Origin of the sequence: Curvibacter gracilis ATCC BAA-807 (assembly GCF_000518645.1) — a bacterium.
GTDB classification, from domain to species: Bacteria; Pseudomonadota; Gammaproteobacteria; order Burkholderiales; family Burkholderiaceae_C; genus Curvibacter; species Curvibacter gracilis.
The window spans coordinates 1-57432 of record NZ_JADZ01000023.1; the positions used below are offsets into that span (position 1 = coordinate 1).

A 57432-nucleotide genomic window follows, 5' to 3' on the forward strand; every position below is an offset into this window, starting at 1 on the left:
GTGGTGTTCATCAAGCCGCCCACCGTGGTCTGGTAGGCGCCGCCAATGCTCAGCGCCTTGCCCAACCCGATGGTCTCGGCCTTGGCCAAGGTCACCGTCTCGGTCTTCACCCCGCCCACCGTCACGCTGCGGTTGCCCCCGATCTGGATGGTCTCGTTGCGGCCCACGTCTTCGCTGCGGTTGTCTCCGATGCTGATGTGCTCGTCATGGTCCACCCGCTCGCTGCGGTTGTTGTGCACCGTGATGCGCTCGTCGTGCCCCACCGTCTCGGTGCGGTCGTTGCGGATGTGGCTGGTTTCGTCGTGGTCTATGGTCTTGCGCCGGTCGTGGCCCACCCATTTGTCTTCGTCGTGCTCCACCTCGCTCAACTGGTCTTTCTGGGCGTGCAGCCACAGCTGCTCTTGACCCTTCTTGTCTTCAAAGCGCAGCGCGTTGGCGTCCCCCACCCCGTTCTTGAGGCCCGCCCCCGGCGTGCCCCCGGGCGTGGAGCGGCTCAGCAGCCCGCTCATGCTGGCGTTGCCCGGCAGCGCCCAGGGCGGCATGTTCAGCGCGTTGTAGACCCGCCCGGTGATGATGGGGCGGTCGGGGTCGCCGTTTTCGAAGTCGACGATCACCTCTTGCCCGATGCGCGGCGTGGCGATACCCCCAAAGTTGCTGCCTGCCCAGGGCTGCGAGACGCGGATCCAGCAGCTGCTGTGTTCGTCGCGCTGGCCGTAGCGGTCCCAGTGGAACTGCACCTTGACCTGGCCATACTCGTTGGTGTGGATCTCTTGCCCGGGCGGGCCGGTGACGATGGCGGTCTGGGGGCCGGTGGTGAGGGGTTTGGGCTGGGTTTGAGGGCTGCGGAACACGTGCTTGGCCGGCTGCAGTTCAAAGCTGCAGTGGCAGCTGTAGCCCTCTTGCCCTGAGGCGTGGGCGCTTTCCTGGATCTGCAGCGTGGTGCTGAGCACCAGCCAGCGCTGGTTGGCCTTGTCCTGGGGGTGTTTCTGAAGGGTGAAGGTGCGCCCGCACTCGATGCCGCGCAGCTTGCCCGAGCCCTGGGCCCGGTTGCCGGGTGCGCCGGCCTCTTGCATGCGGGTGAGGCTGAGGTTGCGCCCTTCGTCGGGGTCGGCGTAGTCGCCCGGCCAGCGGTACAGCTCTTGCCCGGGGTGGCCGGTGTTGCGCGGCAGGGCGCTGCTTTGCTGCAGCCGCGCCCGCGGGCGGGTGAAGTCGAAGTCGTCGCTCACCCAGCGCCCGCTTTGCAGGCCTTCCTGGGTGCTGAACTGATGGCAGTACTCTTCGGTGAGCTTGGCGCCGTGCCCATAGTAGGCCACGGTGGCGTACGCGCCTTGGCAGGGCGGGTGGGCGCCCGCATCGTCGACCAGAATGAGACGGTGTTTGCCGCCCTCGTGCTGCCAGTGGTAGTACAGCCCCCACTCTTGCCACAACCGGCTCAGAAAGCCCAGGTCGGTCTCGCCGTACTGCACCTGAAACACCCGCCTCGGGTAGCTGTGGGACACGCGCAGCTCCATCGGGTAGGGGTAGTCGGCCAGCACCTGCTGGGTGATGCCGATGACGTCCAGGTCCTGAAAGATGCGGTGGTCGCTGGTGCGCGCGGCCAGGGCCAGCCAGGGCTGCAGGGTCACCTCGTAGAGGCTGCGCCGGTTCTCCGAGCGCAGGTAGCGGGCGCGGGTGACCAGGCCGTTGATCTCGCGCTGGCCGCCCCCGTCCAGCTCAATGCGCACGCCCGCCTCGCGGCCCACCATCTGCTTGTAGGGCAGGTTGGCCGTGACGTGCTCGCTCAGGTCGGGGCTGTCGGGGCTTTGCAGCACGACGCTGTACTCGAACAGCTCGCCCAGCGCTTCGCGCCCGCTCAGGTTATGCACTTCGAAGGCCGGGCTGCCCTTGAGTTCAAGGGCCACGGCAGACCAGTAGGTGACGGTGCGGGGCACGGTGACGATCCTCCCTGAAGGCGCTGTTGAATCCAGCGCCGCACTCTAGGAAGGCTTGGCTGCCCAGGCTGTCAGGCTTGGTGAGGCTGTGAAAGCAATGCCGCTGAGGTGTTGCCAGACGTCACCCAATGCCAGTCATCGCGGCACAGGATGACCAGGGGGGCCATTTCGGGGATGGAATGCGGCCCAGTCGATCCGCCAACCGATACGACTTGATTGACCAAAGGTAGAGACAGCGGCGAGCCGCTGACCCAGCGCCGTTCGGGCACGAACCTGCCCCAGGTCAGGCTGGGCTTTGGCCGTGCGCCCGAGAGACTTCTCTCTTTCAACCAGAGAGGTGTGACGAAGCGTCCGATGACAGGCAAGCTGTTGAGCATCGGCTTGCCTGGTGTTGTTGTTCAAGCGCCTTGGCTCGCGGCTCAGCGTGAACTCCTCGTGCGAGAAAAAGGTGCGCACTTTGACGGGCTGATCTGGAAGGGGTGGGCTCGGCACACCCTCGCGCTGATCAACCCCAGGCGACAAGCCCACAATCTTTGACCTCGACGGCCTGCCAATCGGCCCAGCTCGAAGGGGGGGTCAGTAAGTCCCCGGCAGCAGGATGCCCTTGTCCACGGTGTCGATCTTCGTGTGGCCGCAGAAAGCCATGGTCACGTCCAGTTCCTTGTGGATGATCTGCAGGGCGCGGGTCACGCCGGCTTCGCCATAGGCGCCCAGGCCGTACAGAAAGCTGCGTCCGATGAGGGTGCCGCGTGCGCCCAGGGCACGGGCCTTGAGCACGTCTTGCCCGCTGCGGATGCCGCCGTCCATCCACACCTCGATGTCCTTGCCCACGGCCTCGGCGATCGCGGGCAAAGCCTTGATGGACGAGGGTGCGCCGTCCAGCTGGCGGCCCCCGTGGTTGGACACCACCAGCGCATCGGCGCCGCTGTTGGCGGCCAGGCGGGCGTCTTCGGCATCCATGATGCCTTTCAGAATCAGCTTGCCGCCCCAGCGCTTCTTGATCCACTCCACGTCGCCCCAGTTCAGGCAAGGGTCGAACTGCTCGGCCGTCCACGACGACAGCGAAGACAGATCCCCCACGCCCTTGGCATGGCCCACGATGTTGCCGAAGGAGCGGCGTGGCGTGCCCAGCATGCCCAGGCACCAGCGCGGCTTGGTGGCCAGGTTGATCAGGTTGCGGATCGTGGGCTTGGGCGGTGCCGACAGGCCGTTCTTGATGTCCTTGTGCCGCTGGCCCAGGATCTGCAGGTCGAGCGTGAGCTGCAGGGCCGAGCAGTTGGCGGCCTTGGCGCGGTCGATCAGGCGCTCGATGAAATCGCGGTCTTTCATCACGTACAGCTGGAACCAGAACGGGTGGCCCTGGGTGTGTTGGGCGATGTCCTCGATCGAGCAGATGCTCATGGTCGACAGCGTGAACGGGATGCCGAAGGCCTTGGCCGCCCGCGCGCCAAGGATCTCCCCATCGGCATGCTGCATGCCGGTCAGGCCGGTGGGGGCGATGGCCACGGGCATGGCCACGTCCTGACCGATCATGGTGCTGCGGGTGCTGCGCCCATCCATGTTCACCGCCACGCGCTGGCGCAGCTTGATGCCCTGGAAATCGCTCTCGTTGGCCCGGTAGGTGCCTTCGGTCCAGGCGCCCGAATCGGCATAGTCGTAGAACATGCGCGGCACCCGCCGCTGGGCCACACGGCGCAAATCTTCGATGCAGGTGATTTTGGACAGATCGGTCACGAGGCGTTCTCCTTGGGATGCGAAATGGTAGCGATTTGCCCCGGCCGCGCACGTGAAGATTTTTGATCCGCGCCTCAATTTCTCTCAAGCGGCTCGCTCAGGCCGGCGTCTGCTCCGTCGGGCGGCAACGTGCCTGCAATTCCGCCCAAGACAGCTGCTGCTCGCCCCGGGCATCTCGCACCCCGATGCGCACCGGCCCCTGCAATTGGCACAGGTCCTGCGCCAGGCGGGACAGCTCGGCCAGCGCCAGCGCACCCGCCGGGCTGTCCAGGGTCACGCCCAAAGGCCAGGGCGCAGCAGCCAGCGCCAGCGTGTGCAGCCATTGCGCTGCCTCTGCCGGCGCCGGCAAGGCCGCGGGACGGATCACCAGGCCCAGCGAGCGCCCCGCCTGGGCATCGGCAGGGCATGGAGCGCCGCTGGCCAGTGCCAGTGCCCAGGCCCCTGTTGGGCCAGCATCGCCCAGGCCCAGGGTCGACAAGACCGAGTGCAGCCGCTGCCCCGTGGCCTGCAGGCCCTCTGGCCAAACCGCACTGCCGCGCGCAGCACCGGCGCACCAGCGCTGCAGCAGTTGGGCCGGCTGCAGGCAGGCCTGCACCTGAGGCGCCTCCACCCAGTCGGCATGGCGCTGGGCCGGCCCCAGGCCCTGCAACTCGATCGGCACCGCCCCGGCCGGCCTGGGCCCCTGGCGCACCAGCCCCCAGGGCCGGGCCTGCAGGGCCGCCGCCAGCCAGCCCGGCCCGCTGCGCGCCAGCCTGGCGCAAGCGGCAGGCGCCAGCTGCAGCAGATCGTGGCAGCGCGGCGGCCACAGGTGGTGATGAGGGCCCCAGACTGAAGAGGGGCTGGGTGGGGTCAACATGGGCGATCTCCGCATCTGGCCGTCATTGGCCAATGCGATGCTGACGCGCCACCAGCGAAGGAGATGAGCGAAGCGAAATCAGATGTTCGCGGCAGACCAGGCGACCAAGCGGGCGGTCGCCACGGGCAATCGGCGCCAGCACTGCCAGGGCAGGCCCTGAGCCGATATTCAAGCGGGTGCCTTCAATCCCAAGAACCTGACAACCTGCATGCAGGTCTTACAAGTTTTTTCGGGGTGTCTGGCCGCTGTCGTGCTGCAGGAGTCGCTGGGTATAAGCCAGGAAGTCGCCCAGATGGTGCTCGATGATGTTGAGCGTGATCGGCAGCTGCAGGGCTTGATAGTCATGAACCGCGATGTTCCTGAAGCCCACCATGCGCTTCATCACATCGGCCTGCGCCGGCTCAATCCAGCCCGCCTGGGCCAACAAGCCAAACACATCGCGGGCACTCTGAGGCAGGCCCAGACGCTCGCGTCGAAGCAGGTATTGCCCCATGTCCAGGCAAGCCTCACAAGCGCGTTGAAGGTTGAGGATGGCCGCATCCTGACGCGTGAAATCGGCCCCGAACGTGGCGGGGCCCTTGTCGTACTCCTGCCGGACTCGCGCCACACAGCGCTCGACAGTGGAGGCCTTGTTCATCAATACGTCATCGGCCATGCACCCTCCCCTCGCGCAGAATGTCCTGCACATACCCGGCACGCGCCACATCAAGATCCAGCTTGTCGCTCAAGACGGCGGCCTCCCAGGCGCCCACCAGGGGGTCAGCGACCCACAGGCGCTGGCCCTGTGTCAGGATCTGGTACTGCAAGACCGTCGAAGCAGCACGCATGTCGAGCAGATCGACATCGCAACCCACGCATTCGGCCACCTCGCTGGCCAGATGCCACAAGGCCACCCCATCGGCATAGCCGGCCACCAGAACCGCCAGATCAAGGTCACTGTCCGGTCGGGCTTGGCCTGAGATGCGGCTGCCAAAAGCGTAGACAGACAGCAGCTTGGGCAAACGAGCCCGCAGCAAGGGCACGACCTGGGCAGAAAGTTGGGCGTTGAGTTCGGCCGACATGGATGAAACAGTGGCAAGACCCGCGCCAAGCGGGCGCAGGAACCCTGCCATGCTAATTCAAATGCCCGCCGCGCCCCCCTCCCCACTCAAGCGCGCTTGGCCACCAGGGTCAGGATGTCGTAGCTGGCCACCAGCTCGTCGTGCTGGTTGGTGACCTCCACGTCCCAGGCCACCACGCCCTGGCCGACGCCATTGGCGTCTTTCTTCTGGCGGTCGATCTTGCGCTTGGCGGTCAGGCGGGCGCGGATGGTGTCGCCGATGCCCACCGGCTTGACGAAGCGCAGGGTGTCCAGCCCATAGTTGGCCAGCACCGGGCCCGGGGCTGGCGAGACAAACAGGCCGGCCGCAGCCGACAGCACGAAGTAGCCGTGCGCGATGCGCTTGCCGAAGGGGCTGTCCTTGGCGGCGATCTCGTCGAAGTGCATGTAGAAGTAGTCGCCCGACAGGCCGCCAAAGGCCACGATGTCGGCCTCGCCCACGGTGCGCCGGTGCGTGAGCAGCGACTCGCCGATCTGCAGGTCTTCGAAGTGGCGGCGGAAGGGGTGCACCTCGGTTTCGATGCGGCGGGCGCCGCGCACGTACTCGCCGGTGACCGCCGCCAGCATGCTGGGCGAGCCCTGCACCGCGGCGCGCTGCAGGTAGTGCTTGACGGCGCGGATGCCGCCCAGCTCTTCACCGCCGCCGGCACGGCCGGGGCCGCCGTGCTTGAGCATGGGCAGGGGCGAGCCGTGGCCGGTGCTCTCGGCCGCGGCCTCGCGGTCCAGCACCAGCAGGCGGCCGTGGTGGGCTGCGGCCACCGGGATCACCCGGGCGGCCGTGGCCGGGTCTTTGGTGACCAGCGAGCCCACCAGGCTGCCCTTGCCTCGGGCGGCCAGTTGCAGGGCCTCGTCCAGGCCGTCGTAAGGCATCAGGGTGCTGACCGGGCCGAAGGCCTCCACATCGTGCACGGCATCGTGGCTCAGGGGCTGGCGGCTCAGCAGCAGCGTGGGCTGGAAGAACGCGCCCTGGGCCGTGCCCTCGCCCAGCGGGGCGAAGTCGGCCGCGCCGCCGCCATAGACCAGCTCGGCCCCCTGGCGCAGCAGGGCCACACGCTCGGCCACATCGGCCTGTTGTGCCTGGGAGGCCAGGGCGCCCATGCGCACGGCCTCCAGCGCCGGGTCGCCGACCACGGTCTTGGCCAGGCGCGCCTTCAGGCGCTCGGCCACCGCATCCAGGTGCTGGCGCGGCACGATGGCGCGGCGGATCGCCGTGCATTTCTGCCCCGCCTTGACCGTCATCTCGCGGGCCACCTCTTTGATGAAGAGGTCGAACTCTTCGTCGTCAGGCGTCACATCGGGCGCCAGGATGCAGCAGTTCAGCGAGTCGGCCTCAGCATTGAAGGGGATGCTGTGGCGCACCAGGTTGGCATTCACCCGCAGCCGGGCCGCCGTGTCGGCCGAGCCGGTGAAGGTGACGAAATCGGGGCCCTCCAGGCGGTCCAGCAGGTCGCCCGTGCCCCCGATCACCAGTTGCAGCGCGCCCGGCGGCAGGATGCCCGACTGGTCGATCAGGCGCACCGCCGCCTCGGTGAGGTAGCTGGTGGCGGTGGCTGGCTTGCCGATGCAGGGCATGCCGGCCAGGAAGCTGGGCGCAAACTTCTCCAGCAGCCCCCAGATGGGGAAGTTGAAGGCGTTGATGTGCACCGCCACGCCGCCGCGCGGCACCAGGATGTGGGTGCCGGCAAAGCTGCCCTTCTTGCCCAGCGGCAGGGCCGGGCCTTCGTGGATCAGGTTGCCGCTGGGCAACTCGCCGCTGCCCATCGAGGCGTAGGCAAACAGGGTGCCGGTGCCGCCTTCAATATCGACCCAGCTGTCGGCCCGGGTGGCCCCGGTGTGGGCCGAGATGGCGTAGAGCGATTCCTTGTGCTCGTTGAGGTACTTGGCCAGCGCCTTCAGGCGCGCGGCGCGCTCCTGAAAGTCGAGCGCCATCAGGGCCGGCAGGCCGGTGCGGCGGGCAAAGTGCAGCGCCTCACCAAAATCCAGCGCCTCGGCATGGGTGTGGGCCACGGTGGCGCCGTTGACGGCGCTGTGCAGGGCTTGCGCCGCCTGCTGGCCGATCCAGCGGCCGCCGATGAAGCTTTGAAGGGTCATGATGGAGAACTCCCGATAAGTGAAAGGCTCAGCCCAGGCTCAGTGCTTGCCGCCCAGGCCCAGGTAGGTGTCGATGATCCGGCGGTCGTGCAGCAGGTCGGCAGCAGCGCCGCTCAGGGCCACGGCGCCCATTTCAAGCACGTAGGCGCGGTCGGCCACCTGCAGCGCGGCACGGGCGTTCTGCTCGACCAGCAGCACCGACACGCCCAGATCGCGCAACGACGACACCACCTGCAGCACCTCGCGCACGATCAGCGGCGCCAGGCCCAGCGAGGGCTCGTCGAGCATCAGCAGGCGCGGGCGCGCCATCAGGGCGCGGCCGATGGCCAGCATCTGGCGCTCGCCGCCCGACAGCGTGGCCGACAGTTGGGCGCGCCGCTCTTTCAGGCGCGGGAAGATGGCAAACACCTCTTCCATGCGCTGCTTCTGGTCTTTCAGGCCCTTGCGCCAACGCGAGAAGCCGCCCAGCAACAGGTTGTCCTCGACCGACATTTCACCGAACAGCTCGCGCTTTTCGGGCACCAGGGCCACACCCCGCGCCACCATGGCTTCGACGCTGAGCCGATCGATGCGCTCGCCCGCCAGCGTCAGCACGCCTTGCGAGGGCAGCAGGCCCATGGCCGCCGACAGCAGCGTGGTCTTGCCCGCCCCGTTGGGGCCGATGACGGTGACGATCTCGCCCTCGCCCACCGTCAGGTGGACCTGGTGCACGGCCTCGACCTGCCCATACGAGACGCTGAACTGCTGCAGATCAAGCAGCGTGGGTTTCACGGTCGCGCTGCTCACAGGCCACCTCCATTGAGTTCGCCGCCGAGGTAGGCCTCAAGCACGCGGGGGTTGGCCTGCACTTCGGCGGGGGTGCCTTCGGCGATCACCTCGCCGAACTCCAACACCGTGATGCGGTCGGCCAGGTTCATCACGAATTCCATGTCGTGCTCGACCACCAGGATGCCCAGGCCTTCGGAGCGCAGCTGGTCCAGCAAGGTGGCCAGGGCCTGCTTCTCCAGGTGGCGCAGGCCGGCGGCCGGCTCGTCCAGCAGCAGGGCGGCCGGTTGCCCGGCCAGGGCGCGGGCGATCTCGACCACGCGCTGCTGGCCCAGGGCCAGCGAGGCGGCCGGGCGATCGATGTACTCGGCCAGGCCGCAGCGCTCGATCTGGCGCCGGGCCTCGGCCAGGATGGCGGCCTCTTCGGCACGGTCCAGGCGCAGCATGCTGGCGATCCAGCCCTTGCGGCCACGGCGGTGCGCGCCCAGGGCCACGTTCTCGAGCACGCTGCGCTGCCCCAGCAGGCGCACATGCTGGAAGGTGCGGCCCAGGCCCAGCGCGGCAAACTCACGCGAAGGCCGGCCCTGCATGGGCTGCTCCATCAGGCGCACCTCGCCCGAGGTGGGGGTGTCCACGCCCGAGATCATGTTGAAGAAGGTGCTCTTGCCGGCGCCGTTGGGGCCGATCAGGGCATGCACCTCATGCGCCTTCAGGCTCATGTTGACCTGGTTGTTGGCCAGCAGGCCGCCAAAGCGGCGGCTCACCTGACGGGCATCCAGCAGCACCTGGCCGGCCGGCGGCAGCACGCGCTGCTGCAGCGTGACGGCCGCGGCAGCCCCGGCGCGGCGCACCTCGGGCTTGAGCCAGCGCCCCGAGGCGGCCTGCAGGCGGGGCCACAGGCCGTCGGCAAAGCGCTGCAGCACAAACAGCATCAGCAGGCCGAAGACGATCACCTCGAAATTGCCGCTGGCGCCCAGCAGCTTGGGCAGCCAATCCTGCAGTTGCTCCTTGAGCAGGGTGATCAGGGCCGCGCCCAGCACCGCGCCCCACAGGTGGCCGGCACCGCCGACCACGGCCATGAACAGGTACTCGATGCCGATGTTGATGTTGAAGGGCGTGGGGTTCACAAAGCGCTGCAGGTGGGCATACAGCCAACCCGAGATCGCCGCCAGCAAGGCCGCCAGCACAAACAGCTTGATGCGGTAGTGCGCCGTGTCCACGCCCATCGACTCGGCCATCACCCGACCGCCCTTGAGCGCCCGGATGGCCCGGCCTTCGCGCGAGTCCAGCAGGTTGTGCAAGGCCCACAGGCAAAACAGCAGCACGGCCCAGATCAACGGCCCCAGGTACAGCGGCGAGGCCAGCGAGAAGCCCCCCACCGTCAGCGGCGGCAGGCCGGACATGCCGGTGAAGCCCCCCAGCACATCGAGGTTGCCGAACACGTAATACAGGCTCAGGCCCCAGGCAATCGTGCCCAGGGGCAAGTAGTGCCCGGACAGGCGCAGCGTGACCGCGCCCAGAAAGCGGGCCACGGCATAGGTGGCCAGCAGGCCCAGCACCAGGCCGACCAAGGGCAGCAAGGCGGGCGGGAAGCCGGCCGGCAGCCAGGCGGCGGCCAGGGGCGAGGTGCACACCCAGGCCGTGGCGTAGGCGCCCAGGCCCACGAAGGCGGCCTGGCCGAAGGAAGTCATGCCGCCCACGCCGGTCAGCATCACCAGGCCGGCGGCCACCAGGGCATACAGGCCGATGTAGCTCATCACGGTGAGCGTGAATTCAGGCAGGAAACCCCAGGCCAGCGCCAGTGCGGCGATGCAGGCCCAGGTCAGTTGACGCGCGCTCATTCTTCGTCCTCCACATGGCGGCTGTTCAGTGAGCGCCACCACAGCACGGGAATGATCAGGGTGAACACCAGCACCTCCTTGAAGGCACTGGCCCAGAACGATGAAAACGCCTCCAGTTGGCCCACCATCACGGCACCGGCCAGGGCCAGCGGGTAGCTGCCCAGGCCGCCCACGATGGCGGCGACAAAGCCTTTCAGGCCGATCAGGAAGCCGGTGTCGTAATACACCGTGGTCAGAGGGGCGATCAGCAGGCCCGACACGGCGCCGATCAGGCCGGCCAGGGCAAAGCTGAGGTCGCCCGAGAGCTCGGTCGGGATGCCCATCAGACGGGCCCCGACCCGGTTCATGGCGGTGGCGCGCAGCGCCTTGCCGATGATGGAGCGCTCAAAGAACACGAACATGGCCACCACCAGCACCGCAGCCATGGCCACCACCACCAGCGACTGGCCGGTGACGGGAATGCCGCCCAGGTCGAAACGCGCCTCCGAGAAGGCCGGTGTGCGGTAACCCTCGGCACCGAAGAACAGCAGGCCCAGGCCGACCAGCACCCCGTGCAGAGCCACCGAGACGATCAACAGGATCAGCACCGTGGCGTGCGCCAGCGGGCGGTAGGCCAGGCGGTACAGCAAGGGGCCCAGGGGCACGATCAGGGCCAGCGTGGCCACCGACTGCAGCAGCAGCGACTGCGGCTTGACCAGCAGCACCAGGGCCGCGGCCAGGGCCGGCAGGGCCAGCGTCCAGACCGCTGTGGCGGCCCACTCGACCGGCTGGCCGCGCTGGTGGCGCCAGGCCTCGACCACCAGGGTGGCCACGGCGAGCGCGATCAGCAGCCACAGCGTGGCCGGCACCTTGCCGGCCTGCATCATGGCCATCGACAGGGCGCCGAAAGCCACGAACTCGCCTTGCGGGATGAAGATCACCCGCGTGACCGAAAACACCAGCACCAGGGCCAGCGCAATCAGTCCGTACACCGCGCCATTGACGACGCCGTCCTGCCCCAGGATCAGGGCGATCTGAAGATCCATGTTGAAAATCCCGTTCAGGCCGACCCGAGGTCAGCGACAAAAAGGCAGGCTGGCGCCCCAGGGGTCATCCCCCCGGGGTGCAAAACAGCCTGCTCAGGCTGGGTTCAGGGCTGGAATTTCCAGGCGCCGTTCTCGATCTTGACCATCACGCGGCCGCGCTGGTCCAGGCCCAGGTGGTCGGCGGCCGAGGTGTTGAACACCCCGTGGGCACCGGCCACTTCCTTGACTTTCTCGAGTTCGTCGCGCAGTGCCGCACGGAAGGCGGGCGTGCCGGGCTGGCCCTTCTTGAGGGCGCCGGGCACGGCGGCATTGAGCACCAGGCCGGCATCCCAGGCGTGGCCGCCGAAGGTCGACACGTTGGCCTGGCCGTAGGCGCCGGCGTAGGCGCTCACATAGGCCAGGGCCGACTTGCGCACCGGGTGGTCGGCGGGCAGCTGATCAGCCACCAGCACCGGGCCGGCGGGCAGGAAGGTGCCTTCCACATCCTTGCCGCCCACGCGCAGGAAATCGGCATTGGCCACACCGTGGGTCTGGTAGAACTTGCCGGTGAAGCCGCGCTCCTTGAGCGTCTTCTGCGGCAGGGCGGCCGGGGTGCCCGAGCCGGCGATCAGCACCGCGTCGGGCTTGGCGGCCATGATCTTCAGCGCCTGACCGGTCACCGAGGTGTCGGTGCGCGAGAAGCGCTCGTTGCTGATGATCTGCAGCTTCTTGAGCTCGGCCGCCTTGACGAACTCCTTGTACCAGCCTTCGCCATAGGCATCCGAGAAGCCGATGAAGGCCACGGTCTTCACCCCATGGTTGGCCATGTGCTCGGCCACGGCCAGCGACATCATGATGTCGTTCTGCGGGGTCTTGAAGACCCAGCGCTTCTTGGCGTCCTGCGGCTCGATCAGCGCGGCCGAGGCGGCCAGGGTGATCATCGGGGTCTGGGCTTCAGACACAGCGTCGATCATGGCCAGCGAGTTGGGCGTGGTGCTGGAGCCGATCACGACGTCGACCTTGCTCTCGGCGATCAGCTTCTTGGTGTTGCTGACGGCCGCGGTGGTGTCGGAGGCGTCGTCGAGCACGATGTAATTGACCTTCTGGCCCCCCATGGTCTTGGGCAGCAGGGCCATGGTGTTTTTCTCGGGGATGCCCAGCGAGGCGGCCGGCCCGGTGGCCGACACGGTGACGCCCACATTGATGTCGGCATGGGCCAGCAGGCTGGCCAGCAAGGCGGTGGCCAGGGCCACGGGTTTGAGCAGTTTCACGGTTTGTCTCCTTCAGTTTCTAGGGGCGCATTTGCCCCGCTTGATCGGTCAGTTTCAGACCAGCGATGGGTTAGTCCGACGGATGGGCCTTTGGTGGCTTGACAGCAGTCAATCCACCCATGAACAGATCCGCCACGATCGGAGCCATGGCATCGTAGTCGAGTTCCCCTTCGGGCTTCATCCAGGTAAACATCCAGTTGATCATGCCGAACAAGAGCATGGTCAGAGGCTTGCTGAGTTCGGCCTGCAGCGACTCGCCACGCACCTCGGCCACTGCCCGCGCAAAGCCGCTGACCACGTCGCGTTCGTGGTCCAGAACGCGCTCGCGATCGGCCTCGTCGAGGAACTTCACGTCTTCGGTCAGCACGCGGTGGGCGTCCTGGGCATCGGCGTATTCCTCGACGATGCGGCGGATCAGTTCGCGCAGGCGCTGCTCGGGCGGCAGGGCCTCGGCCTCCACCTCGACCACCAAGGCCTGCAGGCGCGACACATGGCCTTCGGCGATGCTGACCAGCAGGCTGTATTTGTCTTTGTAGTAGTGGTAGAGCGTGGCCTTGGACAGGCCACAGGCCTCGGCCACCTGATTCATCGAGGTCGAGGGGTAGCCCCGCCGCGCAAACAGGTGCGCGGCCTGCTCCAGAATCATCTCGCGCTGGTCGTTGTAACCAGCTGCCCGTCCTCGGCCCATCGGTGTGTCCTTGTGTCTAGTTCAGTTCAACGTTCGTCGAATGATAGGACGACCCGCGGGGTCAGCGGATGGGCCTGGCAGGACAGCACGAAGCCGGCCTCGACCTCGGCCTTGTCGAGGGCGAAATTGCGTTCCATGCGCACTTCGCCTTCGAGCACCTTGCAGCGGCAGGTGCCGCACACGCCCGAGGTGCAGGAGAACGGCACTTCCAGCCCGGCCGCCGACGCCGCATCGAGGATGCTGGGCTGGTCCTTGCTGAAGCCGATCTCGCGGTGCAGGCCGTCGCGCACGATGACCACGCGGGCGGTCTCGGCATCACCGGGCTGGGCCTGGTGCAACACGGCCCCGGCGGCCGGGCCTGCCGTGGCCACGCCAAAGCGTTCGATGTGGATGCGCTCTTCGGGCACGCCGGCGGCCTTCAGGGCCAGCTCGGCCTCGTCATTCATCTGGAAGGGGCCGCACACATAGACGTGGTCGATGCCGGCCGGGTCGAGCACCTTGCCCAGGAAGGTGCCGAGCTTGCCGCTGTCCAGGCGACCGGCGTACAGGGGCGCATCGACATGCTCCTGGGTGAACACATGGTGCAGCGACAGGCGCGCCATGTAGCGGTTCTTCAGGTCCTCGATCTCTTCCTTGAACATGGTCGAGGCCGGGGTGCGGTTGCTGTAGATCAGGGTGAACTGGCTGTGCGGCTCGCGGGCCAGCACGGTCTTCATGATGGACAGGATGGGCGTGATGCCGCTGCCGCCGGCAATGCCCACATGGTGGCGGCGCGAGGCGGGCTCGATGGGCACGAAGAAACGGCCTTGCGGGGCCATCACCTGCACGGTGTCGCCCGCCTTCAGGTGCTGGTGGATCCAGGTCGAGAATGCGCCGCCGTTGACGCGGCGCACCGCCACGCGCAGCTCACCGTCGTCCACGCCGGCGCAGATCGAGTACGAGCGGCGCAGGTCCTTGCCGTCAATGGTGCTGCGCAGGGTCAGGTACTGGCCCTGGGTGAAGCCGAAGGCCTCGCGCAGGCTGTCGGGCACAGAGAAGGAAACGATCAGGGACTCGGGCGTGTCCGCCTCGATGGCCTTGACCGGCAGGGGATGGAACATGACGCTCATGGCGGTCTCGCTTGAATCTGGTTGTTGTAGGAAGAGTCGATGGGTTCAGATCGGCTTGAAGTGCTCAAACGGTTCGCGGCAGCTCATGCAGCGGTACAGCGATTTGCAGGCGGTGGAGCCGAAGGCACTCAGGCGCTCGGTCTGCAGGCTGCCGCAGCGTGGGCAGGCCAGGCGCCGGCCCGAGGGGCTGCGCCCCACGAAATGCATGGGCACACCTTCGCTGAGGTCCACCGGGCCCGGCGGGGCAATGCCGTAGTCGAGCAGCTTCTGGCGCCCTTCGGGGCTGATCCAGTCGGTGGTCCAGGCCGGGGCGCGGCGCATCGTGACGCGGGCCGGGCCCAGGCCAGCCTCCGCCACCGCGGCCAGCACGTTCTGTTCGATCAGCTCGGTGGCGGGGCAGCCCGAGTAGGTGGGCGTGAGCACGATCTCCAGCCCGTCGTCGTGGGCCAGCACCTCGCGCACCAGGCCCAGGTCGACCACCGACAGCGCAGGCACCTCGGGGTCGAGCACGGTGCCCAGCACCTGCCAGACCGGAGCCAATGCCCCGCTTGCGCCGCTGGTGGGGACCACGGCAGCCTGGTTCACCACACGCCCCCGGGAAAGGCGCGCTGCAGGTATTGCATCTCGGCCAGGATGAAGCCCATGTGCTCGGAATGCACGCCGCGGCGGCCGGTGCTGCGGTACACCGAATCGGCCGGCACCGGCAGTTGGACGGCGGCCAGCAGGGCGGCCATCTCGGCACGCCAGTCGGCCTGCAGTTCAGACCACTTCGGGCCCAGGCCGCTGGCGGCGGCCTGCTCGTCGATGGCGTCGTCCTCGAACAACTCGGCGCTGTAGCGCCACAGCTGGGCCAGGGCGGCCTTCAGGCGGCGGGCCGACTCGTCGGTGCCGTCGCCCAGGCGCACCACCCAGTCGCAGGCGTGCTGCTGGTGGTAGCGCGACTCCTTCAGGGCCTTGCCGGCGATGGCGGCCAGCTCGGCGTCGCTGGAGGCCGACAGGCGCTGCCACATCAGCTTCAGAAAGGTGGCCACCATGGCGTTGCGCAGCACGGTGAAGGCAAAGTCGCCGCGCGGCAGCTCGACCAGGGTGGGGTTGAGGTAGTCGCGCTCATCACGCAAAAAGGCGAGCTGGTCTTCGTCATGGCCCAGGCCGCTGATCTGGCCCGCATGGGTCAGCAGCGCACGGGCCTGGCCGATCAGGTCGAGTGACATGTTGGTCAGCGCGATGTCTTCTTCCAGCACGGGGGCGTGGCCGCACCATTCGGCGATGCGCTGGCCCAGGATCAGGCAGGTGTCGCCCAGGCGCAGCACGTACTGGGTGGCCGCGTCGCGGCCGGGTTGGATGGAGGCTTGCATGGCGCGGCTCACATGTGGTTCACGGATTCGGGCAGTTGGTAGAAGGTGGGGTGGCGGTACACCTTGTCTTCCATTGGGTCGAAGAACATGCCCTTGTCGCCCGGGTCGCTGGCCACGATCTGGTCCGAGCGCACCACCCACACGCTGGTGCCTTCCTGGCGCCGGGTGTAGACGTCGCGGGCCAGCTGGATCGCCATCTTGCTGTCGGCGGCATGCAGGCTGCCGCAATGCTTGTGGTCCAGGCCGGCCTTGGCGCGGACAAACACTTCCCACAGGGGCCATTCGTTCTGGGTTGTCATGGAGGTCTCCTTGTCTTGCTTGAATCAGGCAGCCTGTTGCTGCGGGGTGTGTTTGGCGGCATGGGCCAGCGCGGCTTCGCGCACCCAGGCACCGTCTTCCCAGGCCTTGACGCGGGCGCCCAGGCGCTCCTGGTTGCAGGGGCCGTCGCCGCCCACCACGCGCCAGAACTCGCTCCAGTCGATGGTGCCGAAGTCGTAGTGCTGGCGGGCTTCGTTCCACTTGAGATCGGGGTCGGGCAGGGTCACGCCCAGCACCTTGGCCTGCTCGACGGTGGCGTCGACAAACTTCTGGCGCAGCTCGTCGTTGCTGACGCGCTTGATGCCCCAGCGCATCGACTGCGCGCTGTTGGGCGACTGGTCATCGGGCGGGCCGAACATCATCAGGCAGGGCCACCACCAGCGGTTGACCGAGTCCTGCACCATGGCGCGCTGGGCCTCGGTGCCGTTTTGCATCATGGTCAGCAGGGCGTCGTAGCCCTGGCGCTGGTGAAAGCTCTCCTCGCGGCAGATGCGGATCATGGCGCGGGCATAGGGAGCGAAGGAGCAGCGGCAGATCGGCACCTGGTTCATGATGGCCGCGCCGTCCACCAGCCAGCCGATGGTGCCCATGTCGGCCCAGTTCAGGGTGGGGTAGTTGAAGATCGAGCTGTACTTGGCCTTGCCGCTGTGCAGGGCACCCAGCAGCTCGTCGCGCGACACGCCCAGGGTCTCGGCAGCGGCATACAGGTACAGGCCGTGGCCGCCCTCGTCCTGGATCTTGGCCAGCAGGATGGCCTTGCGCTTGAGCGTGGGGGCCCGGGTGACCCAGTTGCCCTCGGGCAGCATGCCGACGATCTCGGAGTGGGCATGCTGGCTGATCTGGCGCACCAGGGTCTTGCGGTAGTGCTCGGGCATCCAGTCCTTGGCCTCGATGAAGTCGCCATCATCGATGCGGGCCTCGAAGCGCTCTTCGAGCAGGGCCTCCTCGGCCGAGCGGACTGCTTTGGGGCCGTCGCCGGGCTCGCGGGCCATGGTGTCCATTGCTTGGGTGTACATGGTGGAGTTCCTCTTTTGAAAGTGGCCTCAACGGGGCCGGGTGTCGATCACGCGCCGGGCCTTGCCGGTCAGCGTGCGTTCGATGGTTTCGGGTTCCTGCACCTGGACGCGGGTCGAGATGCCGACCAGGGTCTTGATGCGGTGCTTGAGCCAGTCGGCGATCTCCTTGACCTCGACCGCACTGAGCGGACCGGCGGCCGGCTGCAGTTCGCAGCGCACCTCGACCTCATCGAGGTTGCCGTCGCGCTTGACCAGGATCTGGTACTGGCCCGAGAGCTTGGCGTGCTGCAGCACGATTTCTTCGATCTGGGTCGGGAACACGTTCACGCCGCGGATGATCAGCATGTCGTCGCTGCGGCCGACGATCTTGCCCATGCGGCGGAAGGCGCGCGAGGTGGGCGGCAGCAGGCGGGTCAGGTCGCGGGTGCGGTAGCGGATGATGGGCAGGGCTTCTTTGCTCAGCGAGGTGAACACCAGTTCACCCTCGGAGCCGTCAGGCAGCACCTCACCGGTCAGGGGGTCGATGATCTCGGGGTAGAAGTGGTCTTCCCAGATCACCGGGCCGTCCTTGCTCTCGATGCATTCGCAGGCCACGCCGGGGCCCATCACTTCGGACAGGCCATAGATGTCGACCGCGTCGATGCCGGCCTTGGTCTCGATGTCGCGGCGCATGGCCTCGGTCCAGGGCTCGGCCCCGAAGATGCCCACCTTGAGCGAGCTGGCCGCGGCATCCAGCCCCTGGCGTGCAAACTCTTCGATGATCACCTGCATGTAGCTGGGCGTGACCATGATGATGTCGGGCTTGAAGTCGGTGATCAGCTGCACCTGCTTCTCGGTCTGGCCGCCCGACATGGGGATCACCGTGCAACCCAGGCGCTCGGCGCCGTAATGGGCGCCCAGGCCGCCGGTGAACAGGCCATAGCCATAGGCCACGTGCACCGTGTCGCCGCGGCGCCCGCCGGCCGCGCGAATCGAACGCGCCACCAGATCGGCCCAGGTGTTGATGTCGTTCTGGGTGTAGCCCACCACGGTCGGCTTGCCGGTGGTGCCCGACGAGGCATGGATGCGCGCCACCCGCTCACGGGGCACGGCAAACAGGCCGAAGGGGTAGTTGTCGCGCAGGTCGGTCTTGACCGTGAAGGGGAATTTGCTCAGGTCGCTGAGCTGCTTCAGGTCGTCGGGGTGCACGCCCTTGGCATCGAAGGCCTTCTTGTAGTGCGGCACGTTGTCGTAGGCGCGCTGCAGCGTGGTGCGCAGGCGGCTCAGTTGCAGGGCGGCGATCTCGTCGCGGCTGGCGGTCTCGATCGGATCGAGCTCTCCGGGGGCGGGGGTCTTGGCGGTCATGTGGGTCTCTCCTGATACTTCAGCCGGCCACCGCCGGCTTGCCTTTGAGGGTGTAGGAGCGCCCACGGAACACCGCGATGCGCTCGCCGTTCTGGTTGCTCACCTCCACGTCGTACACGCCGGTGCGGCCGGCCTTGGAGACCTCGGTGGCGCGCGCGGTCAGCACATCGCCAGCACGGGCCGGGGCCATGAAATCGACGCTGAAGCCCGAGGCCACGGTGAGTTCGTTGTACGAGTTGCAGGCAAACGCGAAAGTCGAGTCGGCCAGGGTGGAGATGAGCCCGCCATGGCAGGTCTTGTGACCGTTGAGCATGTCCTCGCGCACGGTCATGCTGAGCACGGCGCCGCCGGGCGTCACTTCATGGATCTGCATGCCGAAGCCCAGGGTGACGTTGTCGTTGGCCAGCATGCCGACGCGCACCAGATCAGCGGTTTGTTGGGGGGTGAGTTCAGACATGGCGGGGCTCAGCGATCGGTGAAGACGGGGGCGCGGCGCTGGCCAAACGCGGCCACACCTTCCTGGTAGTCGTGGGCGGCGCCCAGCTGGCTTTGCAGGCGCGCCTCCAGGGCCAGGGCGCCGTCGAGCGACAGGGCTTGCGCCTCGTCCAGGGCCTGGCGGGTGGCCACCAGGGCGCGCGAGGGCTGGGCGGCCAGGCGCTCGGCCAGGGCCGCGGCCTCACCCGCCAGGGCGTCGTCGTCGACACAGCGCCAGATCAGGCCCATCTGCTCGGCCTCGGCGGCCGGCAGCTTGTCGCCCAGCAGGGTCAGGCCCAGGGCCTTGCCCCGGCCCACCAGGCGCGGCAGCAACCAGGTGCCGCCGGTGTCGGGCACCAGGCCGATCTTGCTGAAGGCCTGGATGAAGCTGGCCGAGCGCGCGGCCAGCACCAGATCGCAGTTCAGCGCCAGGTTGGCGCCGGCACCCGCCGCCACGCCATTGACGGCCGCCACCACCGGCACCGGCAGGCTGCGCAGGCGCTGCACCAGGGGGCGGTAGAAGCGTTCGATCACCTGACCCAGGTCTTTCGGTGCCGCACCGGGCGTGGCGTCGGGGGCCACGCTGGGGTCGGCCAGGTCCTGCCCGGCGCAGAAGCCGCGCCCGGCCCCGGTCAGCACCACGCAACGCACGCTGGCATCGGCGGCCACGGCATCGAGGGCGGCCAGCAGCTGGGCGTGCATCTCGCCGGTGAAGCTGTTCAGGGCCTGCGGGCGGTTCAGCGTCAGGGTCCGGACCGCGCCGTTCTGGCGGGTCTGGATCAGGTCGTCGCTCATCGTGTCTCCTTGAGTGGGTCAGGTGCTTCAGGCGGCGTGGGGCGGCAACTGCCCCAGACCGTCTTTGCGCTGGCGCAAATCTATGTTTGACCGTCCAGTCGGTCGATAATACTATCGAGACTCTTTCTGACGCAAGTCAAAGCCCCCAGTGAAAACCCTAGGCCGGATCCCAACGGGCCGCCCAGATTCCAAGGAGACCCCCTCATGCCCTGCTACGCGATCGACGGTGTTGTGCCCGTCATCCACCCCAGTGCCTATGTGCACCCCACGGCCGTGCTGATCGGCGACGTGATCGTGGGCCCCGACTGCTATGTCGGGCCCTGTGCCGCGCTGCGCGGCGACTTCGGGCGCATCGTGCTGCACCGCGGCGCCAATGTGCAGGACACCTGCGTGGTGCATGGCTTCCCCAACCAGGACACGGTGGTCGAGGAAAACGGCCACATCGGCCACGGCGCGGTGCTGCACAGCTGCGTGGTGCGGCGCGACGCCCTGGTGGGCATGAACGCGGTGGTGATGGACGAGGCCGAGGTGGGCGAGCAGGCCATCGTGGCGGCCAGTGCCTTTGTGCCGGCCGGCACCAAGGTGCCGCCGCGCACCCTGATGGCGGGGGTGCCGGCCAAGGCTTTGCGGCCGTTGCGCGACGAAGAGATCGCCTGGAAGCTCGAAGGCACGCGCACTTACCAGGCGCTGACCCGGCGCTGCCTGGCCTCGATGGTCGAGGTCAGCCCCCTGACCGAACCCGAGGCCCAGCGCCCTCGCCTGCCGGCCACCGATGTGCACTCTCTGATCGCCACCCGGCGCCAGGAGACGACACCGGCCGTCTGACGATGGGCCGCTCGGGCCCGCTGGCGCCAAGGGCCATCAGCGCCTCCGGTGGCGCCAATGACCGACCGAACGGCTTGATGAATACCGCCTGGCGCACGCTGACAACCAACCAGCCAAACTAGCGCCACCAGGCGCCGAATGGCGCCTGACAAGCCCGCGACAGCGGCTTGCAATCACTTACAGACCCGTCTGCACCGCTCCCGTGATGCTTGGCGACGCTCAGCCCCGAGTCCCCACCGTTGGGGCTCAGGCCAGCCCCCCAAGACATCACAACAAGGAGACAAGCATGACCCCTGCCCCCACCCAGGCGCCCCGGACTGGCGCTGCCGCGGCCCCCGAGCCATCAGCCGCCTCGGCGGCCTTCACCCAGGCGGTGTTCCGCAAAATCAACTGGCGCCTCATGCCGCTGCTGCTGATCTGCTATGCCGTGGCCTACCTCGACCGCATCAACATCGGCTACGCCCAGTTGCAGATGCGGCAGACCCTCGACTTCAGCGATGCGGTGTACGGCCTGGGCGCCGGCATCTTCTTCATCGGCTACCTGTTGTTCGAAGTGCCCAGCAACCTGATGCTCGAAAAGATCGGCGCCCGCAAGACCCTGTTGCGCATCATGCTGTGCTGGGGCCTGGTGGCGGCGGCCATGGCTTTTGTCAGCACGCCGACGCAGTTCTATGTGGCGCGCTTTCTGCTGGGGGCGTTCGAGGCCGGCTTCTTCCCCGGCATCATCCTGTACCTCACCTACTGGTACCCGGCCGATCGCCGCGCCCGCATGATCGCCATCTTCATGTGCGCCACCACGCTGGCCGCCCTCAGTGCCGGCCCCTTGAGCGGCGCCATCATGAAGTACTTCAACGGCTACGGGGGGCTGGCCGGCTGGCAATGGCTGTTCCTGATCGAGGGCCTGCCCGCCGCCGTGCTCGGGGTGGTGGCCTTTGTGGTGCTGCGCGACAGCCCTGAGCAGGCGCCCTGGCTCAAGGAGGCCGAAAAGCGCTGCGTGCGCGAAGCCATGGCCCGCTCGCCCAGCACCGTGGGCAGTGCCGCCCACGGCTCGCTGCGCCACATGCTGGCCGACCCGCGCATCTACCTGCTGTCACTGGCCTACGCCTGCCTGCTGGCCAGCACCATGGGCCTGACCTTCATGGCCCCGTCGCTGATCCGCTCCTGGGGGGTGCAGGACCTGGTCGAGATCGGCTGGTACACCGGCCTGCCCAATCTGCTGGGCCTGGTGGGCATGATCGTGATCGGCGGGCACAGCGACCGCCATGGCGAGCGGCGCTGGCATTACGCCTTCTGCATCGCCCTGGCCATGCTGGGCGTGGGCCTGAGCACCCTGGTCGAGGGCTCGGCCCTGCTCAAGGTGTCGGTGATGGCGGTCAGCTACATCGGCATTGCCGGTGCCACGCCGCTGTTCTTCACCAGCGTGACCGAGTACCTGCCCAAATCGGTGGCTGCCGGCGGCATTGCGCTGATCAGCAGCCTGGGCAACCTGGGTCCGGCCGCCAGCCCCAGCGTGATGGCCTACCTCAACGGCCAATCCGGGGGCATGACCCAGAGCCTGTATTTCGTGGTCCTGAGCTGGCTGGCCTCGGGGGTGCTGCTGATGCTGACCCTGCGCGCGCGCGGCGCCAAGGCGCCGGTGCCGGCCACGGCCTGAGCAGGCCCTTTCAGGCCAGCACCGCGTCAGCGGCCTGGCACTGGCAGACCGGCGCACAGCCGGCTTCACCAGCGACAGGCTGGGGCAGCGCCACCGGCTCGGGCTCGGCCAGGGCGGCCACGGCAGGGGCCTCTGGAACGGCAGGAGCAGCAGGAGCAGCAGGAGCAGCCAGTGTTGCCGCTGCGGTCTGGGGCCTGAAACGCTCCAGCGCCCAATCCACCAGCGCGGCCAGGGCGGGCGATTCGGCCTCGTCACTGCGCAGCAGCAGGCCCAGCGGCTCCACCCCCAGGCTCAGGCCGGGCAGCAGCGCCACCAAACGGCCGGCCGCCAGGTCATCGGCCACCAACGCCCGGGGCAGCACCGCAATGCCGGCCCCGTGCAGGGCCAGCGCATGCAGGGCCAGCGCATTGTTGGCCTGCACCACCACGCGCGGCGCCAACGGTGCCTCGGCATCGGCGCCTTCCTCGGCCCCGAAGCACTCGTCACGCCCGCCACAGGGGCCTTCCCAGTCCTCGTCCTCGTGATCCGCCTCGCAGTCAGCCTCGCAGTCAGCCTCCTCAGACCAGGCCCCGTCGTCCCGCTCGTCTTCGTTGAGCTCGTCGGGTGCCATGAAGCCCAGGCACTGGTGGCGCACCAGTTCCTCGGCGCGCTGCGGGCTCCCCTGGCGCTCCAGGTAGGCCGCAGAGGCCACCATGGTGAGTGCCTCTTCACACAGGGGTAAGCATTCGATACCGGGGTGGTCCAGGGGCTCGCCGCGGTGAAAGACCAGATCAAAGTCGTCGTCCACCGGATTGGCGGCGCGATCGTCCAAGACCAGCGACAGCTGAACCTTCGGGTAGGCCTGCAGGAAGGCGGCCAGGGCCGGCGCCAGCTCGCGGGTCCCGAACAGCACCGGCGCGTGCACGCGCAAGCACCCGCTGGCCTGCTGGGTCGTGGCCTGGAGGCCGGCTTCGGCCCCCCGCACCATTTCAAGGATGCTGCGGCATTGCTGGTGGTAGGCCGCGCCTGCGGCCGTCAGGCGCTGCCAACGGCCGTGGCGCTCGAACAGGGGCGTGCCCAGTTGTTCTTCCAAGGACTGGATCTGTTGGCCGATCAAGGCCGGCTGGAGCTCAAGGGCTCGTGCAGCGGCCGCCATGCTGCCGGTCTCCACCGTGGCAACAAAGACAGCCATGCTCTGAAATCGATCCATGTGTGCAATGCGTCGTTTTTTTGTGAGGCGCTGATGGTAGGCGATTTGAGTGGCATGGCCGCCGGTTCCCGGGGCCTGGCAGACGGCGTGGACAAGAAGAAAACTTACATGTGAGCGGATCTGAATCTGATTTGTTTCATTTTTTATCATTAATTTGATAAAAAATATCACTTCAACCACTCACCCCACCGGCACCACCATGCTCCCTGCTCAGTGCACCGCCCCCTGGCAGTCCGTGGTGACTGGCCACCGTCGCAAACCCCGCCCCCTTTCACGCACCCATCGGCTGGGGGACTGCGCGGGCCGGGGCTTGGTCTGGCTGCTGTGCCTGTTCTCGAGTTGGGCCTCAGCCCAGATCACCGGCCTCACGCGCTACCCCGTGGGGCCCGACACCCTGCCCCAAGAGATCGTGGCAGGCCCCGACGGCCAGATGTGGTTCACCCAGCGCCAACTGGTGGGCAGCACCACCAGCGTGGTGCAACTGGGCCTGGATGGCACCACCCGCGGGACCTACCAGACGGCGGCTTGGGCGGCCGTGCCGTCCAGACTGGGGGCAGGCACCGACGGCAACATCTGGGTCACCGTCTGGGACGGTGAGGCGATCCGGGTGGCACCCGATGGCACGCAAGCCCGCTTCAGCGCCCCCGCCTCCGTGGTGGGGTATGCCGGCTGGGCCACCGGCATCACCCCAGGCCCCGATGGGCAGATGTGGATGGTGTTGCAAGGTGGCGTGGCCCGCATCGCGCCCGATGGCAGCATGGCGGCGTATCCGATCGCCAGCAGCAGCTACTTCGGCCTCAACGGATCCATCGTCACGGGGCCGGACGGCCAGTTGTGGATTGCCGACGGCGGCACGGCCCGGATCATCCGCCTGGACCCCAAGACAGGCAACAGCCAGTCCTACCCCCTGCCCGACCCCTCTTCCTACCCCGCCGGGCTCACAGCAGGCCCCGACGGACAGGTGTGGTTCACCGTGCCCACGGCCCAACAGATCGGCCGCATCCACCCGGTCGACGGCAGCCTGCAGTTCTTCACCCCACCGACCTACGCCCCCGCCTCGATCACCGTGGGCCCCGACGGCAACCTCTGGTACGTCACGGCCCAGTACAACGGGCAGAACGTGGTCGGCCGCATCACCCCCCAGGGACGCATCACCGAGTACCCCGTGCTCAAGGGCAGCAAGGGCAGCAGCATCACCGCCGGGCCCGACGGCAAGCTGTGGCTCACCGAGGAGTTGATCGACCCCGTCGCCGGCGGTGTCTCCACCGGCAACATCGTCACCTTCGCCCTGCCGGCCCGGGTGACCGGCCTGGCCACGGGTCCGGGCGGCACGGTCACCCCCGCCTCGCAGGATCTGCGCATGGGCGTGTCGGCCACCCTGACGCTGAGCCCCGACACGGGGTATCTGGTCGATACCGTGGAGGCCGACCGCTGCGGCCCGCTGGGCCTCAGCGAACCGGGCACGGTCAGCACGGGGGTGCTGAGCAGCGATTGCACCGTGAGTGCCCGCTTCACGGCCCCCCAATGCAGCGCCAGCCCGGCGCGGGGCTTTGCCGGCGCGCCGGCGAGCCTGCTCTGCAGCGGTCTGCCGGCCGTGGGGGCGTTGGACATCCCTGGCGCCACCTGCAGCGACACCGTGGACGGCCAGGCCACCTGCCTGGGCACGATAGGCCAGACCGATGGCAGCGGCAGCGCCCGCGACGCCCTGGGCCATGCCGTGGCCCTGCCCGCACTGCTGAGCCCCGTGGCGCCCGCCGTGTGCCAGGCCCGGCCCGCGGCCGGCTTTGCCAACACCCCCGTAGCACTGCGGTGCACCGGGCTGCCGCCCGCAGCCTCGCTGAGTGTGGCCGGCGCCCAATGCGCGCCCCCCGAGCCCGATGGCAGCGTCTTATGCCAGGGCCTGCTGATGGGCGGTGACCAATCCCTACCGGACGCCGTCACCACCCTGGACGACGGCAGCGAAGCCCGCCAGCCCATCGGCTTTGAGACCCTGCCCGGCCCCACCTGCCAGGCCGAGCCCAACCCGGCGCGCAGCGGCACCCCGATCAGCATCCAATGCAGTGATGTGCCTGCAGGCAGCGTGGCCACGCTGGCCAATGGCGTGTGCGTGGTGGGCAGCGATGGCCAGGCCACCTGCCAGGGCACGGCCGGCCTGGGGGCTGACGAGCTGGGCCTGAACCCCACGCTCAGCTTCGAGTTGAACGGCGGCACGGCGCGCATCGTCACGCCTTTGGCCCTGCTCAACGCCCCACCCTCGCCGGCCGACCCGCTGACCCCCGTGCCGACCCTGGGCACCACGGGCTTGGGCGCACTGATCGGTTTGTTGCTGCTTGGCGCCCGCCGCCAGCGCCAGCGCGGCCGCTGAAATCAAGGCCGCAGGGCCTGCGCCGCCGCGGTGCGCGACCGCAGCCCGGCACCCCGCACCTCCAGCCGGATCTCATCGAGCACCCGGCCCTGGGCATTGGTGAGCTGCATGCGGTGCCGCCCCGGCGAGGGCATCCAGGGCCAGACGGGGCCGCGCCCCACCTCCTGGCCGTCCAGGCGCCAGCGCAGCCCGGTTTCAGCGCCCTCCGGGGGTGCCACCGCCGTGGCCCGGAAGTTCAAGCGTTGATGGGCCGGCGGAATGTCCGGGTCCAGGGCCACGATGGTGCCCGGGGCCGGCTCGGCAATGCGGGCTTCAAGGACAGGGGCGGCCGTGGCGGGGCTGCCCCGCCGCCTGCCCGCGGCACTGGGGGCGGCGCCGGGCAGCGCCACCACCGAAGGCGCGCGCGCCTCGAACACGGCCTGCTCGGTGCCGGCCAGAAACCACTCGCGCCGCGGCGCCTCCAGCCAGGCCGACAAGCCCCCCCGGCCCCGGTCATCGCCCGCGCCGGCCGGGGCCTGGGCAAAGCGCACCTCCACCTGCACCAGCCCCGGCGGCGGCGGGGCCTGCAGGCTGGGTTGGCGGGCGTGCAGGAAATTCATCAGTTCCGCCCACACGGGCGCGGCGCCGGTGGTGCCACTGACATCGTGCATGGGCTTGCCGCTGGCGTTGCCCACCCACACCCCCACGGTGTAGCGCTGTGACCAGCCCACGGCCCAGTTGTCGCGCATGTCCTTGCTGGTGCCGGTCTTCACCGCGCTCCAGAAACGGGTGGCCAGCACGCTGTCGGTGCCGAAGGTCCGGGCCCGGGCGTTGGGGTCGCTCAGGATGTCGCCCACCAGCCAGGCGGCCGCAGGGTCCAGGGCGCGGCGCCAAGGCCTGGGGCTGGGCTTGGAGCTGAGCCTGGGGCTGGGCGCCGCGCCCGGCCCGGGCAACAGCGGGGGCGCCAATTCGCTGGCCTGGCCGGCATTGGCCAGGGTACGGTAGGCATTGCTCAGGTCCAGCAGGGGCAGCTCGGGGCTGCCCAGGGCCAGGCTGTAGCCGTAGTAATCGCCGCTTTCGCGCAGCGGCAGGCCTGCGGCGCGCAGTTGGCGGTGCAGGGCATCGGGCGACACCAGGGCCAGCACACGCACCGCCGGCACATTGAGCGACGAGGCCAGCGCGCCACGCGCCGAGACCCAGCCCTTGAAGTGGTGGTCGTAGTTCTGCGGGATGTACAGGCCGCCCGGCGTGGGGATGTGGGTCGGCGAATCGTCGAGCAGCGAGGCGGCGGTCAGGCGCCGTTCGGCCAGGGCCTGCGCGTACAAAAAGGGCTTCAGGGTGGAGCCCACCTGGCGCCGCGCCAGCACGCCATCCACCTCACGGGCCCGGCTCAGGGGCCCCGACGAGCCCACCCAGGCCAGCACCTCGCCACTGGCGTTGTCCAGCACCACCAGGGCGCCGTCTTCCACATGGCGCCCGGCCAGCTCGTTCAGGTGGCGTTGCAGGGTCTGCACCGCAAAGCGCTGCAAGGGGGCCCGCACGGTGCTGCGCACGCTGGCCAGCCCGCGCCCGCCCTCGGGCAGGCGTTTGAGCACCTGGCGCGCCCAGTGCGGGGCCACACCGCTGCTGCCGTCCAGGGCGCGGCGCTGCAAGACACCGGCCACCAGCAGGCCCAGGGCTTCGCAGTCCGGCCTGTCGGCCTTGCCGGCCTTGTCGGATGGGCTGAGGGCCTGCACCGCGCCCAGCACCCCGCAGGCGCGGCGCGCCACCTGGGCCTCGGGCGCATTGGGGGCCCGCACCAGGGCGGTGGCGATGGCCGCCTCGCGCAGGTCCAGGCCCTGCGCTGCCTTGCCAAACAGGGTGCGCGACAGCGCATCGATGCCCACCAACTCACCGCGAAACGGCAGCAGGTTCAGGTAGGCCTCGAGGATCTGATCCTTGCGCCAGCGCCGCTCCAGCACCTGGGCCGCCACCGTCTGGCCCAGCTTCTGCACCACGTTGCGCCCGCCGCTGCGCTGGCGCCAGTCGCCATCGAGCAGGCCGGCCAGTTGCATGGTCACGGTGGACGCGCCCCGGGTGCGGCCATGCCACAGCTGGCCCCAGGCCGCTGCCGACACCGCCGGCCAATCCACCCCGCTGTGCTCGTAAAAGCGCTTGTCCTCGCTGAGCAGCAAGGCCGTGCGCAGGGCGGGGGACACGTCTTCCAGCGCCACCCAGGGGCCCCGGCGCACGGCAGGGTCGGTGCGCACGGTCTGCAGCAATTCGCCGTCGCGGTCCAGCACCTGGGTGTCGCTGGGGCGGTGCTCGCGGCGCACCTCTTCAAAGCTGGGCAAGGCCTGCACCGCAGGCGCCACCAGCAGGAGCATCAGCCCGGTCAGGGCCGAGGACGCCCAGCGCAGCCGAGCGCTCACGGTGCGGGTCATGGGGCGGCGTCCACCTTCACCACCTCGTTCGGGGCCTCACCGAACATCTCGGGGGCGTACATCGCCTCCACCCGGCTGGGCGGCAGGGCGAAGCTGCCCACGTTGTTCAGGCGCAGCGTGTATTCGAGCTTGATCGTGCCCTTGGGCAAGTACTCGTAGTAGCTGCGGAAGGCCTCGAAGCTGCGCTCTTCAAAGGCCGGCCAGGCATTGCCTTGCCGCCGCTCGCCCTGGGTGGCGATCTCTGAATCACGCCCCAGGCCGCTGCCCAGCACGGTGGCCCCGGCCGGCACCGGGTCGCTCAGCACCACCCAGCTCATGTCGGCGCTGGCATTCACCTCCAGGCTGACGCGCAGCACATCGCCCCGGCTGTAGCGGCCCTTGACGGCCTGCTCCAGCGCCGTGACGGTCTTGCGGATCTGGTAGCCGGCGTTGACCGGGGCCTGGAGCGGCACCGCAGCCAGCGCCTGCAGGGTGAGCCAGGGCTTGCCGCTGCCCGCATGGCTGAGCACCAGGGGGGCCTTGGCCCCCTCCGCCGGCCAGGGCAGGTTCAGCGTGTTGTTGCGCCAGCCGCCCGGGGCCGCGGGGGCGCCGAACCAGGTGGTCTGATGGGCCGCTCCCTGGCTGTCGGCAGGCTTGGCCCGCTCGACCCGGGCCCAGTCCACACTGCCACTGGCGGCGCCCAGGCTGGCCCGGGTGCTGCCGGTGACCGGTGTGGCCTCGAAGCGGGCCGAGAACTTCTCCAGCGCCAGGCCGCCCCACAGATTGGCCGTGGTGGTGTGCCAGGCCCCGTTCTGCTGGCGGCCGATGAAACCGGCGGCCAGGCGGCCCAGATCGTCCTTCCAGGCCGGGTCGTCCTGCACGGCCAGCAACAGCCGGGCGGCATTCACGTCGCCGTTCTGCATCATCCACCACCAGGCGTCGTCGGCCTCGGTGCTGAACACCAGCTTGCTGCCCTGGTAGGACAGGCGCGCCCGCAAGACCTGGCTGGCCTCGGCCAGGCGCTGCTCACGCTGCGGTACGTCTTTCACGCGGCGCAGGATGTTGTACCAGTCGATCACGGTGTGGGTGGGCCACTGGTTGGGCGCCACGCCCACGCTGCCCAGCAGGCGCGCCGGGGCCAGGCCGTAGCGCGACAAGGCCTCGATGGCCGCGATCTTGCGCATGTCCAGGTCCTTGCGCGGGCTCCAGAAGTCACGGCTGATGCGCCCTTCGACAAAGGCCGTCAGGCCGCGCGCCAGGGGGTCGCGCAGCGCATCGGGCAAGGCGAAGGCCGGGTTCAGGCCGGCGGCCTCGTCGGTGGCGGCCAGCAGGTAGGCGCTCAGCACATCGCTGCCCCGCTGGGCGTCGCCGTCGCGCGGCGGAAAGTAGCTGGCCAGACCGTCGCTGTCGAGGTAGGTGGGCATCTGGGCCAGCACGGTCTGCCACAGGCGGGCATCGCGCAGGCCCACGGCCTTGCTGGTCTTCTGCTCCAGGCAGGCAAAGGGGTAGTTGGCAAACCAGTCGCGCACGCCGGGCAGGCCATCGGCCAGGCGCGGCTGCAGGGCCAGCTTCAGACCGCCGCGACCGGGCAAGGCACCCGCCGGGGCGGCCACATCGAGGCTGAAGGGCCCGTCGAGCTGCACCAGGGTGGCCTGGCGCACCGTCAGCGGTGTGAGCGGGATCAGGCGCTGGCTGGCCTTCAGGGCGTCGCGGGCGCCGCTCAGGCTGTCTTGGGCCTCGACCTCCCACAGCAGGGCCTGGGCGCGGGTCTGGCCCAGTTGGGCGGGTGCGGTCACCGTCCAGGCCACTTCGCGCGCCTCGCCGGGCGGGATGTCCAGGGTCTGCGGCGGCGGGGCCAGCAGCGTGGCACGCGCGCTGACCTGCACCTTCATGGGCTTGGCGGTGGTGTTGCGCAAGGTGAACTGGGCGCGGTACTGGTCGTCCTCGCGCACCAGCGGCGGCAGGCCGCTGATGATCTGCAGGTCCTGCGTGACGCGGATCGCGGCCTGCCCGGTGCCGAACAGGCCGGCCCCCGCGTCGGCCACCGCCACCACCTGGAAGGTGGTGATGGCGTCGTTCAGGGGCACCTTGAGCGTGGCCTGGCCCTGGGCATCGAGCTGCACCCGCGGCTGCCACAGCAGCAGGGTGTCCAGCAGCTCACGGGTGTTGCTGCGCCCGCCACCGCCGCCCGCAGGCACGGCCTTGCGGCCGTAGTGGCGCCGCCCCACGATCTCCATCTGGGCGGTCGAGGTCTCCACGCCCCAGGCGCGGCGTTGCAGCATGGCGTCCAGCACATTCCAGCTGGTGTTGGGCATCAGCTCCAGCAAGGCCTGGTCGACCACGGCCACGGCCACTTCGGCGTTGGCGGCAGGCCGGCCATCGGGCAAACGGGCTTGCAACGTGACCTGCGCCTGGCCCCGCACCCCGTAGCCGGGCTTGTCGGTGCTCACCTTCACCTCGATGCGGTGCGCCGCCGTGCCCACCCGCAGCTCGGCCAGGCCCAGGCGGAAGGCAGGCTTGCTGAGGTCGACCAGGGCCGAGGGGGCCACGTACTCACGCCCCTCGAACCAGAACGCGGTCCACCACTCGCGCGGGGTCTTGTAGCCCCAGGTGAACAAGCTGTACCAGGGCACCTCGCGCAGGCGCCCGCGCAGCGCCAGCACGCTGACATACACATTGGGGCCCCAGCCGGGCTGCACCTTGAGCTGCACCGTGGGGTCCTGCCCGTTGAGCTGCACCACCTCGGAGTGCAACACCCCCTCGCGCTCGACCGACACCAGGGCCGTGGCGTAGCGGAAGGGCATGCGCACCTGCAGCCGGGCGGTTTCACCGGGCTGGTAGCTCTTCTTTTCGGGCAGCACGTCGATGCGGTCGTGGTTGTCACCGCCAAACCACAGCTCACCCTGGCGCGTGATCCACACCGTGCCGGCCGCCTGGGCCTCATGGCCCTGAGCGTCCTTGGCGGTCACCACCAGTTCCACCTCGCCGGCTTCGCGCAGCGTGGTCTCGCACAGCAGCAGGCCGCGGCTGTCGCTGCGCCCGCTGCACACGGTGCCCAGCTCCTGGCGGCTGCTCTGGTTGTCGTAGGCATAAAAGCCGCCCACCATGCGCTTGCGGCTGGTGGTGGTGCGGCGCGCCACGGCGCGCACCTCCAGCGGCACATCGGCCTGGGCCCGGCCGTCCGTGCTCAGCGCCAGGGCCTGGAAGCGCAGGGTCTGGCCGCTGGCCACCCAGCCCTCGGTCTTGAGGCCCGGCACCACGGCCGCGGGCCACAGCACCTGCTGGCTGCGCAGGGTCTGCACCTCGCCGTTGGGGTCGGCATAGCGCGCCTCCAACAGCAGGTCCTGGGGCTGGCGCGAGGCCGGCAGCTCGGGCAGGTTCAGCCGGCCGCTGCCCTGGCGGTCCAGCAGCAGCGGCAGCTTGTCGGCCACCACCCGCTGGTCCTGCGCGGCCTGGGGTTGTTCTTCGTCGGCCTGCTCGCTCGCCGCCTGCGGCCCGCGGGGCGGGTTGAAGCTGAACTCGTCGTAATCGGCAAAGGCCGTGGTGTGCGGGCGCACCAGCGCCGACACCCGCACCGGCAGCTGGGCCGCCGGTCCCCCCGACACGTAGCTGACCTGCACCTGGGTCGGCAGGCTGCTCAGGTGGACCAGGGGGCCCTTGCCCACCGGACCGATCTGGCCCTGCAACACCGGCAGCCGGAACTCTTCCACCCGGAACAGCCCGCTTTGCCGGCCGTCCAGGCTCACGTTGTAGACGCCCAGCTTGGCCGCGGGCGGGATGGCGAACTCGCTCTCGGCGCTGAAGCCGCCGCTGGCGGTCTGGCGCCAGCGCAAGGGCAGGCTGAACTGCTGGCCACTGCCCTCGTGGGTGATGAGCACGGAGGCCGGGCCCTTGGGCGGCAGGCCCAGGCCCTGGCGGGTTTCGGTGCGCAGGAAGTGCTTCATGGCCACGGTCTCGCCGGCGCGCAGCAGCATGCGGTCGAACACGGTGTGGGCCCGCACATCGGGGCGGGCCTCCTGGCTGGTGGGCACATTGAAGCGCCAGGATTCGATGCCTCGGTTCCAGTCGCTCCAGGTGAAGGCCAGGTCTTCCACCCCATCGGGGCCCTTGGCGCGGGCGCTGACGAAATAGGCTTGGCGATAGTCGGCATCGTCTGCGTCTTCGCCGGCCCGAGGCCGGGCACCGCTTTGCGGGCAGGCCGGCGGGTTGGGCGCCAGGTTGCCAAAATCGACCAGCCCCTGGGCATTGGTGCGGCCCTGGGCCAGCTCGCGGCCCGCGCAATCCGACACGCGCACCAGGGCCCCAGCCACCACCGTGCCCTTGTCCAGGGTGGTGACCCAGGCCTGGGCATTTTCACGGCCGAGCTTGAAATGCACCCCCAGGTTGGTGACCAGGGCCGAGGTGCGCACCACCATGCTGCGGCCGGGCCCGTAGCCTTCGGCCAGCAGTTTTTCGCCCAGGCGACGCGACTGGATCTCGACCACGTGGAAGCCCGGGCTCAGCGGAATGCCCACCACCTCGAAGGGGCGTGGATCGGGGCTGTCGGTCTTGGGCAGGTCCAGGGCCTTCACGCCCGGCAAGCCGTCGATCAGCGACAGCATGCGCGACTCGACCTGGCCCCGGGTGTCGGGCAGCACCTCTTTGGGCAGCGGGCCCTTCACGTCACGGGCGGCCCGGCTGCGCGGCACCCAGAAGGCGTCATAGGCCTGCACCTTGCGGTACCAGGCGATGATGTCGGCGTCGTCCTTGGGCTGCAGGTCGCGCACCTGGCCGGGGCTCAGGCCCTTCACCTGCAGGGCCGGCTCGACCTGACGCAGCGTGACGGGCAGCAAGGCGGGCCCCCCCGGCTCGGCCAGGCGCTCGATCACGCCAAACGGGGCGGCGGCAAACTTGGCCAGTGGCGGCATGGCCCCGGTGGCCACGGCCAGCGGAAAGGTGGCGGCATTGCTCAGGGCTCGGCCCGACACATCGGCAAAGCCCGAAGGCAGGGTCAGGCGGTAGGCCTTGCGCTCGGGAAAAACCCCCTTGAAGCTGAGCGAAGTCACCGCGCCCTCGGTGCCTTCGTCGGCCGCATCCAGGCTGGGGGCCAGGCTGCCGCCGTCGTGCTGCAGGCGCACGCCTTCGGCCAGGCGCCGCGGCACCGCGGCGTTGAAGTGCAGCGTCATGGGCCGGATCGGCAGGCAGGCGGCCTGGGCGTTTTCGCGCTCGCAGCTGAAACTGGCGGCAAAGGCTTCGCGCACCTGGTAGCGCCAGCGCTTGTCCAGCTTGCTGAGCACACCGCTCGGGGTGGCCACCCCTTTGCCCACCACCAGGTCCAGTTCCGAGCCCGGCGCCAACTGGCGCGGGCAGCGCACCGTGTGGTAGCGCAAGGGCTCGGCGGCGGCGGCCTTGCCCAGGCCCAGGGCCTGCAGCAAGGCTGTGCGATCCGCCGGCTCCAACGGCTTCACGGGCATGCGCTCGCCCAGGCCCTGCAGCTCGCAGGCCACCTGGGCCTGCACACTGGCCGCCGTGGCCGGGCCGTTGAACTGCAGCACGAAGAACTGCCCCTCATCGATGGGCGCGTAATGCCCGGGCCGGATGTTCTGTACAAACGGCCCGCCGGTGTTGAAGCGGAAACGGTTGCGCCCGCTCAGGGCCACGCCCTTGGGCGAGGTGAAACCCGGGCGGGCCTGCAGTTCGCAGGCCACGCCGGGCGGCAGGTCACGCTCGAAATCAAAGGCCCACTCCCGGTCGCTGAGCCAGCGACCACTGCCCCGGCCGGCGCTGGCGTCATCGCACACCAGGCTGAGCGGGGCGGGGGCGGCCGGGTCGCCGAAGGTGACGGCGGGCTCGTCAAAGCGCGCCAGGACCTGGCGCACCTGGGCCACCTCGCCCTGGGGTGACAGGGTGCTGATCTGCAGCGCCTGGGCGGCGGTGGCGAACAGGCCGATGCAGGCCCACAGGCCAACTCGCCAGCGTCGCAGGGCCTTCTGGAACGGGACATTCTTGTTCATACGCACCTCCTCAACCGGCTCTGGGGGAACAAAAGCGTTCACCAGGCTGGCTCCGGATGGCATCGTATGAGAAAGCTGTGACCACCGGCCAGTGGGGGGGCCCGTGTCTGCCAATTTTCGAGCCCCAAAATGCAACAAGCCCCCGCATTGCGGGGGCTTGTGTTCAAGGCCGGGGGCGCACAGGCCCCTCGCGGGTCAACGCGCAGGCCCCTCGCGGCTCAACCCAGGCGGATCGGCACAAAGATGCGCTGATCACCACGCTGGATCAGCAAGGCCACCGACTTGTCGGATTTGGCCACCGCCTCGCGCACCTGGTCCACCGAGCGCACGTTGGTGCCGTTGACGGCCAGCAGGACGTCGCCCTGCTGCACGCCGGCCCGGGCCGCGGCGCCCCGGGCGTCTTGCACCAGCAGGCCGCTTTCGGCGCCGATCTGCTCGCGCTCCTGCGGCTGCAGGGGGCGCAAGGCCAGACCGAGCTTGCCCTGATCCGCGGGCTTGTCGCCTTCGGCCTTGGCCGACTTGTCGCCCACCTTGACCAACTGGGCCTGCAGCGTCTCGGAACTGCCCTTGCGCCAGACGTTGATGCTGACCTTGTCGCCCGGCGAAGCCAGGGCGATCAGGGCCGGCAGGTCGCCCGAGGACACGATGCGCTGGCCGTTGACCTGACGGATCACGTCACCGGGCTGCAGGCCGGCGCGCTCGGCCGGGCCGCCCTTCTCGACGCTGGACACCAGCGCCCCCTCAGGCCGGTCGAGCTTGAAGGAGTCGGCCAGGGTCTGGTTGACCTCCTGCACCACCACGCCGAGGCGGGCATGCTCGACCTTGCCGGTGGCCACGATCTGGTCGCGGATGCGGATCGCCACGTCCACGGGAATCGCAAACGACACGCCCTGGTAGCCCCCGGTGCGGCTGTAGATCTGCGAGTTGATGCCCACCACCTCGCCGCGCGCATTGAACAGCGGCCCGCCCGAGTTGCCGGGGTTGATGGCCACGTCGGTCTGGATGAAGGGCACCGCGCTGTCGTCCGGCAGGGTGCGGCCCTTGGCGCTGACCACGCCGGCCGTCACGGTGTTCTCAAAGCCGAAGGGCGAGCCGATGGCCAGCACCCACTCACCCACCTTGAGGTCGGCCATGCGGCCGAACTTGACCACGGGCAGGTTCTTGGCCTCGACCTTGATCACGGCCACGTCGGTGCGCGGGTCCGAGCCCAGCACCTTGGCGCGCAGTTCGCGCCGGTCGGTCAGCTTGACCGTGACCTCCTTGGCGCCCTTGACCACATGGGCGTTGGTGAGGATCACGCCGTCTTCACTGACGATGAAGCCCGAGCCCTGGCCCCGGGTGGGGGTCTCCTGGGCCCGTGGCCCCTGGCGCTGGCCGGGCATGGGGCCGCCGAAGCGGCGGAAGAACTCGGCGATGGCCGGCGGCATCTCCTGGGCACCGGCGTCGGCGTCATCATCGTCGTCGTTGGACTCGTTGCTCACGCGGGTGGTGCCCACCACGCTGATGTTGACCACGGCCGGGCCGTAGCGCTCGGTGATCGCCGAGAAATCGGGTGCCTGCACACCACCGACCGGGGCGCTGGCGGCAGGGCTGGCGGCCGCGACCAGGGCCGGCGGGGTCTGGGCGTGGGCCAGGCCCAGGTGCACGGCCGACACGCCGGCGCCCCCCAGGGCCCCCGCCGCCAGCAGGGCCATGACCAGACGGGATGCGGGCCATTGAATGGTGTTTTTCATCGAAGACTCCTGACCAAAACGGTGTTGCGATGAAAGCAATGTGCCCGGCCAGTCTTAGCGCTGTCTTAAACCCCCCGCCCCCGGCGGCAGCGACCCCGCCCGGGCCCAAGCTGCTGCCAATCGATGCAAGCACAACAGGTGTTGTAAGGCCCGTCATCAATGGTTTCAGAAAGGCCTTCTGGCTGCCGTTTCGCCACGTCCAGCCGGTACATTCGCGCCGGTTTGCCGGACATCCCAACTCAGCCCTCCCTCCCCCGCCCTGCATGACATGAAACTCCAGACCCGACTGATCGACCTTGAAATCCGTGACCAGGGGCCCGCCAAGGCCCCGGTGGTGCTGTTGATCATGGGCCTGGGCATGCAACTGATCTCCTGGCCCTCGCGCCTGGTCGACACCTTGCTGGCCGCGGGCTACCGGGTGATCCGCTTCGACAACCGCGATGCGGGCCTGTCGCAGCGCTTTCCGGAGTTGGGCGTGCCCAACCTGCCCTGGGCCTGGCTGCGCCATTCGGTGGGCCTGCCCATCCGCCCCCCCTACTCGCTGCAGGACATGGCCCGCGACACCCTGTCGCTGCTGGACGCACTCGACATCGCGGGCGCCCATGTGCTGGGGGTGGACCTGGGCGGCATGATCGGCCAGCACATGGCCTTGATGGAACCAGGCCGGGTGCGCAGCCTGTGCAGCGTGATGAGCAGCAGCGGGGCCCGTCACCTGCCCGGCCCCGAGCGCGCCGTGCGCGCCGCCCTGCTGCGCCAGCCTGCGGGCGTCGACACCGCCAGCCTGCTGGCCCATCAGCAGGCCTTGTTCCACCTGTTGCGCAGCCCGTGCTTTCCGCAAGACCTGGAAGACCAGCGCAAGCGCCTGCTGGCCGGCATCCACCGGGCGGTCTACCCCGAGGGTGTGGTGCGGCAACTGGCCGCCGTGCTGGCCGACACCCAGCGCGCCGCCGCCCTGGCGCAGTTGCAGGTGCCCACCCTGGTGGTACACGGTCGCCAAGACCCCCTGCTGCCGGTGGCCTGCGGCGAAGACACCGCGCGCCGCATTCCGGGGGCCAGGCTGCTCACCATCGAAGGCATGGGCCACGACCTGCCGCCCGGCGTGGTGCAGGCCCTGCTGGCGGCGCTGCTGCCGCACCTGAAGATGCACTGAGCGCGGTCAGAAAGTGCTCAGGCGGTCGTTGCTCCGATTTTTGCGTCGAAGGCCACCGTCACTTTCAGCCCGCCCAGGCGCTCCGAGTCGCCCAGGCTGACCCGGGCGCCGTGCTGCCGCGCCACCGCCTCCACGATGGCCAGGCCCAGGCCACTGCCCGGCACCTCGGCCACGCTCTCGCCGCGCTTGAAGCGGTCGAACACCCGGGCCCGCTCGCCCACCGGGATGCCGGGGCCACTGTCCTCGACCACCCAGGCCGCCGTGCCATCCGCCTGGCGCAACAGCGAGACATCGATGGTGCCCGGGCCCGGGGTGTACTTGATGGCGTTGTCCACCAGGTTGCGCAGCAAAACACGCAAGGCCTCGGCCTGACCGGGCACGGTCAGCGCATCGGCCTGATCCACGCCCAGGTCCAGGCCGCGTGCGCCCGCCAGCGGCAGGCACTCGGCCATCACCTCGCGGGTCAGGGCCAGCAGATCGACCGGCTGGGCCTGGGCCTCGGGGGCCGATTCCTGGCGCGCCAGCAGCAGCAACTGCCCGACCAGGTCAATGGCCCGCTCGATGCCCTGGCGCAGGCGCTGGGCCGCCAGCTCACGCGTCGGCTCATCGGCCGCACGCTGCAGGGCCTGCATCTGCAGGCGCAGCGCCGTCAGGGGGGAGCGCAGTTCGTGTGCGGCATCGGCCACGAAGTGGCGCTGCGCCTGCAGCGTGCTCTGCACGCGCGCGAACAGCGCGTTGAGCTCGCCCACCAGCGGGCGCACCTCGTCGGGCAGGCCCTGCTCGGGCAGGGGCGACAGGTCGTCGGCACTGCGCCGGGCCACCTGGCGCTGCATGCGCTGCACCGGGCGCAGGGCCCGGCCGATGATCCAGCCCACCACCAGCATCAGCATGGGGGTGATGCCCAGCAGCGGCAGCACGGCCCGGAAGGCCAGGGCCCGGGCCCGCGCATCGCGCGCGCTCATGTCCTGCGCGATCTGCACCGTCTGCAAGGCAGTCTGCAGGGTGTAGACGCGGTAGCGCACGCCCCCGCTCTGGATGTCCGAAAAGCCCAGCACGGCGCGCCCCGGCAGCACCGAGCGCGGCGAGCGGAACAGTGGAAACCCGTCGGCCCCCCAGATCTGCACCTCGATGCCGGCGTCTTCGCTGGCCTCTTCGGGGTTGATCCAGCCCAGCGGCACGCCCTGCTGCACCGCCTGGGCCATCTGGCGCAGGTGCTCGTCGAACAGGGCATCGGCCTCGAACAAGGCATTGCGGTAGGCGGTGGCGGCCAGCACCGCGCAGGCCAGCAAGATGGTGCCCAGCACCAGTGCCTGCAGGCGCGCCCGCAGCGAATGTCGGGCCGGGGCCCAAAAACGCCACATCATTCGCCGCATCACTCGCGCGGCACCAGGTAGCCCAGGCCGCGCACGGTCTGGATCAGGCCGGCCCCCAGCTTCTTGCGCACGCCATGGATGTAGACCTCGACCGCATTGCTGCTGATGTCTTCCTTCCAGCTGAAGAGCTTTTCTTCGAGTTGAGCCCGCGAAAAAATCACCCCGGGGCGTGAGATCAGGGGCTCCAGCACCGCCCATTCGCGGGCTGACAGCGTCACGGGCTGGCCGTTGAGGCGGGCTTCGTGGGTGGCGGGGTTGAGGCTGACCCCGTGTTGTTCGAACACCGGGCCGGCCTGCCCGGCCTGGCGCCGCAGCAGGGCCCGCACGCGGGCCAGCAGCTCGTCGGTGTCAAAGGGCTTGACCACGTAATCGTCGGCGCCGGCATCCAGTCCGGCCACGCGGTCGCTGACCGCATCGCGTGCGGTGGCCACCAGCACCGGCAGGGTGCTGCGCCGCGCACGCAGATCGCGCAGCACCTGCAGCCCGTCGCGGCGCGGCAGGCCCAGGTCGAGCAGCATCAGGTCATAGGTGGCGCTGCGCAGGGCCGTGTCGGCCATCTCGCCATCGCGCACCCAATCGACCGCGTAGTGCTCGGCGCGCAGCACATCGAGCACGGCCTGGCCGATCATGGGGTCGTCTTCCACCAGCAGCAAACGCATCGCGCAGCACTCCGTTCAAAGGGACCGACACAGCCTAGCCGGGCAGGCTTAGAGCAGGCTGAAGCCCGCCCCTGCCCGCTCAGAACGTGTTGACGTTCTCAGGCCAGGCGGGTGCGGTGGCGCTCGATCTGGGCGCGCACCTGCTCGGGGGCCGTGCCACCCAGGGTGCTGCGGGCGTTCAGCGAGCCGCGCAGGCTGAGCACCTCGTACACGTCCTTGTCGATGCTGGGGTTGAACTGCTGCAGCACGGCCAGCGGCAGCTCGGACAGGTCCACGTTGTGCGAGATGGCGGCCTTGACGGCATGGGCCACCGTCTCGTGGGCATCGCGGAAGGGCAGGCCCTTCTTGACCAGGTAGTCGGCCAGGTCGGTGGCGGTGGCGTATCCGCGCTTGGCCGCGTCTTCCATGGCCTGCGGGCGCACGGTGATGCCTTCGACCATCTCGGCGAAGATGCGCAGCGTGTCCTTCAAGGTGTCCACCGTGTCGAACAGCGGCTCCTTGTCTTCCTGGTTGTCCTTGTTGTAGGCCAGGGGCTGGCCCTTCATGAGGGTGATCAGACCCATCAGGTGGCCCACCACGCGGCCGGTCTTGCCCCGGGCCAGCTCGGGCACGTCGGGGTTCTTCTTCTGCGGCATGATCGAGCTGCCCGTGGTGAAACGGTCGGCGATCTGGATGAAGCCGAAGTTCTGGCTCATCCACAGGATCAGCTCTTCGGACAGGCGGCTGATGTGCACCATGGCCAGCGAGGCGGCGGCGGTGAACTCGATGGCGAAATCGCGGTCGCTCACGGCGTCCAGGCTGTTCTGGCACACACCGTCCATGCCCAGGGTGGCGGCCACGCGGGCGCGGTCCAGCGGGTAGCTGGTGCCGGCCAGGGCGGCGGCGCCCAGGGGCAGGCGGTTGGTGCGGCGGCGCACATCGGCCATGCGCTCGGCATCGCGGCTGAACATCTCCACATAGGCCAGCATGTGGTGGCCGAAGCTCACCGGCTGGGCCACCTGCAGGTGGGTGAAGCCGGGCAGGATCACCTCGACGTTGCGCGCGGCGATGTCGAGCAAGGCCTTTTGCAGGTCCACCAGCAAACCACTGATCAAGTCGATCTCACCGCGCAACCACAGGCGCACATCGGTGGCCACCTGGTCGTTGCGGCTGCGGCCGGTGTGCAGGCGCTTGCCGGCATCGCCCACCAGCTGGGTCAGGCGCGCCTCGATGTTCAGGTGAACGTCTTCCAGGTCCAGCTTCCAGTCGAAGGTGCCGGCCTCGATCTCGGCGCGGATCTGGGCCATGCCGCGCTGGATGGCGGCCAGGTCATCCGCCCCGATGATGCCCTGGGCGGCCAGCATGTCGGCGTGGGCCAGGGAGCCCGTGATGTCGGCCAGCCAGAGGCGCTTGTCAAAGAACACGCTGGAGGTGTAGCGCTTGACCAGATCGCTCATCGGCTCGGAAAACAAGGCCGACCAGCCCTCCGACTTGTTGTCGAGTTGGTTGACGGCGGCTTGGGGGGTGCTGGCAGCCGGGTTAGCACCCGGGTTGGCGTTGGAGCTGGTGGTCATGAAAAGCAATAATCCGTGTCGAGGGGGCCACTGGGCCACTGCCCAGGAGGTCGCTGAAAAGGCGATAGGCCATGAAAGATTCGCAAATTTTATCGACCTTCGGTCCGACCGCGCCGCAAACCGCCTCCAAGCCGTCGGCCAGACCGGCTCCGCTGGTGTTCGATGCCTGTCATGTGGGCGTGGTTCTGCGCGCCGTGTTGTTCGTGGAAACCGTGATGGGCGTGGCCGCGCTGTACGCGGTCGACACCTTCATGGCCTGGGTCGGGCTGGTGGGCGTGCTCACCTGCGCCGCCCTGCCCGGCACCCTGGCCTGGCTGGTCGTGGCCTGCCTGCTCAAGCACACGCTGGCGCGGCTACCCGCCGCCGCCCAGTACGGGGTGGGCAGCCTGCTGGGCGCGCTCACCGGCCTGTATGGCTGCGGCCTGCTGGCCCTGACCGGCTTCACCGAACGTTCGCCCTGGCTGGCCAGCGCCTGCACCGGCGCCTTGCTGGCCGGGCTGCTGGTGGCCAGCCTGGTGTGGCGCGCCCGCGCCCGCACCCCGGCGGCCACCACAGCGCGCCTGGCCGAGCTGCAGTCGCGCATCCGGCCGCACTTTCTGTTCAACACCCTGAACAGCGCCATCGCCCTGGTGCGTGCCGAGCCGGCCCGTGCCGAAACCCTGCTGGAAGACCTGAGCGACCTGTTCCGCGCCGCCCTGGTCGAGCACGGCGAGACCGCCACGCTGGACGAGGAGGTGGCGCTGGCCCAGCGCTACCTGGCCATCGAGCAGGTGCGCTTCGGCGAGCGGCTGCGCGTGCACTGGGAGCTCGACCCCGAGGCCGGTCAGGCCCGCCTGCCACCCCTGCTGTTACAGCCCCTGGTGGAGAACGCCATCAAGCACGGCGTGGAGCCCAGTGCGGTGGGGGGCGAGTTGATCGTGCGAACCCGCAATCAGGGGACTCGTGTGCGCCTGGATATCATTAATTCACTACCACCGGAAGCTCAAAAAACGACCGCTCAAACAGCTGGTCATGGGATAGCGCTCGCCAATGTAAGCGACCGCTTGCGTTTGTTGCACGACGTCGAAATTGAGTTCAGTGCTGGCGTGAGGGACGACCGCTACCATGTCCGAATCACGTTTCCGACGTGAGTCGAGGCATGGAGACAACCTTGCCGCATGGATTCAATCAACGTCTTGAAAGCACCATGGAGCTTCACCTTCTGATCGTTGACGACGAAGCATTGGCACGCTCCCGTCTGCGAACGCTGCTGAGCGACCTGCACGCAGCTCACCCCTTCACGGTCCAAGAGGCCACCAACGCCGTCACAGCCATGTCGGTGCTCGATCGCGAGCCCATCGATGTGGTCCTGCTGGACATCCACATGCCCGGCACCGACGGCCTGGGCCTGGCCAACCACCTGCGCACCCTGAGGCGCCCGCCGGTGGTGATCTTCATCACGGCCTATGCCGAGCATGCGGTACAGGCCTTCGACCTCGATGCTGTCGACTACCTCACCAAGCCCGTGCGCGCCGACCGCCTGAGCGAAGCCCTGCAGAAGGCCGAGCGCCGCCTGCAGACCCAGCGCAGCCAGCCGCAGCCCGACAACAGCCCCTCCGAGCACCTGATCATCCAGGACCGTGGCCGCACCGAGCGGGTCCCCTTGGCCGAGGTGCTGTACTTCAAGGCCGAGCTCAAGTACGTGACCGTGCGCACGGCGGTGCGCAGCTACATCCTCGACGGCTCGCTGAGCGACCTCGAAACCCGCTACCCCAACCGCTTCATGCGCATCCACCGCAATGCGCTGGTGGCCCGCCAGGCGGTGCGCGCGCTGGAGAAGCACTACGACAGCGAAGAAGGCGATGGCTGGGCCGTGCGTCTGCAAGGCCTCGATGAGCGCCTGTCGGTGTCGCGCCGCCAGCTGACCTCGGTGCGCGAGGCGATTGCCGCCAGCCGCTGAGCTGAGCCCCCCACCGGCCTGGCCCCGCACCGGGCGGGCCACCCGACCCGGCCCCAGCGCCGGGTCAGACTCCGGCCCCGGCGCCGCGATTCACAAAAGCAATCGCCGACGCGTTTTTTTGAATTGGACCTGGGCTCCAGTGCACTCCAAGATGGGCCTCCGGCAGCCGGCACAGACCGGGCGCCACCCCTTGGAGACAACACCATGAACCGCTTGCATGCCTGCACGGCACTGCTGGCCCTGGCCCTGGGCGCCCCACTGGCCGCCCGGGCCCAGAGCCTGCCCTCACCCGCTGCCTCACCCTCCACTTCCCCCGCCACCACGCCGGCCACTGCGCCCAGCAGCTACCCCACCGGCCCCATCACCCTGGTCGTGCCCTTTGCGGCCGGCAGCGGCACCGACTCGGTGGCCCGCGCCCTCGGACAGAAGCTGGGCGAACGCCTGCGCCAGCCGGTGCTGATCGACAACCGCCCCGGCGCCAGCGCCCAATTGGGTGCGCAGTACGTGGCCAAGGCCAAGCCCGACGGCTACACGCTGTTCATGACCACCAACACCTCGCACTCGGCCAACCCCAGCCTGTTTGCGCAACTGCGCTACGACCCGATCAAGGACTTCACCCCCGTGGCCGGTGTGGGCGAGCTGCCGTTTGCCCTGGCGGTCCACCCTTCGGTGCCGGCCCGCACCTTGGGCGAGTTCATCGCCTATGCCAAGGCCCGCCCCGGCCAGCTCAGCTACGCCACGCCCAACAGCACCTCGCTGGTGGCCAGCGAAACCCTCAAGCGCATGGCCGGCCTGGACATCGTGGGCGTGCCCTACAAATCCAGCCCGCAGGCCATGACCGACCTGGTGGGCGGCCAGGTGCAGATGTACGTGGCCGACCTGGGCTCGGGCATGAGCATGCTCAAGAGCGACAAGGTGCGCACCCTGGGCATCACCACGGCCGAGGCCTCGCGCCTGCTGCCCGGCGTGCCCCCGATCGGCAAGACGGTGCCGGGCTTTGACCTGACCTCGTGGAACGGCGTCTTCGGCCCCGCCGGCCTGCCGCCGCCGGTGGTGGAGCGGCTCAACCGCGAAATCAACGCCGTGCTGGCCGACACCGATGTGCAAGACAAGCTGGCCCAGATCGGCTTTCAGGTGTGGCCGGGCGCCACGCCCGAGGCCTTTGCGCAGTACGTGGCCGAGCAACTGCGGCACTGGGGGCAGCTGATCCGCCAGGCCGGCATCCGCCCCGAATGAGCTCCGCCCCTTGAAAGCCCCTCATGTCTCAAGCCCCCCGATATGACTACTGCGTGCGCGCCGGCAGCGTGCCCAGCTACCAGCCGGCCAACCACGCCCACACCCACAACCAGCGCCTGATCGGCCCCGACAACGTAGGGGCGCGCCACCTGGAGGTGGTGCTGGGCACCCTGGCGCCGGGCGGCGGCGCCCTGCCCCACGCCCACCCGGGCATGGAGCAGGCCTGCTACCTGCTCGAAGGCACGGCCCACGTCGAAGTGGCCGGCCAGTCGTTCGAGCTGGGGCCGGGCGATGCCTGCTTTTTTCCGCAAGACGAGATGCATGTGTTCCAGGTCACCAGCGCCACCCCGGTGAAGCTGCTGGTGATCTACAGCCCCCCCTACGGCGAGAACCCCGAGCGCGTGCGCCGCACCAACCCGACCGGAGGTGCTGCATGAATTTCGGCTGGACCGAGCAACAGCAGCAGATCCGCGATGCGGTCGAGCGCGTGTGCGCGCCCTTTGATGCCGACTACTGGCTGCGCCACGACCGCGAGGGCGGCTTTCCGGGCGACTTCCACCAGGCCCTGGCCGAGGCCGGCTGGCTGGGCATCGCCATGCCCGAGGCCTATGGCGGCGCCGGCCTGGGCATCAGCGAAGCCGCCTTGATGATGCACACCATCGCCGCCACCGGCGCCGGTCTGTCGGGCGCCTCGGCCGTGCACATGAACATCTTCGGCCTGCACCCCGTGGTGGTGTTTGGCAACGAGGCGCAAAAACAGCGCTGGCTGCCGCCCCTGATCGCGGGCCACGACAAGGCCTGCTTCGGCGTGACCGAACCCAACACCGGCCTCAACACCCTCAAGCTCAAGACCCGCGCCGTGCGCCAGGGCGACCACTATGTGGTGACCGGCCAGAAGGTGTGGATCTCGACCGCCCAGGTGGCCAACAAGATCCTGCTGCTGGCCCGCACCACCCCGGTCGAGGAATGCCGCGGCACCGAAGGCCTGAGCCTGTTCTACACCGACCTGGACCGCAGCACCGTGGAGGTGCGCGAGATCGAGAAGATGGGCCGCAAGGCGGTCGACTCGAACCAGGTCTTCATCGACGGCCTGCGCATCCCGGTGGAAGACCGCGTGGGCGAAGAAGGCCAGGGCTTCAGCTACATCCTGCACGGCCTGAACCCCGAACGCATCCTGATCGCCGCCGAGGCCGTGGGCCTGGGCCGTGCCGCACTGGCACGCGGCGCGCTGTACGCCCAGGAGCGCGTGGTGTTCGACCGCCCCATCGGCATGAACCAGGGCATCCAGCACCCGCTGGCCAAGTCATGGATGGAACTGGAGGCCGCCCACCTGATGGTGCACAAGGCCGCCTGGCTGTACGACCAGCACCAGCCCTGCGGCGCCGAGGCCAACAGCGCCAAATACCTGGCCGCCGAAGCCTGCTACCACGCCTGCGAAAACGCCATCCTCACCCACGGCGGCATGGGCTATGCCAAGGAATACCACGTGGAGCGCTACCTGCGCGAAGCCTGGATCCCCCGCCTGGCCCCGGTCAGCCCGCAGCTGATCCTGTGCTTCATTGCAGAGAAAGTGCTGGGGCTGCCGAAGTCGTATTGAGGGGGGCCTACCCTTCTCGGCCCGGCCTCAGCGGCGGCGCGAAGGGCGTTGCCCGGCGGGCTCGCTCGGGGTGGGTGGCGCAGCGGCCAACACGGGCGGCGGCGCCTCGCGGTCTCCCCCTGCAGCATGGCCCGCCACCGCCTGCTGCACCACCTCGCGGATCAGGGCCAGGGCGCGCTTGTGGGTTTCGGTGGAGGGGCGGCGCGAGGACCACACCAGGTTCAGCTCGCTCATGATGCGCGGCGAGTGGATGCCGTGCAGCACAAAGGGCGTGGCGTTGCTGAAGCTGCTCAGGGTGTAGGCGGGCAGCACGGCGTGGCCCAGGCCTTCGCGCACCAGGTTGAGGATGGCGTTCAGGCCGTCCACCTCCAGCGTGACCTGGGGCTTGAGGCCGAAGCGGGCCATTTCGGCGTCGATCAGGATGCGGAACACATTGGGCCGGCTGGGCAGGATCAGCGGCAGGGCCGCCACCTCGCGCAGGCTCAGCGTGGCGGGCAGGGGCGTGTCCTGGCGCAGGGGGTGGTCGCGGGCGGCGATCAGCACCAGTTGCTCTTCGTGCAGCGTGCTCATCTCCAGATCGGGCGAGCGCACCGGGTTGTACAGCACCGCCATGTCGAGGTTGCCCACGCGCAGGCCCTCGTACATCTGCACCGAAAAGCCTTCGGTGAGGGTGAGCCGCGCCTGCGGCAGGTGCTGCATGAAGGCGCGTGCCAGCGGCACGGTGATCAGGCGCGACAGGCTGGGCGGCAGGCCCACCGACACCCGGCCGGCCAGGGCGCCGCGGGCGCTGCCCATCTCCTCGCGCGCCACCTCCACCTGGTGCAGGATGCCGCGGCCGTGCTCGAGCAGCAGCTTGCCGCTTTCGGTCAGCTTGACGCCGCGCCCGTTGCGGTCGAGCAGGTTCTGACGCAACTCCACCTCCAGCATGCGCACCTGGCGGCTGAGCGCGGGCTGGGCGATGTTGAGGGCGATCGAGGCCCGGGTGAAGCTGCCCAGTTCGGCCACACGAACGAAGTATTCGAGCTGTTTGAGGTCCATGACGCGTGATTTTGAATACCTTTCGTCGAACTATATCAATTCGATATACCAGCTAGTGTGGGGGGCCGCTGGCAAGCGGGGGCGGCCCTGTCCAGAATCGGCGCCAACACAAATTGCGCGCCCAGGCGGGACTCAACCCGCCACAGAGCCCGCGCCAGCCCGGTTCAGCGAGGGAGGGAAGCAACCCCGATGGATCACCCAGAGACAAGCCATGAAACCCAATGCCTCGGACGTCAACGTCCAGACCCTGCTCAACGAGCACCCGTTTTCGCCCTTTCAGTGGGTGATCTTTGCGCTGTGCTTCTTCATCGTGCTGCTGGACGGTTTTGACACCGCCGCCATCGGCTACATCGCGCCCTCGCTGATCAAGGAATGGGGCGTCAGCAAGCCCGCCCTGGCCCCGGTGCTGAGCGCCGCCCTGTTTGGCCTGGCGGCCGGCGCCCTGCTGGCGGGCCCGCTGGCCGACCGGCTGGGCCGCAAGACGGTGCTGGTGGGCTCGGTGCTGATCTTTGCCGTGGCCTGCCTGGCCTCGGGCTTTGCCCCCGACCTGACCACGCTGAGCGCGCTGCGCTTTGTGACCGGCCTGGGCCTGGGTGCCGCCATGCCCAATGCCGTGACCCTGATGAGCGAATACTGCCCGGACGGCCGACGCGCCACCCTGACCAACGCCATGTTCTGCGGCTTTCCGCTGGGCGCGGCCTTTGGCGGCTTTCTGGCGGCCTGGATGATCCCGAACTTCGGCTGGCGCAGCGTGCTGATCCTGGGCGGCGCCGTGCCCCTGCTGCTGGTGCTGCTGCTGGTGGTGCTGCTGCCCGATTCGGTGCGCTACATGGTGGCCAATGGCCAGCCGGTGGAGCGCATCCGCGCCGTGCTGGCCCGCATTGCCGGCCCCGCCGTGCTGAAGGCCAAGCGCTTTGTGCTGACCGAGACGGCGGCACACTCCGACGCCAAGAGCGGCATCGGTGTGGTGCTGTCGGCCCCCTACCGCGTGGGCTCGCTGATGCTGTGGTTGGCCTATTTCATGGGCCTGGTGATCTTCTATGCCCTGATCAACTGGATGCCCGTGCTGTTCAAGGACGCCGGCATCGACCCCAAGACCGGCACGCTGATCGCGGCCCTGTTCCCGCTGGGGGGCGTGGGCGCCGTGTTCTTTGGCTGGTTGATGGACCGCTTCAATGCCAACCGCATCATCGCCACTGGCTATGCGCTCACCGCCGTCTCGATCTGGGCCATCGGCCAGGCCGCCGGCCAGGTGGGCTGGCTGGTGGTGGTGGTGTTCATCGCCGGCACCATCATGAACACCGCGCAATCGTCGATGCCGGCCCTGGCCGCCGCCTACTACCCGACGCGGGGCCGTGCCACCGGCGTGGCCTGGATGCTGGGCATCGGCCGCTTTGGCGGCATTGCCGGCTCCTTCCTGGTGGCCGAGCTGTCGGCCCGCCAGCTGAGCTTTGGTGACATCTTTGCGGTGGTGGCCATCCCCGGCATCATTGCCACCGCGGCCCTGATGCTGAAAGAATTCAAGCGCCCCAAGGGGGGCGATGACAGCAGCGCCCGCCTCGTGCCGGTGGCTGCGCACTGAGCTTTCTGAACCCCTTCTGTTTTCGACCCTCTGGAGAATCCCCGATGATCATCGACGTTCACGGCCACTACACCACCGCCCCGGCCGCCCTGGGCGCCTGGCGCGACCTGCAGATCGCCGCCCTGAAAGACCCCAGCAAGGCGCCCAAGGCCTCCGAGCTGAAGATCAGCGACGACGAGCTGCGCGAGTCCATCGAGACCAACCAGCTCAAGCTGATGAAAGAGCGCGGCAGCGACCTGACCATCTTCAGCCCGCGCGCCAGCTTCATGGCGCACCACATCGGCGACTTCGAGACCTCGTCCACCTGGGCCGCCATCTGCAACGAGCTGTGCTTCCGCGTGAGCGAGCTGTTCCCCGACCACTTCATCCCGGCCGCCATGCTGCCGCAGTCGCCGGGCGTGGACCCGGCCACCTGCATCCCCGAACTGGTCAAGTGCGTGGAGCAGTACGGCAACGTGGGCATCAACCTGAACCCCGATCCTTCGGGCGGCCACTGGACCAGCCCGCCGCTGTCGGACCGCCACTGGTACCCCATCTATGAAAAGATGGTCGAGTACGACATCCCGGCGATGATCCACGTGAGCACCAGCTGCAACAGCTGCTTCCACACCACCGGCGCCCACTACCTGAACGCCGACACCACAGCCTTCATGCAATGCCTGACCAGCGACCTGTTCAAGGACTTCCCCACCCTGAAGTTCCTGATCCCGCACGGCGGCGGCGCGGTGCCCTACCACTGGGGCCGTTTCCGGGGCCTGGCGCAAGAGCTGAAGAAGCCTCTGCTGAAGGACCACCTGCTCAACAACATCTTCTTTGACACCTGCGTGTACCACCAGCCGGGCATCGACCTGCTGACCAAGGTGATCCCGGTGGACAACATCCTGTTTGCCAGCGAGATGATCGGCGCCGTGCGCGGCATCGACCCCGAAACCGGCCACTACTACGACGACACCAAGCGCTACGTGGCCGCCACGCCCAACCTGAGCGACGAAGACCGCTACAAGGTCTACGAAGGCAACGCCCGCCGCGTCTTCCCGCGCCTGGACAAGGCCCTCAAGGCCAAGGGCCTGTAACCCCATTCAACGAACCGGAGCAACACCATGTACGAACTCGGAGTCGTTTACCGCAACATCACCCGCGCCGACCGCGCGGCCGCCGACGGCCTGGCCGCCCTGGGCTCGGCCACCGTGCACGAAGCCATGGGCCGTGTCGGCCTGCTCAAGCCCTACATGCGCCCCATCTACGCGGGCCAGAAGGTGTCGGGCACCGCCGTCACCGTACTGCTGCAGCCCGGCGACAACTGGATGATGCACGTGGCCGCCGAGCAGATCCAGCCCGGCGACATCGTGGTGGCCGCGGTCACCGCCGAATGCACCGACGGCTACTTTGGCGACCTGCTGGCCACCAGCTTCCAGGCCCGTGGCGCCCGTGCCCTGATCATCGACGCCGGCGTGCGCGACGTGGCCACGCTGCAGGAGATGAACTTCCCGGTCTGGAGCAAGGCCATCAGCAGCAAGGGCACCATCAAGGCCACCCTGGGCTCGGTGAACATCCCCATCGTGTGCGCCGGCATGCTGGTCACCCCGGGTGACGTGATCGTGGCCGACGACGACGGCGTGGTCTGCGTGCCCGCCGCCCGCGCCCAGGCCACCCTGGAGGCCGCCATCAAGCGCGAATCGTTCGAAGGCGAAAAGCGCGCCAAGCTGGCCTCGGGCGTGCTGGGCCTGGACATGTACAAGATGCGCGAGCCGCTGGCCGCCGCCGGCTTGAAGTACATCGACTGATGCGCCCCCCCGGCGGCCCCGCTGCGGGCCGCCTCTTTGGCAACACCACCCCCACAGAGATTGACATGAGCAAACCCACCACAGGTGATTTCACCAAGACCTCCGGCTGGCTGGACTGGTACGAAGGCCCGGCCAAGCCGGCTTTCAAGCTGCCGGCCGGCGCGGTTGACGCGCACTGCCACGTGTTCGGCCCGGGGGCCGAGTTTCCCTACGCCCCCGAACGCAAATACACCCCCTGCGACGCCAGCAAGCAACAGCTGTACGCGCTGCGCGACCACCTGGGCTTTGCCCGCAACGTGGTGGTGCAGGCCACCTGCCACGGCGCCGACAACCGCGCCATGGTCGATGCCTGCCTGTCCAGCGGCGGCAAGGCCCGCGGCGTGGCCACCGTCAAGCGCTCGGTCACCGACGAAGAGCTGCAGGCCCTGCACGCCGCCGGCGTACGCGGTGTGCGCTTCAACTTCGTCAAGCGCCTGGTCGACTTCACGCCCAAGGACGAGCTGCTGGAGATCGCCAACCGCATCGGCAAGCTCGGCTGGCACGTGGTGATCTACTTCGAGGCGGTGGACCTGCCCGAGCTGTGGGACTTCTTCACCGCCCTGCCCACCACCGTGGTGGTGGACCACATGGGCCGCCCCGATGTGAGCAAGCCCATCGACGGCCCCGAGTTCCAGCTGTTCCTGAAGTTCATGCGCGAGCACACCAATGTGTGGAGCAAGGTGAGCTGCCCCGAGCGCCTGAGCGTGAGTGGCCCCAAGGCCCTGGACGGCGAGCAGAACGCCTACACCGACGTGATCCCCTTCGCCCGCGCCGTGGTGCAGGAGTTCCCGGACCGCGTGCTGTGGGGCACCGACTGGCCGCACCCCAACCTGAAGGACCACATGCCCGACGACGGCCTGCTGGTCGACTTCATCCCGCACATCGCGCCCACTGCCGAGCTGCAGCAGAAGCTGCTCGTCACCAACCCCATGCGCCTTTACTGGCCAGAAGAACAATGACCCCCACGCCCCACCGCTGCGCGGGTCGCTGCCCCCCCGGGGGGCGCAAATCGCCTTGGGGCGGCCCGGCGGCGATTTCGACCGTCAAATTGGAAGAATGAAATGGCACTCGACAAACCCTACCTGGACGTGCCCGGCACGACCATCTTCGACGCCGAGCAATCGCGCAAGGGCTACTGGCTCAACCAGTTCTGCATGAGCCTGATGAAGGCCGAGAACCGCGCACGCTTCAAGGCCGATGAACGCGCCTACCTCGACGAGTGGCCGATGACCGAAGAGCAGAAGCAGGGCGTGCTCACGCGCGACCTGAACCGCTGCATGGCCGCGGGCGGCAACATCTACTTTCTGGCCAAGATCGGCGCCACCGATGGCAAGAGCTTCCAGCAGATGGCAGGCTCGATGACCGGCATGACCGAAGAGGAATACCGCAACATGATGATCAGCGGCGGCCGTTCCATCGAAGGCAACCGCTTCATCGGCGAAGACGGCGACGCCCAGGCGCATCGACAACCCCAGGGCAGCGCCCACAAGAAAGCCTGACATGGCCAAGATCACCGCTTCCGTATTCACCTCGCACGTGCCGGCCATCGGCGCGGCCATCGACCTCGGCAAGACCGAAGAGGCCTACTGGCAACCGCTGTTCAAGGGCTATGAATTCTCCAAGCAATGGATGAAGGACAACAAGCCTGATGTGGTGTTCCTGGTCTACAACGACCACGCCACGGCCTTCAGCCTGGAGATGATCCCCACCTTTGCCATCGGCACCGCGGCCGAGTTCCAGCCCGCCGACGAAGGCTGGGGCCCGCGCCCCGTGCCCAAGGTGATCGGCCACCCCGACCTGGCCAGCCACATCGCGCAAAGCGTGATCCAGGACGACTTCGACCTCACCATCGTCAACAAGATGGACGTGGACCACGGCCTGACCGTGCCGCTGTCGCTGATGTGCGGCCAGCCCCCCGCAGACGCGTTCTCCTGGCCCTGCCCCGTGATCCCCTTCGCCGTCAACGTGGTGCAGTACCCCGTGCCCTCGGGCCGGCGCTGCTACAACCTGGGCAAGGCCATCCGCAAGGCGGTCGACAGCTTCGATGAAAACCTCAACGTGCACATCTGGGGCACCGGTGGCATGAGCCACCAGTTGCAAGGCCCGCGCGCCGGCCTGATCAACAAGGAATGGGACAACGCCTTCCTGGATCAGCTGATCGCCGACCCCGAAGCCCTGTCGCACAAGCCCCATGTCGACTACGTGCGCGAAGCCGGCTCGGAAGGCATCGAGCTGGTGATGTGGCTGATCGCCCGCGGCGCCATGGACGACGTCAACGGCAAAGGCCCGGCGCCCAAGGTGACGCACCGCTTCTACCACGTCCCTGCATCCAACACGGCCGTAGGCCACCTGATTCTGGAGAACCAAGCATGAGCAACAAAACCATCAAAGTCGCCCTGGCAGGCGCCGGTGCCTTCGGCATCAAGCACCTGGACGGCATCAAGAACATCGACGGCGTCGAAGTGGTGTCGCTGATCAGCCGCGACCTCGAAAAAACCCGTGAAGTGGCCGCCAAGTACGGCATCGGCCACGTCACCACCGACCTGGCCGACAGCCTGGCCCTGCCCGAAGTCGACGCCGTGATCCTGTGCACCCCCACCCAGATGCACGCCTCGCAAAGCCTGGCCTGCCTGAAGGCCGGCAAGCACGTGCAGGTCGAGATCCCGCTGGCCGACAGCTGGAAGGACGCGCAAGAGGTGGTGGACCTGGCCAAGAGCAGCGGCCTGGTGGCCATGTGCGGCCACACCCGCCGCTTCAACCCCAGCCACCAGTACGTGCACAAGAAGATCCAGGCCGGCGAGTTCAACATCCAGCAGATGGATGTGCAGACCTACTTCTTCCGCCGCACCAACATGAACGCGCTGGGCCAGCCGCGCAGCTGGACCGACCACCTGCTGTGGCACCACGCCGCCCACACCGTGGACCTGTTCGCCTACCAGGCCGGCAGCCCCATCGTGAAGGCCAACGCCATCCAGGGCCCGATCCACCCGACCCTGGGCATCGCCATGGACATGTCGATCCAGCTCAAGGCGGCCAACGGCGCCATCTGCACCCTGAGCCTGTCGTTCAACAACGACGGCCCGCTGGGCACCTTCTTCCGCTACATCGGCGACAGCGCCACCTACATCGCGCGCTACGACGACCTGGTCAATGGCAAGGAAGAAAAGATCGACGTGTCGAAGGTGGACGTGTCCATGAACGGCATCGAACTGCAGGACCGCGAGTTCTTCGCCGCCATCCGCGAAGGCCGCGAGCCCAATTCGAGCGTGGCCCAGGTGCTGCCCTGCTACAAGGTGCTGCACGATCTGGAGCAGCAACTGAACGCGGGCTGATGAAGCCGTGGTGGCCGGGGTGCGGCGCGCCCTGGTCACCACCCGAATGCCTGCCGGCCTCACAGGCGGCCTGGCCCATCAGGGCGGCCACTGTTGCGAACCGTGCAGCAGACGGAGCATTTCCAGCCGCTGCCGGGCTATCGTGATACCGATAGACAAGCACAAAGGGGGTCTTGCTGATCACCAGTTCCCGGGTTCCCGGCACCCGGCCGGGACGCCCCATCAACGGGTGTTGCAACAACAGCTGGATCTGCCCCTCCAGGTGGTCACCCTGCTTCAGGGCGGCATGGGGATTGCGCTGAGCGATATAGTCCAATTGTGCCTGCCGGTCTTGCACCGCTCTGGGCAGCCAGAAGATTCTCATCCGGAATTTCCAGGATGCTCCAGCCTCTCAGATTCGGTCATCGCCAAGCGTGGCTTGGCCGCAATGGCAGCCCGCTGCAGGGCCCAGTCGGCCTGTGCCTGCTCCTGGGTGATCCATTCCGTTGCAGGATCGTCAGCCAAGTCGAGGGCCTGCTTGACTTGCTGCTGAAACCATTTTTCGTGAGCTTGCGCAGGCAGACCGTCAGCATCGGCCACAGACACTGGCGCCAAAGGCTTGGGAGTCGAAGTGTTCATGGCATGAGTCTCCTGGCAAAGAAATCATTGTATTGACGCACTCTCCCCATGGGGGATGCAAGGCCAAATCGGCTTTCTGAAAGGATTTTTATGACCACCCGCTCCATCGGCCCCTTCCAGGTCAGCCCCATCGGCCTGGGCTGCATGAACCTCAGCCATGCCTACGGCCAGCCGCCCGCCTTTGACGACGCCGAACGCCTGCTGCTGCGCGCGCTCGACCTGGGCGTGACCCTGTTCGACACCGCCGCGCTGTACGGTTTTGGCGCCAATGAAACCCTGGTCGGCCAGGTGCTGGCCAAGCACCGCAGCAAGTTCATCCTGGCCAGCAAGTGCGGCATGCAGGGGGTGCAGTTCCCTGAGGGCATGAAGCGCGTCATCGACGGCCGCCCCGAGACCCTGCGCGCCAGTTGCGAGGCCAGCCTGAAGCGCCTGCAGACCGATGTGATCGACCTGTACTACCTGCACCGCTGGGACAAGCAGGTGCCCATCGAAGACTCGGTGGGGGCGCTGGCCGATCTGGTGCGCGCCGGCAAGGTGCGCGCCATCGGCCTCAGCGAGGTCTCGGCCAGCACCCTGCTCAAGGCCCATGCGGTGCATCCGATCAGCGCCGTGCAGACCGAGTACTCGCTGTGGACCCGCAATCCCGAGATCGCCGTGCTGCAGGCCTGCCGCGACATCGGCGCCGCCTTTGTGGCCTTCAGCCCCGTGGCGCGCGGCTACCTGACCGGCAAGGTGCGCGATGTGGCCACTTTTGACGCCAAGGACATCCGCCGCGCCATGCCGCGCTTTGCCCCCGACAACTACGCGGCCAATCTGGCCCTGCTCGACGGCGTGGCCGAGGTGGCGCAGGCCGCCGGCTGCACCCTGGCGCAACTGGCCCTGGCCTGGCTGCTGCAGCGCGGCGAGCACATCATCCCCATCCCGGGCACCACCCGCATCGACCACCTGGAAGAAGACCTGGGCGCCCTGCAGGTCACGCTGAGCCCGGCCCAGATGGCCCGGCTGGACGAACTGATCAACCGCCACACCGTGAAGGGCCCGCGCTACAACGCCGGCAACCAGGTCGAGATCGACACCGAAGAGTTCACGGCATGAGGCCCAGCCGACGCCACTGCCTGCAACACCTGGCCGCCCTGCCGGCCCTGGCCCTGCTGGGCGCCACCGGCGCCCGTGCCGAGGGCGCGGCCTTTCCGCAGCGCCCCATCACGCTGCTGGTGCCCTTTGGTGCCGGGGGCGTGGCCGACCTGACGGCGCGCATCGTGGGCCAGGCCATGGGCACGCTGCTCAAGCAGCCCGTGGTGATCGACAACCGCCCCGGCGCCGGCGGCGTGGTGGCCACCAGCCTGGTGGTGAATGCACCGGCCGACGGCCACACCCTGCTGCTGATGAGCAATGCCAGCGCGGTGAGCGTGCACCTGTTCAAGAAGCTGCCCTACGATGTGACGCGCCAGTTGGCCCCCATCAGCACGCTGGGCTTTTTTGACCTGGCGCTGGCGGTGCCGGCCAACTCGCGTTTCAAGAACCTGGCCGATCTGCTGGCCTACGCCCGGGCCCAACCCGGGCGCCTGACGCTGGGCAGCATCGCCCCGGGCAGCACCCAGCACCTGGCGGCCGAGCTGTTCAAGTGGCGCGCCGGCATCGAGGCCACGGTGGTGCCCTACAAGGGCTCGCCCGCGCTGATCAATGCGCTGCGCGCCGGCGAGGTGGACGTGGGCTTCGAGATCCTCAGCCCCCTGCTGCCCCAGGTGAGCGGCCAGGCGCTGCGCCTGCTGGCCGTCACCGGCCCCAAGCGCTTTGCCGGCCTGCCCCAGGTGCCCACCGTCAAGGAGCAGGGCCTGGCCAACTACGAGGTGGACAGCTGGAACGCCCTGGCCGCCCCCGCCGGCACACCGGCCAGCACCGTGGCCCGCATTGCCTGGGCCGCCCGCGAAGCCGTCGCCCAGCCCGAGGTGCAGGACGGCCTGCGCAAGCTGGGCGTCACCCCCCAGGCCGGCACGCCGGCCGAACTGGCCCAGTTGCTGGGCCAGGAGATCACGCACTGGGGCGAGGTGGTGCGCAAGGCGGGGATCACACCGGAGTGAGGGCTCAGCGGTAGACCAGCGCCTCGTCCCGCAGCGACGCCCCGGGCAGGATGACACGCTCCTCGGCGTACTCCAGGCCGTGCCGCCACGGGTGGCGATCCCCCTGGCCGAACAGGGTGGCCTGCGCGCGCATGACATAACCCGCGTTGAAGTTGTCGGCCTCGCTCCAGGGCCGGCGTGGCATGCCGGCGTCGGCCTCCGGCACGGTGGGGACCACCATGGCATGGCCCTGCTCGCGCAGGTGGGCCAGCAGGCGGCACACCCAGTCGCACACCAGGTCGGCCCGCAGCGTCCAGCTGGAGCGGAAGTAGCCCTGGGTGTAGGCCATGTTGGGCACCCCTTCGATCATCAGGCCGCGGTAGGTGACGCGCTCGCGCCAATCCACAGGCACCCCGTCGACCTCGAAGCGGATGCCCCCGAACAACTTGAGATTGAAGCCCGTGGCGGTGACGATGAGGTCGGCATCCAGACGCTCACCGCTGGCCAGCTGAATGCCCTGCACATCGAAGCGCTCGATCGTGTCGGTGACCACCGAGGCCCGGCCCGAGCGGATGGCCTGGAACAGATCCCCATCCGGTACCTTGGCAATGCGTTGCTGCCAGGGGCGGTAGCGCGGGTTGAAGTGCCGATCCAGGTCGTAACCCTCGGGCAGCCGCGCCCGCACATCGTCGAGCAGCAGGGCACGCAAGGCCTCGGGCTGCTCAAACGACAGCCGAATCACCTCGTCCGATCTGGCCACGAAGGCCCGGCGCATGATCTCGTGAAACCAGGCATCAGGCAGATGGAGCGGGCGCAGTTGCGCCGCCAGCGGGTGCTCCCAGGGCTCGGCCGCGAAGAAGGTGGGCGAGCGCTGCAGCATCGTGACGTGGGCCGCCTCGTTTGCCAGGCTGGGGATCAGGGTGGCGGCCGTGGCCCCTGAGCCGATGACCACCACGCGCCGGTCCTCGCAGGACAAATCCTGCGGCCAATGCTGGGGGTGCACCACCTGCCCCTGGAAGTCCTTGAGCGTGGGCCAGTCCGGGGTGTGGCCCTGCTCGTGGTCGTAGTAGCCCGCACAGATCCAGAGAAAGGCGGTGGTGAAGGTCTGGCTTTCGTCGGCCCCCTCGCGGGTCACGGTGAGCGTCCATCGGTGGGTGTCGGACGACCAGATGGCCGACTGGACCTTGTGGCCGTAGCGGATGTGCGGGGCCAGGTCGTTCTCTGCGATCACCTCGTCCAGGTAGGCTCGGATCTCTTCGGCGCTTGCGATGGCGCGCCCTGTCCAGGGTTTGAAGCCATAGCCATAGGTGAACAGGTCACTGTCGGAGCGCGCACCCGGGTAGCGGTGGGTCCACCAGGTGCCGCCAAAGCCTGGCATGGCCTCAAGAAGGCAGAAGGAACGGTCGGGGAAGCGTTGGCGCAGATGGCAGGCCGCGCCCAGGCCGGAGATGCCGGCGCCGATGATGAGAACGTCGAAGTCTTGCGTCATGAGCTAGGCCTCCTGGTTGGCTGACCAGGGCATCCTAGACCTCGGGTCACAACCCGCACTCACCCACGCGACAGAAGTCCGGTGTGGCCGGACGCACCTGCTGACGCCCTTGCTGGGGCCCTGCCGACGCAGGGCGCCATCAGGGCACCACT

Annotated in this window: 47 protein-coding genes and 1 pseudogene; 18 read left to right on the forward strand and 30 right to left on the reverse strand. The window is 68.6% G+C overall.

The genetic code is table 11. The features are described from left to right. From L880_RS32650 to L880_RS0117070, 19 genes are all read right to left on the reverse strand, one after another. A partial coding sequence (locus L880_RS32650) for a type VI secretion system Vgr family protein (RefSeq protein ID WP_051443381.1) occupies positions 1–1931 on the reverse strand: 1931 nt, incomplete at its 3' end. Between the two features lie 576 nt (positions 1932–2507). Further along, positions 2508–3665 carry an alpha-hydroxy acid oxidase gene (locus L880_RS0116985; protein ID WP_027476695.1) on the reverse strand — a complete coding sequence of 386 codons (1158 nt, stop codon included), beginning with the start codon at positions 3663–3665 and terminating at the stop codon, positions 2508–2510. A gap of 97 nt (positions 3666–3762) precedes the next feature. Further along, positions 3763–4521, reverse strand: coding sequence for a hypothetical protein (locus L880_RS0116990; RefSeq protein ID WP_027476696.1), 759 nt, complete (start codon positions 4519–4521; stop codon positions 3763–3765). A gap of 217 nt (positions 4522–4738) precedes the next feature. Further along, positions 4739–5176, reverse strand: coding sequence for a type VII toxin-antitoxin system HepT family RNase toxin (gene hepT, locus L880_RS0116995; RefSeq protein ID WP_027476697.1), 438 nt, complete (start codon positions 5174–5176; stop codon positions 4739–4741). Next, positions 5166–5582: a type VII toxin-antitoxin system MntA family adenylyltransferase antitoxin gene (gene mntA, locus L880_RS0117000; protein ID WP_027476698.1), complete on the reverse strand. Its 417-nt coding sequence runs from the start codon at positions 5580–5582 to the stop codon at positions 5166–5168. Before mntA ends, hepT begins: the two co-directional genes overlap by 11 nt. Positions 5583–5668: 86 nt before the next feature. Further along, the gene (gene paaZ, locus L880_RS0117005) at positions 5669–7711 is read right to left on the reverse strand and encodes a phenylacetic acid degradation bifunctional protein PaaZ (RefSeq protein WP_027476699.1); all 2043 of its coding nucleotides are present in this window, start codon (positions 7709–7711) and stop codon (positions 5669–5671) included. A 39-nt stretch (positions 7712–7750) separates the two neighbouring features. Continuing rightward, a complete protein-coding gene (locus L880_RS0117010; RefSeq protein WP_043329808.1) occupies positions 7751–8482 on the reverse strand; it encodes an ABC transporter ATP-binding protein in 732 nt (243 codons plus the stop codon). Between the two features lie 11 nt (positions 8483–8493). Then, positions 8494–10317, reverse strand: a complete 1824-nt coding sequence (locus L880_RS32655; RefSeq protein WP_051443382.1) for a branched-chain amino acid ABC transporter ATP-binding protein/permease — start codon at positions 10315–10317, stop codon at positions 8494–8496. Further along, complete coding sequence (locus L880_RS0117020) at positions 10314–11342, reverse strand: branched-chain amino acid ABC transporter permease (protein WP_019575050.1); 1029 nt, start codon at positions 11340–11342, stop codon at positions 10314–10316. The genes L880_RS32655 and L880_RS0117020 overlap by 4 nt, the downstream gene beginning before the upstream one ends. 104 nt (positions 11343–11446) lie before the next feature. After that, positions 11447–12592: an ABC transporter substrate-binding protein gene (locus L880_RS0117025; protein WP_027476701.1), complete on the reverse strand. Its 1146-nt coding sequence runs from the start codon at positions 12590–12592 to the stop codon at positions 11447–11449. A 70-nt stretch (positions 12593–12662) separates the two neighbouring features. Then, positions 12663–13280 carry a TetR/AcrR family transcriptional regulator gene (locus tag L880_RS0117030; RefSeq protein ID WP_027476702.1) on the reverse strand — a complete coding sequence of 206 codons (618 nt, stop codon included), beginning with the start codon at positions 13278–13280 and terminating at the stop codon, positions 12663–12665. A 26-nt stretch (positions 13281–13306) separates the two neighbouring features. After that, the gene (gene paaE, locus L880_RS0117035; RefSeq protein WP_027476703.1) at positions 13307–14389 is read right to left on the reverse strand and encodes a 1,2-phenylacetyl-CoA epoxidase subunit PaaE; all 1083 of its coding nucleotides are present in this window, start codon (positions 14387–14389) and stop codon (positions 13307–13309) included. Between the two features lie 45 nt (positions 14390–14434). Then, positions 14435–14977: a 1,2-phenylacetyl-CoA epoxidase subunit PaaD gene (paaD, locus tag L880_RS0117040; protein WP_084461383.1), complete on the reverse strand. Its 543-nt coding sequence runs from the start codon at positions 14975–14977 to the stop codon at positions 14435–14437. Then, positions 14971–15744 (reverse strand): 1,2-phenylacetyl-CoA epoxidase subunit PaaC, encoded by a 774-nt coding sequence (paaC, locus tag L880_RS0117045; protein ID WP_027476705.1) that lies wholly within the window; start codon positions 15742–15744, stop codon positions 14971–14973. Before paaC ends, paaD begins: the two co-directional genes overlap by 7 nt. 8 nt (positions 15745–15752) lie before the next feature. After that, a complete protein-coding gene (gene paaB / locus L880_RS0117050) occupies positions 15753–16043 on the reverse strand; it encodes a 1,2-phenylacetyl-CoA epoxidase subunit PaaB (RefSeq protein ID WP_019575056.1) in 291 nt (96 codons plus the stop codon). A gap of 24 nt (positions 16044–16067) precedes the next feature. Then, complete coding sequence (gene paaA / locus L880_RS0117055) at positions 16068–17078, reverse strand: 1,2-phenylacetyl-CoA epoxidase subunit PaaA (protein ID WP_027476706.1); 1011 nt, start codon at positions 17076–17078, stop codon at positions 16068–16070. A gap of 27 nt (positions 17079–17105) precedes the next feature. After that, positions 17106–18422: a phenylacetate--CoA ligase PaaK gene (gene paaK / locus L880_RS0117060; protein ID WP_027476707.1), complete on the reverse strand. Its 1317-nt coding sequence runs from the start codon at positions 18420–18422 to the stop codon at positions 17106–17108. A 19-nt stretch (positions 18423–18441) separates the two neighbouring features. Beyond that, positions 18442–18879, reverse strand: a complete 438-nt coding sequence (gene paaI / locus L880_RS0117065) for a hydroxyphenylacetyl-CoA thioesterase PaaI (RefSeq protein WP_019575059.1) — start codon at positions 18877–18879, stop codon at positions 18442–18444. 8 nt (positions 18880–18887) lie between these two features. Continuing rightward, entirely contained in the window at positions 18888–19691 is an 804-nt protein-coding gene (locus L880_RS0117070) for an enoyl-CoA hydratase-related protein (protein ID WP_027476708.1), read from the reverse strand. Between the two features lie 204 nt (positions 19692–19895). On the opposite strand from L880_RS0117070, the gene L880_RS0117075 reads away from it, so the two are divergent. Further along, the gene (locus L880_RS0117075; RefSeq protein WP_027476709.1) at positions 19896–20516 is read left to right on the forward strand and encodes a phenylacetic acid degradation protein PaaY; all 621 of its coding nucleotides are present in this window, start codon (positions 19896–19898) and stop codon (positions 20514–20516) included. A gap of 286 nt (positions 20517–20802) precedes the next feature. Continuing rightward, a complete protein-coding gene (locus L880_RS32660) occupies positions 20803–22170 on the forward strand; it encodes an MFS transporter (RefSeq protein WP_043329788.1) in 1368 nt (455 codons plus the stop codon). A gap of 10 nt (positions 22171–22180) precedes the next feature. Here the strand turns inward: L880_RS32660 and L880_RS0117085 are convergent, their stop codons facing one another. Next, the gene (locus tag L880_RS0117085) at positions 22181–23341 is read right to left on the reverse strand and encodes a LysR family transcriptional regulator (protein ID WP_169737775.1); all 1161 of its coding nucleotides are present in this window, start codon (positions 23339–23341) and stop codon (positions 22181–22183) included. A gap of 217 nt (positions 23342–23558) precedes the next feature. On the opposite strand from L880_RS0117085, the gene L880_RS34450 reads away from it, so the two are divergent. Next, complete coding sequence (locus tag L880_RS34450) at positions 23559–25724, forward strand: virginiamycin B lyase family protein (protein ID WP_157462936.1); 2166 nt, start codon at positions 23559–23561, stop codon at positions 25722–25724. Positions 25725–25726: 2 nt separating this feature from the next. Here the strand turns inward: L880_RS34450 and pbpC are convergent, their stop codons facing one another. From pbpC to L880_RS0117110, 3 genes are all read right to left on the reverse strand, one after another. Next, complete coding sequence (gene pbpC / locus L880_RS0117100; RefSeq protein WP_211245332.1) at positions 25727–28126, reverse strand: penicillin-binding protein 1C; 2400 nt, start codon at positions 28124–28126, stop codon at positions 25727–25729. Further along, on the reverse strand, positions 28123–34098 hold the full coding sequence (locus L880_RS0117105) for an alpha-2-macroglobulin family protein (protein ID WP_043329790.1): 5976 nt from the start codon (positions 34096–34098) through the stop codon (positions 28123–28125). Before L880_RS0117105 ends, pbpC begins: the two co-directional genes overlap by 4 nt. A 218-nt stretch (positions 34099–34316) precedes the next feature. Further along, positions 34317–35831 carry a DegQ family serine endoprotease gene (locus tag L880_RS0117110; protein WP_027476713.1) on the reverse strand — a complete coding sequence of 505 codons (1515 nt, stop codon included), beginning with the start codon at positions 35829–35831 and terminating at the stop codon, positions 34317–34319. Between the two features lie 268 nt (positions 35832–36099). On the opposite strand from L880_RS0117110, the gene L880_RS0117115 reads away from it, so the two are divergent. Further along, on the forward strand, positions 36100–36981 hold the full coding sequence (locus L880_RS0117115; protein ID WP_027476714.1) for an alpha/beta fold hydrolase: 882 nt from the start codon (positions 36100–36102) through the stop codon (positions 36979–36981). Between the two features lie 17 nt (positions 36982–36998). On the opposite strand, the gene L880_RS0117120 is transcribed toward L880_RS0117115, so the two are convergent. The 3 genes from L880_RS0117120 to argH all read right to left on the reverse strand — a co-directional run bounded on the left by L880_RS0117120 (position 36999) and on the right by argH (position 40566). Then, entirely contained in the window at positions 36999–38345 is a 1347-nt protein-coding gene (locus L880_RS0117120) for an ATP-binding protein (protein ID WP_027476715.1), read from the reverse strand. A gap of 8 nt (positions 38346–38353) precedes the next feature. Continuing rightward, positions 38354–39013 (reverse strand): response regulator, encoded by a 660-nt coding sequence (locus tag L880_RS0117125; protein ID WP_019575069.1) that lies wholly within the window; start codon positions 39011–39013, stop codon positions 38354–38356. A gap of 98 nt (positions 39014–39111) precedes the next feature. Beyond that, positions 39112–40566 carry an argininosuccinate lyase gene (argH, locus tag L880_RS0117130; RefSeq protein WP_027476716.1) on the reverse strand — a complete coding sequence of 485 codons (1455 nt, stop codon included), beginning with the start codon at positions 40564–40566 and terminating at the stop codon, positions 39112–39114. Between the two features lie 71 nt (positions 40567–40637). Between argH and L880_RS0117135 the strand changes: the two genes are divergently transcribed. From L880_RS0117135 to L880_RS0117155, 5 genes are all read left to right on the forward strand, one after another. Further along, the gene (locus tag L880_RS0117135) at positions 40638–41696 is read left to right on the forward strand and encodes a sensor histidine kinase (protein WP_027476717.1); all 1059 of its coding nucleotides are present in this window, start codon (positions 40638–40640) and stop codon (positions 41694–41696) included. A 56-nt stretch (positions 41697–41752) separates the two neighbouring features. Next, the gene (locus L880_RS0117140; RefSeq protein WP_027476718.1) at positions 41753–42505 is read left to right on the forward strand and encodes a LytR/AlgR family response regulator transcription factor; all 753 of its coding nucleotides are present in this window, start codon (positions 41753–41755) and stop codon (positions 42503–42505) included. A gap of 204 nt (positions 42506–42709) precedes the next feature. Beyond that, positions 42710–43741, forward strand: a complete 1032-nt coding sequence (locus L880_RS0117145) for a Bug family tripartite tricarboxylate transporter substrate binding protein (RefSeq protein WP_084461386.1) — start codon at positions 42710–42712, stop codon at positions 43739–43741. A gap of 23 nt (positions 43742–43764) precedes the next feature. After that, the gene (locus L880_RS0117150; RefSeq protein ID WP_027476720.1) at positions 43765–44178 is read left to right on the forward strand and encodes a cupin domain-containing protein; all 414 of its coding nucleotides are present in this window, start codon (positions 43765–43767) and stop codon (positions 44176–44178) included. Next, positions 44175–45338, forward strand: coding sequence for an acyl-CoA dehydrogenase family protein (locus tag L880_RS0117155; RefSeq protein ID WP_027476721.1), 1164 nt, complete (start codon positions 44175–44177; stop codon positions 45336–45338). Before L880_RS0117150 ends, L880_RS0117155 begins: the two co-directional genes overlap by 4 nt. Positions 45339–45365: 27 nt before the next feature. On the opposite strand, the gene L880_RS0117160 is transcribed toward L880_RS0117155, so the two are convergent. Further along, positions 45366–46376 (reverse strand): LysR family transcriptional regulator, encoded by a 1011-nt coding sequence (locus L880_RS0117160; RefSeq protein ID WP_027476722.1) that lies wholly within the window; start codon positions 46374–46376, stop codon positions 45366–45368. A gap of 211 nt (positions 46377–46587) precedes the next feature. Here L880_RS0117160 and L880_RS0117165 point away from each other — a divergent pair, with 211 nt between their 5' ends. From L880_RS0117165 to L880_RS0117195, 7 genes are all read left to right on the forward strand, one after another. Then, positions 46588–47958, forward strand: coding sequence for an MFS transporter (locus L880_RS0117165; RefSeq protein ID WP_027476723.1), 1371 nt, complete (start codon positions 46588–46590; stop codon positions 47956–47958). A gap of 44 nt (positions 47959–48002) precedes the next feature. Next, on the forward strand, positions 48003–49031 hold the full coding sequence (locus L880_RS0117170) for an amidohydrolase family protein (protein ID WP_027476724.1): 1029 nt from the start codon (positions 48003–48005) through the stop codon (positions 49029–49031). 27 nt (positions 49032–49058) lie between these two features. Continuing rightward, the gene (gene ligK, locus L880_RS0117175) at positions 49059–49742 is read left to right on the forward strand and encodes a 4-carboxy-4-hydroxy-2-oxoadipate aldolase/oxaloacetate decarboxylase (protein ID WP_027476725.1); all 684 of its coding nucleotides are present in this window, start codon (positions 49059–49061) and stop codon (positions 49740–49742) included. A gap of 65 nt (positions 49743–49807) precedes the next feature. Further along, the gene (locus L880_RS0117180; protein WP_027476726.1) at positions 49808–50740 is read left to right on the forward strand and encodes an amidohydrolase family protein; all 933 of its coding nucleotides are present in this window, start codon (positions 49808–49810) and stop codon (positions 50738–50740) included. 102 nt (positions 50741–50842) lie between these two features. Further along, entirely contained in the window at positions 50843–51280 is a 438-nt protein-coding gene (gene ligA / locus L880_RS0117185; RefSeq protein WP_027476727.1) for a protocatechuate 4,5-dioxygenase subunit alpha, read from the forward strand. 1 nt (position 51281) lies between these two features. Next, complete coding sequence (locus L880_RS0117190; protein WP_027476728.1) at positions 51282–52154, forward strand: class III extradiol dioxygenase subunit beta; 873 nt, start codon at positions 51282–51284, stop codon at positions 52152–52154. Beyond that, the gene (locus L880_RS0117195; protein ID WP_027476729.1) at positions 52151–53113 is read left to right on the forward strand and encodes a Gfo/Idh/MocA family oxidoreductase; all 963 of its coding nucleotides are present in this window, start codon (positions 52151–52153) and stop codon (positions 53111–53113) included. Before L880_RS0117190 ends, L880_RS0117195 begins: the two co-directional genes overlap by 4 nt. A gap of 199 nt (positions 53114–53312) precedes the next feature. Here the strand turns inward: L880_RS0117195 and L880_RS36430 are convergent. Then, positions 53313–53477 (reverse strand): annotated as a pseudogene (locus L880_RS36430) (type II toxin-antitoxin system RelE/ParE family toxin); the annotation flags it as partial. Further along, a complete protein-coding gene (locus L880_RS32670; RefSeq protein WP_157462937.1) occupies positions 53474–53731 on the reverse strand; it encodes a hypothetical protein in 258 nt (85 codons plus the stop codon). The pseudogene L880_RS36430 and the gene L880_RS32670, both read right to left, overlap by 4 nt. A 90-nt stretch (positions 53732–53821) precedes the next feature. Between L880_RS32670 and L880_RS0117205 the strand changes: the two genes are divergently transcribed. Together L880_RS0117205 and L880_RS0117210 are read left to right on the forward strand one after the other, a co-directional pair. Then, positions 53822–54826, forward strand: coding sequence for an aldo/keto reductase (locus L880_RS0117205; RefSeq protein ID WP_027476730.1), 1005 nt, complete (start codon positions 53822–53824; stop codon positions 54824–54826). Then, complete coding sequence (locus L880_RS0117210) at positions 54823–55812, forward strand: Bug family tripartite tricarboxylate transporter substrate binding protein (protein WP_027476731.1); 990 nt, start codon at positions 54823–54825, stop codon at positions 55810–55812. Before L880_RS0117205 ends, L880_RS0117210 begins: the two co-directional genes overlap by 4 nt. A gap of 4 nt (positions 55813–55816) precedes the next feature. On the opposite strand, the gene L880_RS0117215 is transcribed toward L880_RS0117210, so the two are convergent. After that, positions 55817–57280, reverse strand: a complete 1464-nt coding sequence (locus tag L880_RS0117215; RefSeq protein WP_027476732.1) for a flavin-containing monooxygenase — start codon at positions 57278–57280, stop codon at positions 55817–55819. Positions 57281–57432: the final 152 nt, after the last annotated feature.

Coding starts and splice junctions, on each gene's coding strand:
- L880_RS0116990 (WP_027476696.1), bottom strand. CDS start 4,521: ATGTTGACCCCACCCAGCCCCTCTTCAGTCTGGGGCCCTCATCACCAC.
- hepT (WP_027476697.1), bottom strand. CDS start 5,176: ATGGCCGATGACGTATTGATGAACAAGGCCTCCACTGTCGAGCGCTGT.
- mntA (WP_027476698.1), bottom strand. CDS start 5,582: ATGTCGGCCGAACTCAACGCCCAACTTTCTGCCCAGGTCGTGCCCTTG.
- paaZ (WP_027476699.1), bottom strand. CDS start 7,711: ATGACCCTTCAAAGCTTCATCGGCGGCCGCTGGATCGGCCAGCAGGCG.
- L880_RS32655 (WP_051443382.1), bottom strand. CDS start 10,317: ATGAGCGCGCGTCAACTGACCTGGGCCTGCATCGCCGCACTGGCGCTG.
- L880_RS0117020 (WP_019575050.1), bottom strand. CDS start 11,342: ATGGATCTTCAGATCGCCCTGATCCTGGGGCAGGACGGCGTCGTCAAT.
- L880_RS0117030 (WP_027476702.1), bottom strand. CDS start 13,280: ATGGGCCGAGGACGGGCAGCTGGTTACAACGACCAGCGCGAGATGATT.
- paaE (WP_027476703.1), bottom strand. CDS start 14,389: ATGAGCGTCATGTTCCATCCCCTGCCGGTCAAGGCCATCGAGGCGGAC.
- paaC (WP_027476705.1), bottom strand. CDS start 15,744: ATGCAAGCCTCCATCCAACCCGGCCGCGACGCGGCCACCCAGTACGTG.
- paaB (WP_019575056.1), bottom strand. CDS start 16,043: ATGACAACCCAGAACGAATGGCCCCTGTGGGAAGTGTTTGTCCGCGCC.
- paaA (WP_027476706.1), bottom strand. CDS start 17,078: ATGTACACCCAAGCAATGGACACCATGGCCCGCGAGCCCGGCGACGGC.
- paaK (WP_027476707.1), bottom strand. CDS start 18,422: ATGACCGCCAAGACCCCCGCCCCCGGAGAGCTCGATCCGATCGAGACC.
- paaI (WP_019575059.1), bottom strand. CDS start 18,879: ATGTCTGAACTCACCCCCCAACAAACCGCTGATCTGGTGCGCGTCGGC.
- L880_RS0117070 (WP_027476708.1), bottom strand. CDS start 19,691: ATGAGCGACGACCTGATCCAGACCCGCCAGAACGGCGCGGTCCGGACC.
- L880_RS0117075 (WP_027476709.1), top strand. CDS start 19,896: ATGCCCTGCTACGCGATCGACGGTGTTGTGCCCGTCATCCACCCCAGT.
- L880_RS32660 (WP_043329788.1), top strand. CDS start 20,803: ATGACCCCTGCCCCCACCCAGGCGCCCCGGACTGGCGCTGCCGCGGCC.
- L880_RS0117085 (WP_169737775.1), bottom strand. CDS start 23,341: ATGGCTGTCTTTGTTGCCACGGTGGAGACCGGCAGCATGGCGGCCGCT.
- L880_RS34450 (WP_157462936.1), top strand. CDS start 23,559: ATGCTCCCTGCTCAGTGCACCGCCCCCTGGCAGTCCGTGGTGACTGGC.
- pbpC (WP_211245332.1), bottom strand. CDS start 28,126: ATGACCCGCACCGTGAGCGCTCGGCTGCGCTGGGCGTCCTCGGCCCTG.
- L880_RS0117105 (WP_043329790.1), bottom strand. CDS start 34,098: ATGAACAAGAATGTCCCGTTCCAGAAGGCCCTGCGACGCTGGCGAGTT.
- L880_RS0117110 (WP_027476713.1), bottom strand. CDS start 35,831: ATGAAAAACACCATTCAATGGCCCGCATCCCGTCTGGTCATGGCCCTG.
- L880_RS0117115 (WP_027476714.1), top strand. CDS start 36,100: ATGAAACTCCAGACCCGACTGATCGACCTTGAAATCCGTGACCAGGGG.
- L880_RS0117120 (WP_027476715.1), bottom strand. CDS start 38,345: ATGATGTGGCGTTTTTGGGCCCCGGCCCGACATTCGCTGCGGGCGCGC.
- L880_RS0117125 (WP_019575069.1), bottom strand. CDS start 39,013: ATGCGTTTGCTGCTGGTGGAAGACGACCCCATGATCGGCCAGGCCGTG.
- argH (WP_027476716.1), bottom strand. CDS start 40,566: ATGACCACCAGCTCCAACGCCAACCCGGGTGCTAACCCGGCTGCCAGC.
- L880_RS0117135 (WP_027476717.1), top strand. CDS start 40,638: ATGAAAGATTCGCAAATTTTATCGACCTTCGGTCCGACCGCGCCGCAA.
- L880_RS0117140 (WP_027476718.1), top strand. CDS start 41,753: ATGGAGCTTCACCTTCTGATCGTTGACGACGAAGCATTGGCACGCTCC.
- L880_RS0117145 (WP_084461386.1), top strand. CDS start 42,710: ATGAACCGCTTGCATGCCTGCACGGCACTGCTGGCCCTGGCCCTGGGC.
- L880_RS0117150 (WP_027476720.1), top strand. CDS start 43,765: ATGTCTCAAGCCCCCCGATATGACTACTGCGTGCGCGCCGGCAGCGTG.
- L880_RS0117155 (WP_027476721.1), top strand. CDS start 44,175: ATGAATTTCGGCTGGACCGAGCAACAGCAGCAGATCCGCGATGCGGTC.
- L880_RS0117160 (WP_027476722.1), bottom strand. CDS start 46,376: ATGGACCTCAAACAGCTCGAATACTTCGTTCGTGTGGCCGAACTGGGC.
- L880_RS0117165 (WP_027476723.1), top strand. CDS start 46,588: ATGAAACCCAATGCCTCGGACGTCAACGTCCAGACCCTGCTCAACGAG.
- L880_RS0117170 (WP_027476724.1), top strand. CDS start 48,003: ATGATCATCGACGTTCACGGCCACTACACCACCGCCCCGGCCGCCCTG.
- ligK (WP_027476725.1), top strand. CDS start 49,059: ATGTACGAACTCGGAGTCGTTTACCGCAACATCACCCGCGCCGACCGC.
- L880_RS0117180 (WP_027476726.1), top strand. CDS start 49,808: ATGAGCAAACCCACCACAGGTGATTTCACCAAGACCTCCGGCTGGCTG.
- ligA (WP_027476727.1), top strand. CDS start 50,843: ATGGCACTCGACAAACCCTACCTGGACGTGCCCGGCACGACCATCTTC.
- L880_RS0117190 (WP_027476728.1), top strand. CDS start 51,282: ATGGCCAAGATCACCGCTTCCGTATTCACCTCGCACGTGCCGGCCATC.
- L880_RS0117195 (WP_027476729.1), top strand. CDS start 52,151: ATGAGCAACAAAACCATCAAAGTCGCCCTGGCAGGCGCCGGTGCCTTC.
- L880_RS32670 (WP_157462937.1), bottom strand. CDS start 53,731: ATGAACACTTCGACTCCCAAGCCTTTGGCGCCAGTGTCTGTGGCCGAT.
- L880_RS0117205 (WP_027476730.1), top strand. CDS start 53,822: ATGACCACCCGCTCCATCGGCCCCTTCCAGGTCAGCCCCATCGGCCTG.
- L880_RS0117210 (WP_027476731.1), top strand. CDS start 54,823: ATGAGGCCCAGCCGACGCCACTGCCTGCAACACCTGGCCGCCCTGCCG.
- L880_RS0117215 (WP_027476732.1), bottom strand. CDS start 57,280: ATGACGCAAGACTTCGACGTTCTCATCATCGGCGCCGGCATCTCCGGC.